Source organism: Bradyrhizobium sp. 41S5, from assembly GCF_011516665.3.
Lineage (GTDB): Bacteria > Pseudomonadota > Alphaproteobacteria > Rhizobiales > Xanthobacteraceae > Bradyrhizobium > Bradyrhizobium quebecense.
Window position 1 is genome coordinate 6,794,461 of record NZ_CP083721.1, and the last position, 57,054, is coordinate 6,851,514.

55 protein-coding genes and 3 pseudogenes (2 of these 58 cut by a window edge) are annotated in these 57,054 nt (G+C 60.6%); 27 read left to right on the forward strand and 31 right to left on the reverse strand.

Going from position 1 to position 57,054, the window contains the following annotated elements; translation table 11 throughout:
• Both HAP47_RS32645 and HAP47_RS32650 read left to right on the forward strand, forming a co-directional pair.
• On the forward strand, positions 1-552 hold the 3' portion of the coding sequence (locus HAP47_RS32645; protein WP_210285320.1) for an MBL fold metallo-hydrolase. 456 nt of this gene lie to the left of the window's left edge; only the last 552 of its 1,008 coding nucleotides appear in the window; its start codon lies off the left edge, out of view; it ends in the stop codon at positions 550-552.
• Between the two features lie 105 nt (positions 553-657).
• The gene (locus HAP47_RS32650) at positions 658-1,722 is read left to right on the forward strand and encodes an alkene reductase (protein WP_231168518.1); all 1,065 of its coding nucleotides are present in this window, start codon (positions 658-660) and stop codon (positions 1,720-1,722) included.
• Positions 1,723-2,167: 445 nt separating this feature from the next.
• On the opposite strand, the gene HAP47_RS32655 is transcribed toward HAP47_RS32650, so the two are convergent.
• The 11 genes from HAP47_RS32655 to HAP47_RS32705 form a co-directional block, all read right to left on the reverse strand.
• Positions 2,168-3,598: an MFS transporter gene (locus HAP47_RS32655; RefSeq protein WP_210285319.1), complete on the reverse strand. Its 1,431-nt coding sequence runs from the start codon at positions 3,596-3,598 to the stop codon at positions 2,168-2,170.
• Positions 3,543-4,643: an NAD(P)H-dependent flavin oxidoreductase gene (locus HAP47_RS32660; RefSeq protein WP_173641039.1), complete on the reverse strand. Its 1,101-nt coding sequence runs from the start codon at positions 4,641-4,643 to the stop codon at positions 3,543-3,545. Before HAP47_RS32660 ends, HAP47_RS32655 begins: the two co-directional genes overlap by 56 nt.
• 342 nt (positions 4,644-4,985) lie before the next feature.
• A complete protein-coding gene (locus HAP47_RS32665; protein ID WP_173643009.1) occupies positions 4,986-6,542 on the reverse strand; it encodes a porin in 1,557 nt (518 codons plus the stop codon).
• Positions 6,543-6,687: 145 nt separating this feature from the next.
• On the reverse strand, positions 6,688-6,966 hold the full coding sequence (locus HAP47_RS32670; protein WP_173641038.1) for a hypothetical protein: 279 nt from the start codon (positions 6,964-6,966) through the stop codon (positions 6,688-6,690).
• Between the two features lie 7 nt (positions 6,967-6,973).
• Positions 6,974-7,660 carry a TetR/AcrR family transcriptional regulator gene (locus tag HAP47_RS32675; protein ID WP_173641037.1) on the reverse strand — a complete coding sequence of 229 codons (687 nt, stop codon included), beginning with the start codon at positions 7,658-7,660 and terminating at the stop codon, positions 6,974-6,976.
• Between the two features lie 381 nt (positions 7,661-8,041).
• Entirely contained in the window at positions 8,042-10,306 is a 2,265-nt protein-coding gene (locus HAP47_RS32680) for an arylsulfatase (RefSeq protein ID WP_173641036.1), read from the reverse strand.
• A 204-nt stretch (positions 10,307-10,510) separates the two neighbouring features.
• The gene (locus tag HAP47_RS32685) at positions 10,511-11,365 is read right to left on the reverse strand and encodes a formylglycine-generating enzyme family protein (protein WP_210285318.1); all 855 of its coding nucleotides are present in this window, start codon (positions 11,363-11,365) and stop codon (positions 10,511-10,513) included.
• Positions 11,366-11,475: 110 nt separating this feature from the next.
• Positions 11,476-13,743 (reverse strand): arylsulfatase, encoded by a 2,268-nt coding sequence (locus tag HAP47_RS32690; protein WP_173641034.1) that lies wholly within the window; start codon positions 13,741-13,743, stop codon positions 11,476-11,478.
• Between the two features lie 18 nt (positions 13,744-13,761).
• Positions 13,762-15,864, reverse strand: coding sequence for an acetate--CoA ligase family protein (locus HAP47_RS32695; protein ID WP_173641033.1), 2,103 nt, complete (start codon positions 15,862-15,864; stop codon positions 13,762-13,764).
• A gap of 8 nt (positions 15,865-15,872) precedes the next feature.
• Positions 15,873-17,111, reverse strand: a complete 1,239-nt coding sequence (locus tag HAP47_RS32700; RefSeq protein WP_176396274.1) for an acyl-CoA dehydrogenase family protein — start codon at positions 17,109-17,111, stop codon at positions 15,873-15,875.
• On the reverse strand, positions 17,108-17,458 hold the full coding sequence (locus tag HAP47_RS32705) for a hypothetical protein (RefSeq protein ID WP_173641032.1): 351 nt from the start codon (positions 17,456-17,458) through the stop codon (positions 17,108-17,110). Before HAP47_RS32705 ends, HAP47_RS32700 begins: the two co-directional genes overlap by 4 nt.
• Before the next feature lie 314 nt (positions 17,459-17,772).
• Between HAP47_RS32705 and HAP47_RS32710 the strand changes: the two are divergent.
• Together HAP47_RS32710 and HAP47_RS41385 are read left to right on the forward strand one after the other, a co-directional pair.
• Positions 17,773-17,880, forward strand: a pseudogene (locus tag HAP47_RS32710) (LysR family transcriptional regulator); the annotation flags it as partial.
• A gap of 350 nt (positions 17,881-18,230) precedes the next feature.
• Positions 18,231-18,365, forward strand: a complete 135-nt coding sequence (locus HAP47_RS41385) for a hypothetical protein (RefSeq protein WP_256459761.1) — start codon at positions 18,231-18,233, stop codon at positions 18,363-18,365.
• Positions 18,366-18,676: 311 nt separating this feature from the next.
• Here the strand turns inward: HAP47_RS41385 and HAP47_RS32715 are convergent, their stop codons facing one another.
• The 5 genes from HAP47_RS32715 to HAP47_RS32735 all read right to left on the reverse strand — a co-directional run bounded on the left by HAP47_RS32715 (position 18,677) and on the right by HAP47_RS32735 (position 23,646).
• Positions 18,677-18,982: a hypothetical protein gene (locus tag HAP47_RS32715; protein WP_371821693.1), complete on the reverse strand. Its 306-nt coding sequence runs from the start codon at positions 18,980-18,982 to the stop codon at positions 18,677-18,679.
• Entirely contained in the window at positions 18,979-19,800 is an 822-nt protein-coding gene (locus HAP47_RS32720; protein ID WP_231168520.1) for a DUF2092 domain-containing protein, read from the reverse strand. The genes HAP47_RS32715 and HAP47_RS32720 overlap by 4 nt, the downstream gene beginning before the upstream one ends.
• Positions 19,801-19,864: 64 nt before the next feature.
• Positions 19,865-20,212 (reverse strand): HdeA/HdeB family chaperone, encoded by a 348-nt coding sequence (locus HAP47_RS32725; RefSeq protein WP_371821694.1) that lies wholly within the window; start codon positions 20,210-20,212, stop codon positions 19,865-19,867.
• Positions 20,213-20,341: 129 nt separating this feature from the next.
• Positions 20,342-22,726, reverse strand: a complete 2,385-nt coding sequence (locus HAP47_RS32730; protein ID WP_173641030.1) for an arylsulfatase — start codon at positions 22,724-22,726, stop codon at positions 20,342-20,344.
• On the reverse strand, positions 22,723-23,646 hold the full coding sequence (locus HAP47_RS32735; protein ID WP_173643006.1) for a formylglycine-generating enzyme family protein: 924 nt from the start codon (positions 23,644-23,646) through the stop codon (positions 22,723-22,725). The genes HAP47_RS32730 and HAP47_RS32735 overlap by 4 nt, the downstream gene beginning before the upstream one ends.
• A 238-nt stretch (positions 23,647-23,884) precedes the next feature.
• Here HAP47_RS32735 and HAP47_RS32740 point away from each other — a divergent pair, with 238 nt between their 5' ends.
• From HAP47_RS32740 to HAP47_RS32750, 3 genes are all read left to right on the forward strand, one after another.
• Complete coding sequence (locus tag HAP47_RS32740) at positions 23,885-24,916, forward strand: DUF1254 domain-containing protein (protein ID WP_173641029.1); 1,032 nt, start codon at positions 23,885-23,887, stop codon at positions 24,914-24,916.
• Between the two features lie 378 nt (positions 24,917-25,294).
• Positions 25,295-25,528 (forward strand): hypothetical protein, encoded by a 234-nt coding sequence (locus tag HAP47_RS32745; protein WP_173641028.1) that lies wholly within the window; start codon positions 25,295-25,297, stop codon positions 25,526-25,528.
• A 163-nt stretch (positions 25,529-25,691) separates the two neighbouring features.
• On the forward strand, positions 25,692-26,537 hold the full coding sequence (locus tag HAP47_RS32750; protein ID WP_231168524.1) for an MFS transporter: 846 nt from the start codon (positions 25,692-25,694) through the stop codon (positions 26,535-26,537).
• Positions 26,538-26,599: 62 nt separating this feature from the next.
• Here HAP47_RS32750 and HAP47_RS32755 read toward each other — a convergent pair whose 3' ends face one another.
• The 5 genes from HAP47_RS32755 to HAP47_RS32775 form a co-directional block, all read right to left on the reverse strand.
• On the reverse strand, positions 26,600-29,764 hold the full coding sequence (locus HAP47_RS32755) for an efflux RND transporter permease subunit (protein ID WP_173641027.1): 3,165 nt from the start codon (positions 29,762-29,764) through the stop codon (positions 26,600-26,602).
• Positions 29,765-29,768: 4 nt separating this feature from the next.
• Entirely contained in the window at positions 29,769-30,893 is a 1,125-nt protein-coding gene (locus HAP47_RS32760) for an efflux RND transporter periplasmic adaptor subunit (protein WP_173641026.1), read from the reverse strand.
• Positions 30,894-30,960: 67 nt separating this feature from the next.
• The gene (locus HAP47_RS32765; protein ID WP_173643004.1) at positions 30,961-31,881 is read right to left on the reverse strand and encodes an HlyD family secretion protein; all 921 of its coding nucleotides are present in this window, start codon (positions 31,879-31,881) and stop codon (positions 30,961-30,963) included.
• Positions 31,878-32,138 (reverse strand): DUF3302 domain-containing protein, encoded by a 261-nt coding sequence (locus HAP47_RS32770; protein WP_173641025.1) that lies wholly within the window; start codon positions 32,136-32,138, stop codon positions 31,878-31,880. The genes HAP47_RS32765 and HAP47_RS32770 overlap by 4 nt, the downstream gene beginning before the upstream one ends.
• 88 nt (positions 32,139-32,226) lie before the next feature.
• The gene (locus HAP47_RS32775) at positions 32,227-32,595 is read right to left on the reverse strand and encodes a hypothetical protein (protein WP_173641024.1); all 369 of its coding nucleotides are present in this window, start codon (positions 32,593-32,595) and stop codon (positions 32,227-32,229) included.
• Between the two features lie 347 nt (positions 32,596-32,942).
• Between HAP47_RS32775 and HAP47_RS32780 the strand changes: the two genes are divergently transcribed.
• From HAP47_RS32780 to HAP47_RS32805, 6 genes are all read left to right on the forward strand, one after another.
• A complete protein-coding gene (locus tag HAP47_RS32780) occupies positions 32,943-33,635 on the forward strand; it encodes a Crp/Fnr family transcriptional regulator (protein WP_176396273.1) in 693 nt (230 codons plus the stop codon).
• A gap of 122 nt (positions 33,636-33,757) precedes the next feature.
• A complete protein-coding gene (locus tag HAP47_RS32785; protein ID WP_231168525.1) occupies positions 33,758-34,432 on the forward strand; it encodes a Crp/Fnr family transcriptional regulator in 675 nt (224 codons plus the stop codon).
• 357 nt (positions 34,433-34,789) lie between these two features.
• A complete protein-coding gene (locus HAP47_RS32790) occupies positions 34,790-35,221 on the forward strand; it encodes a ketosteroid isomerase (protein WP_173641022.1) in 432 nt (143 codons plus the stop codon).
• A 36-nt stretch (positions 35,222-35,257) separates the two neighbouring features.
• Positions 35,258-36,085, forward strand: coding sequence for an acid phosphatase (locus HAP47_RS32795; protein ID WP_231168527.1), 828 nt, complete (start codon positions 35,258-35,260; stop codon positions 36,083-36,085).
• Between the two features lie 107 nt (positions 36,086-36,192).
• Positions 36,193-37,041 (forward strand): hypothetical protein, encoded by an 849-nt coding sequence (locus HAP47_RS32800; protein ID WP_173641021.1) that lies wholly within the window; start codon positions 36,193-36,195, stop codon positions 37,039-37,041.
• 268 nt (positions 37,042-37,309) lie between these two features.
• Complete coding sequence (locus tag HAP47_RS32805) at positions 37,310-37,477, forward strand: hypothetical protein (protein ID WP_173641020.1); 168 nt, start codon at positions 37,310-37,312, stop codon at positions 37,475-37,477.
• 47 nt (positions 37,478-37,524) lie between these two features.
• Here HAP47_RS32805 and HAP47_RS32810 read toward each other — a convergent pair whose 3' ends face one another.
• Positions 37,525-38,187, reverse strand: coding sequence for a hypothetical protein (locus tag HAP47_RS32810; protein ID WP_173641019.1), 663 nt, complete (start codon positions 38,185-38,187; stop codon positions 37,525-37,527).
• A 347-nt stretch (positions 38,188-38,534) separates the two neighbouring features.
• Here HAP47_RS32810 and HAP47_RS32815 point away from each other — a divergent pair, with 347 nt between their 5' ends.
• From HAP47_RS32815 to HAP47_RS32830, 4 genes are all read left to right on the forward strand, one after another.
• Positions 38,535-38,753, forward strand: coding sequence for a hypothetical protein (locus HAP47_RS32815; protein ID WP_173641018.1), 219 nt, complete (start codon positions 38,535-38,537; stop codon positions 38,751-38,753).
• 79 nt (positions 38,754-38,832) lie between these two features.
• On the forward strand, positions 38,833-39,087 hold the full coding sequence (locus HAP47_RS32820) for a type II toxin-antitoxin system prevent-host-death family antitoxin (protein ID WP_079570258.1): 255 nt from the start codon (positions 38,833-38,835) through the stop codon (positions 39,085-39,087).
• Between the two features lie 9 nt (positions 39,088-39,096).
• Positions 39,097-39,522, forward strand: coding sequence for a hypothetical protein (locus tag HAP47_RS32825; RefSeq protein WP_173641017.1), 426 nt, complete (start codon positions 39,097-39,099; stop codon positions 39,520-39,522).
• A gap of 28 nt (positions 39,523-39,550) precedes the next feature.
• Entirely contained in the window at positions 39,551-41,347 is a 1,797-nt protein-coding gene (locus HAP47_RS32830; protein WP_173641016.1) for a recombinase family protein, read from the forward strand.
• A 121-nt stretch (positions 41,348-41,468) separates the two neighbouring features.
• On the opposite strand, the pseudogene HAP47_RS32835 reads toward HAP47_RS32830, so the two are convergent.
• The 6 genes and pseudogenes from HAP47_RS32835 to soxY all read right to left on the reverse strand — a co-directional run bounded on the left by HAP47_RS32835 (position 41,469) and on the right by soxY (position 46,562).
• Positions 41,469-41,860, reverse strand: a pseudogene (locus HAP47_RS32835) (c-type cytochrome).
• Between the two features lie 59 nt (positions 41,861-41,919).
• A complete protein-coding gene (locus HAP47_RS32840; protein WP_173641015.1) occupies positions 41,920-42,627 on the reverse strand; it encodes a c-type cytochrome in 708 nt (235 codons plus the stop codon).
• Positions 42,611-43,873 (reverse strand): sulfite dehydrogenase, encoded by a 1,263-nt coding sequence (soxC, locus tag HAP47_RS32845; protein ID WP_173641014.1) that lies wholly within the window; start codon positions 43,871-43,873, stop codon positions 42,611-42,613. The genes HAP47_RS32840 and soxC overlap by 17 nt, the downstream gene beginning before the upstream one ends.
• 93 nt (positions 43,874-43,966) lie before the next feature.
• Positions 43,967-45,664, reverse strand: coding sequence for a thiosulfohydrolase SoxB (soxB, locus tag HAP47_RS32850; protein WP_173641013.1), 1,698 nt, complete (start codon positions 45,662-45,664; stop codon positions 43,967-43,969).
• 56 nt (positions 45,665-45,720) lie between these two features.
• Positions 45,721-46,050 carry a thiosulfate oxidation carrier complex protein SoxZ gene (soxZ, locus tag HAP47_RS32855; protein ID WP_173641012.1) on the reverse strand — a complete coding sequence of 110 codons (330 nt, stop codon included), beginning with the start codon at positions 46,048-46,050 and terminating at the stop codon, positions 45,721-45,723.
• Positions 46,051-46,097: 47 nt separating this feature from the next.
• Complete coding sequence (gene soxY, locus HAP47_RS32860) at positions 46,098-46,562, reverse strand: thiosulfate oxidation carrier protein SoxY (protein WP_173641011.1); 465 nt, start codon at positions 46,560-46,562, stop codon at positions 46,098-46,100.
• A 191-nt stretch (positions 46,563-46,753) separates the two neighbouring features.
• On the opposite strand from soxY, the gene soxA reads away from it, so the two are divergent.
• Genes soxA through HAP47_RS32880 form a run of 4 tightly spaced genes read left to right on the forward strand, consistent with a single transcriptional unit; the run spans position 46,754 to position 49,206 of the window.
• Positions 46,754-47,581, forward strand: coding sequence for a sulfur oxidation c-type cytochrome SoxA (soxA, locus tag HAP47_RS32865; RefSeq protein ID WP_173641010.1), 828 nt, complete (start codon positions 46,754-46,756; stop codon positions 47,579-47,581).
• A 10-nt stretch (positions 47,582-47,591) separates the two neighbouring features.
• A complete protein-coding gene (soxX, locus tag HAP47_RS32870) occupies positions 47,592-48,224 on the forward strand; it encodes a sulfur oxidation c-type cytochrome SoxX (protein WP_231168529.1) in 633 nt (210 codons plus the stop codon).
• Between the two features lie 38 nt (positions 48,225-48,262).
• A complete protein-coding gene (locus tag HAP47_RS32875) occupies positions 48,263-48,724 on the forward strand; it encodes a DsrE family protein (RefSeq protein ID WP_173641008.1) in 462 nt (153 codons plus the stop codon).
• 38 nt (positions 48,725-48,762) lie between these two features.
• Positions 48,763-49,206, forward strand: coding sequence for a DsrE family protein (locus HAP47_RS32880; RefSeq protein WP_231168531.1), 444 nt, complete (start codon positions 48,763-48,765; stop codon positions 49,204-49,206).
• On the opposite strand, the gene HAP47_RS32885 is transcribed toward HAP47_RS32880, so the two are convergent.
• The gene (locus tag HAP47_RS32885; protein ID WP_173641007.1) at positions 49,207-50,307 is read right to left on the reverse strand and encodes a YeeE/YedE family protein; all 1,101 of its coding nucleotides are present in this window, start codon (positions 50,305-50,307) and stop codon (positions 49,207-49,209) included.
• Between the two features lie 51 nt (positions 50,308-50,358).
• Positions 50,359-50,736, reverse strand: a complete 378-nt coding sequence (locus HAP47_RS32890; RefSeq protein ID WP_173641006.1) for an ArsR/SmtB family transcription factor — start codon at positions 50,734-50,736, stop codon at positions 50,359-50,361.
• Between the two features lie 410 nt (positions 50,737-51,146).
• Here HAP47_RS32890 and HAP47_RS41680 point away from each other — a divergent pair.
• Positions 51,147-51,239: pseudogene (locus HAP47_RS41680) on the forward strand (hypothetical protein); the annotation flags it as partial.
• A gap of 221 nt (positions 51,240-51,460) precedes the next feature.
• Here the strand turns inward: HAP47_RS41680 and HAP47_RS32900 are convergent.
• Positions 51,461-52,816: a phenylacetate--CoA ligase family protein gene (locus tag HAP47_RS32900; RefSeq protein ID WP_173641005.1), complete on the reverse strand. Its 1,356-nt coding sequence runs from the start codon at positions 52,814-52,816 to the stop codon at positions 51,461-51,463.
• A gap of 189 nt (positions 52,817-53,005) precedes the next feature.
• Here HAP47_RS32900 and HAP47_RS32905 point away from each other — a divergent pair, with 189 nt between their 5' ends.
• The 5 genes in view from HAP47_RS32905 to paaI are tightly spaced (at most 37 nt apart) and all read left to right on the forward strand, a layout consistent with a single transcriptional unit that may run on beyond the window.
• On the forward strand, positions 53,006-53,614 hold the full coding sequence (locus HAP47_RS32905) for a TetR/AcrR family transcriptional regulator (RefSeq protein ID WP_173641004.1): 609 nt from the start codon (positions 53,006-53,008) through the stop codon (positions 53,612-53,614).
• Positions 53,611-54,060, forward strand: coding sequence for a cobalamin B12-binding domain-containing protein (locus HAP47_RS32910; RefSeq protein WP_305879364.1), 450 nt, complete (start codon positions 53,611-53,613; stop codon positions 54,058-54,060). The genes HAP47_RS32905 and HAP47_RS32910 overlap by 4 nt, the downstream gene beginning before the upstream one ends.
• The gene (locus tag HAP47_RS32915; protein WP_173641003.1) at positions 54,057-55,736 is read left to right on the forward strand and encodes an acyl-CoA mutase large subunit family protein; all 1,680 of its coding nucleotides are present in this window, start codon (positions 54,057-54,059) and stop codon (positions 55,734-55,736) included. The genes HAP47_RS32910 and HAP47_RS32915 overlap by 4 nt, the downstream gene beginning before the upstream one ends.
• 3 nt (positions 55,737-55,739) lie before the next feature.
• On the forward strand, positions 55,740-56,744 hold the full coding sequence (gene meaB, locus HAP47_RS32920) for a methylmalonyl Co-A mutase-associated GTPase MeaB (protein ID WP_173641002.1): 1,005 nt from the start codon (positions 55,740-55,742) through the stop codon (positions 56,742-56,744).
• Between the two features lie 37 nt (positions 56,745-56,781).
• Positions 56,782-57,054, forward strand: the 5' portion of a protein-coding gene (paaI, locus tag HAP47_RS32925) for a hydroxyphenylacetyl-CoA thioesterase PaaI (protein WP_231168533.1). It continues 138 nt past the right edge of the window; only the first 273 of its 411 coding nucleotides appear in the window; its start codon is at positions 56,782-56,784; the stop codon falls past the right edge of the window.

Consider the following 57,054-nt stretch of genomic DNA (forward strand, 5'->3'; position numbering starts at 1 on the left):
CTCCATGCCGATCATGTCGGAGGTATAGCTCCGCATGGCAGGATAGCGTTCCCAAACGCAATCGTCAGGGTCAACCAGAAGGACCTCGACTACTGGCTCGATCCGAAGCGCGAGGACGAGGCACCAACCTTCCTCAAGCCGATGTTTGAGGGCGATCGCGCTTCGTTGAAGCCCTATCTGGAGTCCGGCCGCGTGCGGCCGTTCCAGCAGGGCGCAGAGCTGTCATCCGGGATTCGCGCGATCCCGACATTCGGCCATACGCCGGGCCACACCTCCTACGAGGTCACGAGCGGCCCCCATCGGCTGATGGTGTGGGGAGATCTTGTCCACGTCGCCCCGATCCAGTTTCCCGATCCTGCCGTGACCGTAACCTATGACAGCGATCCGCTCGCGGCCGAGGCCAAACGCGTGGCAGCGTTCTCGGATGCTGCGCGAACCGACACGTGGATCGCCGCCGCCCACATTGCCTTCCCGGGCCTGGGACACGTCCGCGCCACGGGCGGCCGATTTGAATGGATCCCTGCGAATTACACGACGGTCCTGCGGCGTTAGCTGCCGGCGCCAATCTTGCGAACAGCCCAACCGAAGGTGAACAAAATGGTAGGTCTCTTTCGTCCCGCAGCGCTCGGCGACCTCAGTCTCCCGAACAGGATCGTCATGGCGCCCATGACGCGCTCGCGCGCCGACGAGCATGGCGTCATCAATGGTTCCGCTGGCGAGTATTACGCGGCGCGCGCCGGCGCCGGTCTGATTGTCAGCGAGGGCATCAATGTAGGACCGATGTCCAACGCCTTTGATCGAACGCCAGGCCTGTGGACCGACGCGCAGACCGAGGGTTGGAAGGCGGTCGTCGAGCGGGTCCACAAGCAAGGGGGCCGGATTGTCGCGCAGCTCTGGCATGCCGGCCGCGCGAGCACGCGCGGGCTGTTGTCCAACAGACAACCACTGTCACCGTCAGGCGTAAATGACGATCTGGAACGGCTGCAGGTATGGGCGCTGCTTGCCAACGGCGCCTATGTGCGCGTCGCGGCCACGTCGTCGCGTGCGATGACCACCGCGGAGATTGAGGCCGTCGTGGACGAATTTCGACGGGCGGCGGCCAACGCCGTTCGCGCCGGGTTTGACGGTGTGGAGATTCACGGCGCCAACGGCTATCTGGTTCACCAGTTTCTCTCACCGACGATCAATCTGCGAACTGATGACTATGGCGGAAGCATCGAAGCACGCTCCAGACTGCTCGTCGAAATTGTTGCGGCGATTTCCGACGTCGTGCCGCGATCACGGATAGGAGTGCGGCTGTCGCCCTTTGCCGATTACAACAGCACGCGGGACCCGAAGCCGGAAGATACCTATGGTCGGCTCGCGCCCTGGCTACAGACCGCGGGGCTCGCCTATCTGCACCTTGCGGACACCAACGCGTGGACCGGAGCGCCGGACTACGAGCGAATGCTTGCGCTATTCCGCGAGCATTATCGCGGACCTCTCATCGTCAATGCCGGCATCACCCCCGAGCGTGCCGCCGACATCGTCAATTCCGGCGATGCCGACGCAGTCGCGTTCGGCCGCCTCTTTCTCGCCAACCCGGACCTCCCGGCGCGGATACGAGCTGGCGGTCCCTACAACTCGCCACAGCCGGTCGGGATCTATGGCGGGTCGGATAAAGGGTATCTCGACTATCCGCGCCTAGCGTCCATTGACGAGGAAATTGCTCAAGGAGAATAGGAACTTCCTGGTGGCGGTCGGACCAAATGCGGTAAGTCCCGGCGCCAACACCGAGCGCTCGAAATCGCAGAAAATCGTAGGCTGGCGGACAAATTCGCAGCCTTGGTAGCGGGAGACCGCTACATTCCGAAACCCACTATTTCGGAAGCCCTGTTTTCATATCGGCGGGCGGCATAGCTGGTATTGCGCAATGTTTTAAGCCCGCCAAAAGCCGCCTCTTGTGCGCAATCCAACTACGCCTCGAATATCACCGAGCAGGTTCAAATCTCGGACCTGCATTGCTCTGAACTTGCTTCGATCCCAAGTCGAGATGGTTTCAGGGGTTAACAGCCCTCTTAACTTGCTTTTCCGAGCAACCGCTTAAATTATCCTCCGTACCTCCTGTTCTCCGAAAGCTAAGTCACACGCTCGAATCGCGTCGGGTACGCCATTTCATGACTGTACCTTAGCTTCGCGTCTCGCCTCCCGCAAAGCCGACGACGCGACCGTCGCCTTGGACACCTGCCGGCGATGACGAGGCCTCGGCCAGCTTCCTAAACCTACGAATGTCGGCTTCCGGATTGATCAGGGCCAGTCCGATCAACGCGCTGATGATGACGATCATCCCTGCGATCAGAAAGCCGAAGCGAAAGCCATCGACCGCGGTTGCGCTGGCGTCAATAATGCGGCCCATGATGATCGGGGCCGATGGACCGGCGAGTGTCGTCACCGCGGTGCCGATGGCAAGCATTGCACCGCGCTGCCGGCTCGGCACAATCTCGGCGGTGATTACAGGGCCCAACACAAAGATGGCCGAGCCGACCGAGAACGCAATCGCCGTACAGGCGATTGACATTAACGGATCTGAGGAGCGCGACAGCAGGACGGTGGCAACGCCGGCTATAGCGGAGCAGACGACGGCGATAGCGCCGAAGGAAAGACGGGCCGACAATCCACGCTGCCTCAACCGCCCGGAGACGAAGCTGACTGTCGGTGTAAACATGATCTGGACCACCGACGGCACCATGACGATCCATCCCACTGCCCACAGCGAGAATCCCGCTCCCTTCTCAAGATAGGCCGGCAGCCAAACGATGCCTAGCGTCAGCATCCAATAGGCGCTGAAGCCGACGATGGCCTGCCCAACGAAGGTGCGGCAGGTTAGCAGCGTGCCGTAGCCGACACGCGCTTGATCGTCGTTTCCATAGGCTTCATTTGAGGTCAGTGGACCTTCGGCGCCGACCGCAAGCCAACCGATGCACCATACAAGACCTACCAGGCCGAGCGCGCCGAATGCTATGTGCCAGGAATAGTGCGAGATAACGTAGCTAACCGCCGGCGCCACGACACCGACGCCGACCGCACCCCCAAGTGCGATGACACTTGTCGGAAGCGCCCGCTTCGGGCTGGGAAACCATTTGTAGGCGGCATGGACTGCCACAGGATAAGCCGGCCCCTCGCCGGCACCGAGCAGCACGCGGTTGGCGAACAGCATCGCGAGCCCCGTAGAGGCCACCATCGGCAACTGACACAGTGCCCACACCAAACCCATCGCCAGCAGCACCCACTTGGTACTGATGCGGTTGACCACGAAGCCGACCAATACCGCGCCGATGGAAAAAAACGCGAAGAAACTGGTTCCTATCAGTCCGAATTCTGCGTGGCTGAGACCGAGTTCCTTCATGATCGACTCAGCGGACAAGCCAAGCACAGCCTTGTCGGCGAAATTGATCAGCATGAACAGGAACATCATCAGGACGATGATCCATCCCTTTTCCTTAATTTTTTGCGCTTCCACGCGCTCCTCCCTGCTTTGTCTTGCTTTTTCTTGTAGTGCGCGATCAATCGCCGGAGCTCGCTCCAATTGCGAGCCGCCGCAACACTGCTTCTGTTTCACCGACGAGCTTCTGCATGGTCTCCACCACTGTCGTGAGCCTGTCGAAATAGCCAATGCTTTGGCCGGCCGGGACATGGACCAGCGGCTCGATTTCATGCTCGTCGATGGCGCCCAGCAGATCTCCAACCAGGATATCCTGGTAGGGCATGCGCAGCGGCTTGGGCGCGTCCGGCGCGCTCCATTCGTCGCTCCAGGCGCTGCGGATCTGGCGCAACGTCTTGCCGCTGTCGGCACGGCAGATGACGGCATCCTCGCTGCGCGCGGCAAGCAATTTCTTCAGCACAGTTGGCGGCAACGCATGCTCCCTTGTCGCGAGCCAGGCGGTGCCGAGCCAAACACCCTCGGCGCCCATGGCGAGTGCGGCCGCGATGTGCCGCCCGGTGGCGACGCCTCCCGCCGCCACCACCGGTACATCGCCCGCGATGTCAACGATCTGCGGTACCAGCGAAAACGTGCCGATCGGCCCCGTATGGGCACCGGCGTCGTAGCCCTGCGCGACCAGTACGTCGATTCCGGTATCGAGCGCGCCTTTTGCATGTCGGGGCGAACCGATCAGCGCGACGGTGAGCTTGCCGCGTGCCTTCGCTTCGGCGACCGCCGCCGGCGGGGCGCCGAAGCCCCAAGCGAACAGATTGACGTCAGATTCGAGCACGGCCGCGATCTGCTGTTCGGCCATCTCCACCGAATGCACGAAGCGCGAGCGCATGCCCGCCTTGGTGGCCGGCGGCACCTGGTATTGCGGATAGAGCGCCGCGACGAAACGGCGATGAGCCTCCGGCAGCTTCCGCTCGATCGCCTCGCGGTCGTCTCGCGGCGGCATCCCGTTCGGCAGCACCAGATCGACCCCGAACGGCCGGTCGCCGACCAGCATGCGTAACCGTTTAAGGCGCTCGTGAATTTCCTCGGGCGTATCACGGGTGGCACCGTAGATGCCAATGCCACCGGCATTGCTGACCGCGGCCACTGCATCAACGGAATGAGCAAAGCCAAAGATCGGGTGCGCGACACCTAGGCGACGCGACAACGATGTCGCAAGACCACTCATGTCCGTATCCTTCGAACGTTGCCACCCATTCGTATCCTCCCTTCGTTCTGACGGCGCCGCCGCGTTGCTCGCGTCCGGACCCGCCAGGCATTCAATCCTCCACCGCGAGGCGCAACCCCTGCAAGATGACAGCGGCCCTCGCTAATCGCGGTAGAAATCGATGTTGTCCTGTCTGATCGTGCCGTCGACGTTCCTGGTGCGGGCGGCGAAGTGCTCAGGCCGAGAAGCGATAGACTGGATTCGACAGGAATGGCGACACCGACTCGAGCCGCGGACAGCGCGATAGTCAGCGGCACTATGCTCCGCAGCACAAGCCGCCGACCTGACATGCCTGGGATCGCCCTACAGGTTCCGCTGAGCCCGGAGGAGGAGCAAAAAAGTATCCTGATTCTTGAGCTGGTATGTTGCAAGCGGCTTGCTAAGCACTCCGCTCGACATCACGGCGGCCCCGGCATAGTTCTGATCGAGATGGGTATAGGTTAGGTCGGCCGAGAACGTCAGATTCCTTACGGGGGTCCAGCGCGTAATGGCGCCCAACTGCGTGAGGGAGAAGTCCGGGTTGCAGCTTGTCACGCCGGCACCGTACGTCGCCTGGAAAGAGCCGACGGCCGCGCCGCCGCCGCAGATCAAGGTTTTGGCCGCCGCATTGTATGAAACCTTCGCATACGCACCGTAGACCGCCGTGTTCCAATACTCATTCCAGTTGTGGGTGTAGGCTCCATTGAAGCCCCACGTCTGGATCAATTGCTGCTCAGTACCGTTTGCGAATACTGTGTCGGATGCCATACCGAAACCAACGCTCTGGTAGGCTCCAGGCAGGCTTGTGCCCCCAAAGATCGTATTGGCAGTTGAAAAGGTCGACAGATCCTGGATGTTGTAACGGGTAGCGCCGTTGGTATAGACACCTTGGACGTTAATTGTATCGCCAGGCCCGGTCGGGATATTCTTGATCGACAGAGCCAGTTGACCGGCCCAACCCCACTTGTCGTCCGGATGGCCGGCCAATTGAGTGCCGCCGTTGAGTAAGCCGCCTCCCCCGTAGTACGCGACATTGTTGTCATGTGCGGCGGCAGACGCTTGAAACAACCCCCAGTCCTGGTCGACGCGGAACATACCCACGATATCGGGGACAGTTGTTCCCGCGTAGTTGCTCGTGCCGTAAGCGCCGCCGGCACTGATGTTGTTTACGCCGCCCTGATAGTATTGAGTCGGATCCTGTGCGGAAATCGTCGCCGCAAGTCCCTGACCGAAGTTCACGGTATACGAGAATTGATTGACGCCAGTCACGGTGCCGCCACCGCCAACAAGACCGTCAAAGTTGTTGCCAGGGTAGTTAATCCAGGGACTGCTGAACTGCGAAACGGCCCTGCCGATCGTAAAGCCCGCGAATTGGATGAACGCGTTGTAGAGGCCAAATGCTCCGGCAGCCACGTTACCTGTGGTAGCGTTATTTGGCGCCGGAGCCGTCCCGATAGCAGCGTAAATTGTCGATCCTGGCGCAGCCCCATTGGCGGTATAGCTGCCTCCCATCCAGACGAAAACTGTCTCCATGAAGGTTCGAACGGTGCCGTACTCAGTTTCCGTGCGCGTATCGATCCTGACATCCGAGGTAGTCCTCGCGGTGTAGCCATTGGTGAACCGATTGTTTGCCCCCGCTGGCCCGCCGGTATTGCCGACATTGTCCGTATTGCTGTTCACCAGCATGTCGGCACGCACGAACCCCCCCAACTTGATGCAGGTATCGGTGCCAGGGATGTAGTAGAAACCTGGCCCATACGCGGAGCAAATTTTCACGTACTGAATGGCCTTGGCCTTAACCGGCAGATCTGCCGCCCGAGCGGCGCCGACTGCGGCGATAACCGCGGTAGATGAAAGCAAAAGGCTTCCAACGAACCTCATCATTCCCCCCTTCGTGTTTTTCTTCGAACGATAGAACTTCGCAATTCAAGTCAGGCTGCCTATTCGAATGAGCACCTCCGATCTAACCGCCTCGGTTGAGGTCGGCCAGTCCGGTACGTCGGCGATTGAGTAAGAGTGTTCCGGATCACTGCGAGCGACAGCGCAATTGGGCGATCGCTACAGCACCGAATTCGTAGCCGACATGACCAAGGCAAACGGAAACCGCAGCGAACAGCAGCTTCGGCGCAGCTCGCAAAAAGACAGTCAGTCGATTGATCGCGTCACTATCAAACGCAGCGGGAACCCATACGACCCCTGCCCACGCCTCGATTGCGAGCGAACGCCCCTGACAGTTTTGCGCGAAAATCCTCGATGAGACCCCGGTCGCGCGGCCTTGGGTCATCAAGCTGTTCTCGGGGGGCATTGCCGAATCACTCCTCGCGACGCGCTACCTTGCTTGCAAGGCGCAAACTGGGATGTTGCACGCGTGTGGCATCGCTTGGGCGAACGGAAATCCCTGCAACGCCGTAGTCGACGAGACCCACGATAAGGTTCTGGATGTTTTCGCGCGTTTGTCGCGACCGAGGAGTCCTGTATGTCCAACGTGCAAGCGCATGAACGATACTATCGCCGAACCATCGACGACGGCCGGCGAGAACGACGCGCGGGATGTTCGGCAGGCTCTTCTCCAGGAGCCTCCTGAAACGGCGAACCGAAGACAGGTTGGCGTCGCTAACACCTTGGTCCCCAAGCAGATGGGGCCGGAACGTGACTTGAGCGAGGATCTTCACGTAATCCGCGCCCCAAGGCTCGCCGACTACGACCAGTGCAAGCGCCGCCACATGGGCCTCCAGGAGGGCCCAAAGATCACCTTCCGTCCCTTCGATTTCGTCGAGCAGGCGATGGCGCGTTTGATTGATGTAGGCGAGCCTGCGATCCAACACCGCAGCAACCACTGCCTCGCGCGATCCAAAATGATAGTGAAGGGCAGACCGGTTTTTTTTGCCGCTCACACTGACAATTCGTGTGAGCGCAACATGCTCCACGCCTTCGGCGGCAAATAACCGCTCTGCGACGTTCAACAACTCATTGATCGTCTCTGTGCTGTCGACGGCCAAGCTTCATCCTCCTTGATACAAGATCTAATATATGATATTAGATCCCAACGCAACAACTTTTAAATACAACGCGGCTCTCAAGACCGGGATCCACTCGGAACGCCTGGGTGCGATCAGGACGGCGCTTTGGTTTGGCCGCGCTGGAGCAAGTGGCGGCACCTCGTCATCGGCAAAACAGCTTGCCTCGCGATTGGAAGAACTCGCCGCCAGTGACTACGAGGTTCATGCGTGCGGTCTAGCCGCTAGCATTCGGTGCACGAGTGTTCGTCAGAATTGCTGGCACAGGATCTCGCGCCAGATGCGCGTATAGCGGCCCGGTCAGGCCGACATGCGCAGCACTCGGTTGGCCGCCCAGCAGGTCTGGATTTGCCCGGATCCGCCTCACTGCCTCGCGAGGTCGGCGAGCACATCGGCGTGCGACGCTTGCTTTGCCTCGGCTGACGTACGCTCGGGAATCTCGATCACGACCTCGCCAAGTTTGCCCTGGAAGATGAAGGGAGCCGTATAGTCGTCGCTGACGGCGATGCCATGATCGCATCCGAGATTGAACGCTCCCGTCGAGAAGCGGCGCACCAGGAACGGAATTTCGACGCTGCCGCAAGGCTCACCGCCGACCAGCACTGTGGCACGACCGACCTTGCCGAGCCGCTCCACGGAGACGCTCACGGTAGTCTCGCCAGTGGGCACTGGCCTGCTTGAGACTACCTTCAGGTGCTGGCCGAACACGTTGTAATCGAATATCAAATACCCCCGCAGCAAATACAGGGCAAGGCCACCGCGACCGTCGCCGAAGCTGACGATGCAGCCCTCCTGGTCGGCCTCTTCACGCTCGATCTCCGCGGTAATCGTGAAAGTGCGATTGCCGAGCGAGGGCGCTACCGACATTCGCATCTCGGGGAGTGGTGGCCGGTAGACGTAACGCGTTTGGCTGCGCGGGTCCGCCCATCCCGTGCCGGCACGCCAGAGCTCTGCCCGGCGATCATCGAGCGGCAATACGCCATTGCGACCAGCTTCGCTCCACCAAAGCTCAATCATCTGCCTTAGTTTCTCGGGCTGCTCGCCGGCCAGGTCACGGCATTCGGAAAAATCCTTGTCGAGGTGATAGAGCTCCCACCTATCGGATTCAAAAGGCGTATTCGGCTCGTGATAGGCGACCGCTTTCCAGCCATCGGCCCAGATTCCCCTGTGCCCAAACATCTCGAAATATTGCACCTGCTTGGTGGTGGGCGCTTCCTTTGCGTCTGGCGGGAACGAGTAAGCAAGGCTTAGACCGTGCATCGGCATCTGAGGTACGCCGTTGACGGTCTGCGGCTTGTTCACGCCAACGATCTCGAAAATCGTCGGCGCGATGTCGGTGACGTGGTGGAACTGGTGACGGACGCCACCCCGCTCAGCCAATCCCTTCGGCCAGTGGATGATCAAGGGATCACGGATACCACCGCCGTGGGTATTCTGCTTGTAGCGTTTCCCCGGCGTGTTGCCGACCTGGGCCCAGCCCCACGGATAGTTGTTGAATCCGTTTGGGGTACCGATGTCATCGATGCGCGCGATGCTTTCCGAGAGATCCTCCGAACGCCCGTTGAAGTAGCGCGAGTAGTTGACCATGCCGCGCGGGCCACCTTCCTGGCTGGCACCGTTATCGGACATCAGGATGAACAGCGTATTGTCGAGCTCGCCGGTTTCGCGCAGGTAGTCCGTCAACCGACCGATCTGCGCGTCCGTATGCTCTAGGAAGCCGGCGAAAGCCTCCTGCAATCGCAGCGCCAGCGTCTGCTCGTCCGGGGACAGCTCAGCCCACGGCTTGACGCCCGGATTACGCGGCGCAAGTTCAGTATCCTTGGGAATGATCCCGAGCTGTTTCTGCCGCTCGTACCACTGCTGGCGCACGACATCCCACCCGGCGTCGAATTTGCCGCGGTACTTAGCGATATATTGTTTCGGCGCCTGATGCGGCGCGTGGGTCGCGCCAAAGGCGACATATAGGAAGAACGGTTTCTCCGCGACCGCAGCCTTCTGCGACTTCACTATCTCAATGGCGTTGTCGATCAGGTCTTCTGAGAGGTGATAACCCTGCTCCGGGGTCTTCGGCGGCATCACCGATCGGTTGTCGCTGGTGAGCTCCGGATGCCACTGGTCGGTCTCGCCATCAAGGAAACCGTAGTAGCGGTCGAAGCCACGTGCCAGCGGCCACTGGTCGAATGGGCCTGCCGGCGAAGTATGCTCAATCGGCGTCAAGTGCCATTTGCCGATTGCAAACGTCGAATAGCCGGTCGGGCGCAGCACCTCGGCAATGGTCGCCGCGCTCTTTGACACTGTACCGGTGCAATTCGGAAAGCCCGTGTTCCAATTGGCTAGGCCGCGCATCCCCACCGAGTGGTGATTGCATCCGGTCATCAACGCAGCGCGGGTCGGGGAGCACAGCGCGGTCGTGTGGAAGTTGGTGTAGCGCAATCCGCCTGCAGCAAGCTTGTCGATGTTCGGGGTTACGATCGAGGAGCCGTAACAACCGAGGTGGGAGAATCCGAGATCGTCAAACAGCACGACGACCACGTTCGGTGCGCCAGCGCGCGCCCGCGGCCACTCTGGCCAATGCGGCGTCGACTCGTAAACGGTCCGGCCGATCTTGCCTTGAAACCCGGAATTCATACGACATTCTCCATGACCCGTTCGAGACCGTTGATAGCACCAGACCGAAGATAAGAATACGAATATTAATACGAAATATTAGCTGCAAGTGCCATGTCGAGCGAACCGGATGAGCAGCACGCAACTCGGCCAGGTTCTGCGGCGGCACCAAGCCGCGAGTCGTCGCCTCTGGCCCAAAGCTCCGTCCGTCGGTCCCGCGGGGTTTTAGGTCGTGAGATCGCGCACGCAGCGGAAGCCGATATGCCCTGTCGCACTGTCGGGCGTCGAGGCTGATCGCGCCCCATTACGATACCGCCAGCAGTAGGACGGATGACAGAGATAGCTGCCGCCGCGCATCACGCGATGGATCCCCTGAGCGGGACCGCGTGGATTGGCTATGCCTGACGTTGCGACACCCGCAAAGCGGTCGCTCACGAACCAATCGCTGCACCACTCCCATGCATTGCCGGCCATGTTGTGCAAACCGAAGCCATTCGGTGCAAAGGCATTGACCGGTGCGAGACCGTAGTAACCGTCGTCCGACGCGTTGTGGGTCGGAAAGGTGCCCTGCCAGACGTTACAACGATGCTCGCTATTCGGCATCTCAACGTCGCCCCAGGGAAAGCGCTGGCCTTCGAGCCCGCCGCGCGCTGCTTTCTCCCACTCCGCTTCGGTCGGCAGGCGCTTGCCCGCCCAGACACAGAATGCCAGTGCATCGTTGTGTGAGACGTGGGTCACCGGAAAGTCTAGTCGCGACGCGATGTCCGAGTGCGGACCTTCGGGTTGCCGCCAACTGGCACCATATACCTGGCGCCACCAGGGTGCGGCAGCAACGCCGCGAGTCTCCTCGAAGTCGTCCGGCAACAGACCTGCGAAAACAAACGACCAACCAATCCGCTCGGCCTCTGAGACATAACCGGTCGCCGCGACAAAACGCGCAAAGCGCGCGTTTGTCACTGCATAGCGATCGATCCGAAACGCATCGACATCAACCCGACGTGACGGCGCTTCCCCGTCGGCAGGGTTACCCTCGTGCCGGTCGCAGCCATAGGCAAAGCTGCCGCTCGGCACCATTGCCATGCCATCGTCGCCTTCGCCTGCGGCTTCGGGCGAAGGTATCGCCTGCGCACGCCTGGGCGTCGCCGCCGCCGCGCTCCCGGAAGGGCCGCAGCACGATGTCGCGACACCGCTCATTGCCGAGCCATCTCGATCTTCGCCTTCACGGCCATGGCTTCCGCCTCATCCTTCTTCCGGCGATCCGGCATCTCGATAACCAGCCGCTTGATCTTGCCCTGAAAATAGAACGGCGCCTGGTAGTCGTCACTAACTGCCGAGCCGCCATCGCATCCCGCATCCATACCGTTGGACGAGATCATCCGCAGGATCTTCGGAATCTCGACGCTGCCGCAAGCAACGCCGTCGATCGAGACTGTCGCCCTGCCGCTCTCGCCGAGTTTCTCCAGATGCAGCGACAGCGTCGACTTGCCGGCTGGAATGGGACGATCGGATATCGCCTTGCAGTGATGCGTGAAGAGGTTGTAGTCGAACACGAGCCTGTCACCGAGCACGTAGAACGCCATACCGTTGTTGCGAGTACCGAGAGCGAAGATAGCCCCCTCGGACGTCGCTGTCGGACGTTCGACCTCCGCCGTCGCAACGAAGCTCCGATTGCCGAGGGGCGGTGACACCTCGCCGGTCATGTGCTGGACCGGCGGATACAGCACAAACCGACGGCGATTGCGCGGCGTCCTCTGTCGCGGCGTCGGCCGCCATAGTGCGTCCCTGCGATCGTCGAGCGGCAACGCGCCATAACGCCCGGCCTCCGACCACCACAAATTGATCATCTCCTCAAGCTTTGCAGGATTCTCCTTCGCAAGATCCCTGCATTCGGAGAAGTCGTTCTCGAGATTATAGAGTTCCCACTGGTCCTGGTCGAACGGATTGCCGCCAGGGTGAAAGGTGACGGCCTTCCAGCCGTCGGCCCAGATGCCACGATGACCGAACATCTCGAAATACTGCACGCCCTTGCGTGACGGCTCGGCCTTTGCCTGCTCCGGGAAAGTGTAGGCAAGACTGACGCCATGGATCGGCATCTGCGCAACACCGTTGACGCTTTCTGGCGGTGTAACGCCGACGATATCGAGCACGGTCGGCGTAATGTCCGTGACGTGGTGGAACTGGTGACGGATACCGCCCTTGTCGGCAATGCCTTTCGGCCAATGCGCAATCAGCGGATCGCGAATGCCGCCGCCATGAGTGTTCTGCTTATAGCGCTTGTTCGGCGTGTTGCCTGCCTGCGCCCATCCCCACGGATAGTTGGTCTGCGACTTGGGTCCGCCGATGTCGCCCATGCGCGCGTTAATTTCTTCCAGCGTTTCCGGGATGCCGTTGAAGTACTTGAACGTATCAATCACGCCGAGCGGTCCACCCTCCTGGCTGGCGCCATTGTCGGACATCAAGAGGATCAGCGTGTTGTCGAGTTCACCGATGTCTTCCAGGAACGACACCATCCGGCCGATCTGCGCATCCGTGTGGTCGAGGAATGCAGCAAACGCCTCCTGCAACTTCAGCGCCAGCTTCTTCTGCGTATCGGGCAGCTTGTTCCAGGGCTCGACGCCCGGATTGCGCGGCGCGAGCTCGGTATCCGGCGGAATGATGCCGAGCTGCTTCTGCCGCTCGTACCAGTGCTGTCGGATTGTGTCCCAACCGGCGTCGAAGCGACCCTTGTACTTGTCGACATAGGGCTGCGGCGCCTGATGCGGCGCGTGTGTCGCACCAAAGGCAAGATAGAGGAAGAACGGCTTCTCCGGGACTGCCGACTTCTGGCTGCGCACCATAGTGATCGCCTGATCGACCAGGTCTTCGCTGAGATGATAACCTTGTTCCGGCGTGCTTGGCGCGTTGACCGGATGGTTGTCGCAGTAAAGCTCCGGCGCGAACTGATCGGTCTCGCCTTGCAAAAAGCCGTAGTAACGATCGAATCCGCGCGATAACGGCCACTGGTCGAAGGGCCCTGCGACCGAGGTCTCTTCCATCGGTGTCAGATGCCATTTCCCGACAGCGAAGGTAGAGTACCCTCCCGGCCGCAGCATTTCCGCCAGCGTCCCCGCGCTCTTCGCGACTGTGCCGGTGCAGTTTGGGAAGCCGGTGTTCCAGTTGGCAAGACCGCGCATGCCGACTGAATGATGATTGCGCCCGGTCAATAGCGCCGCCCGTGTCGGCGAACACAGCGCCGTGGTGTGGAAGTTTGTGAAGCGCAGGCCGCCCGCTGCGAGCTTGTCGATGTTCGGCGTCTCGATCGAGGAGCCATAGCAGCCCAGATGCGAGAAGCCGAGATCGTCGAACAGCACGACCAGTACGTTCGGCGCGCCGTCGCGCGGACGCGGATAGTCGGGCCACCAAGGCGTCGATTCCGGAATCGTGCGTCCGATCTTGCCCTTGAACTCGTCGTTTGACATGGTTGTTCCCCAGTGACCTTAGTGTTTCGATTGCTTGACCACGAGCACGGCGTCGAGGGCCATCGCCCCGTTGCCCTTCGACAACACCACAAACGGGTTGATATCGATGCTCTCAAGGTTGTCGCCGGCCGCCGCCGCATAGCGCGACAAGGCGACCAGCGCTTCCGACAATGCGTCGATGTCGGCGGGCGGTGCGCCCCGCCAACCGTCGAGGACTGCTCGTGCCTTGATGCTATCGATCATGCGGCGCGCTTCGGTCTTGCCGAACGGGGCAAGACAGAAACTGACATCGCGCAACGCCTCGACCAGGATGCCGCCAAGGCCGAACATGACAACAGGACCGAACACCGGGTCGCGCTGCACGCCGAGGATGCACTCGACGCCGCCCTTGATCATCGGCGCAATCAGCACTCCCTCGATCTTCGCATGCGGCTTCACCTGCTTCGCCCGCGCCGTCAGTTCGTCGAACGCCTTCGCGACTTGGTCCTTATTCTGCAAGTCGAGAAGAACGCCACCGATCTCGGTCTTGTGCAGGATGTCCGGCGACACGATCTTGGCCACCACGGGGAAGCCGATTCGTTCGGCTGCCGCGGCGGCTTCAGCACCATTGGTTGCCACCTGATGCGGCATGACCGGGATACCAGCGGCCTGCAGCGCAGCAAGAGCTCCAGCTTCGCTGAGCGTCGCATCGGCAAGTTGCACCTCGGGCAAGGCTGCGACCCTCTCAGCGGGCGCACCAGTCTCGGCAAATTCGGCTAATGCCGCGATCGCCCGCACGGCGCGGCTCGGATCGGCAAACGCCAGCACCTTGCCGTCATCGAGTTGCTGATGAAGTTCACGCGTGAACAGGCTCGACAGGGCGATCACGCGATCCGGATACTTCGCCCGCATCTCGACGGCCTGCCGCACGAGCTCGGGACCCCTGCGCGAAAGCCCTGCGGCGGATTGGAAGATGACAAGGTTATCGTAGTTCGCGTCTTCCAGCATCAGTCTGAAGGACAGCGGCAGCAATTCCTCGTCCGTGGTGATCTGCGCCGTGACATCGACTGGATTCCGCGCGGAAGCGAACGCGACTCGCGCAAGGATTTGCTTCTGCGCATGCTCCGGCATCTGACGCGCATCCAGTCCGAGGCTGGCAGCCTCATCCGCCATCAGCACCCCCGCACCGCCCGAAGCGGTCAGCATACCAATGGACCGGCCGCGCGGCAGTCCGCCGATGGATACGGCGTACGCAACGTCGAACGCCTCATCGATCGTCGCGGCGCGGTGCACGCCGTACTGCTTGAACACCGCGGCATAGATGGCGTCGGCGCCGGCGAGCGCCGCCATATGCGACGCCGCGGCGGCGGCACCGAGATCGGTACGGCCGACCTTGACGATAACGATCGGCTTCCCCGCCGCGCGCGCCTTACCCAACACACGGACCAACTTCTCGCCGTTCCGACAGCCTTCCATGTAGGCAAGGATGACCTTGGTCGACTCGTCGTCGATCATCCAATCGACACAGTCGGACATGTCAACGTCCGCCTCGTTGCCAGTCGTCACCCAATGGCTGAGACCGAGCCCGCGCTCGCGCGCGAGCGAATACGCAAAGCCGCCGAATGCGCCTGACTGACTGACAAGGCCGATATTGCCCTGCTTGACGATGCCAGTGCCGGCTACGGGGCTGAATGTCGCATAAACACCGCGCTCACCGCTCATCACCCCGAGACAGTTGGGACCCAGGATGCGCATACCGCTCGTGCGCGCGAGCTCACCGATTTGCCGCTGCACCATCGCGCCTGCTTCACCGATTTCGGCAAAACCAGACGTGAACAGCACAACTGACTTCACTTTCGCTTCGGCCACCTCCTTCAGCGCGTTGAGCACGATGGCGGCGGGTACCGCGACGACGGCCAGATCGATGTCCTTGCCCACGGCCTTCACATTTGGATAGGCACGCAAGTCCTGGATCGTCCGATGCTGCGGATTGATCGGAAAGATTTCACCCCGATATCCGTAGCGGAGCAGGTGCGCGATCGGTACGCCGCCGATCTTGGTAGGCGTTCCGGACGCCCCGATCACGGCGATCGACTTCGGACGGAACAGGGGGTCGAGTGACGAGGCCAGGCGGTCAGTCATTGATTGCCTCAGAGCCCTCTTTCACCAAGCAGATAGTGCGAGCTGTCGCCAACAACCTCGTTGGGTTCGAGCCGGTAAAGCGTGCGCAGATGAACTTCGTCCGGACCGTCGTAGATGCGCATGACGCGAGCGGCGGTATAGGCCGCCGAAATAGGCGTGTCGTCAGAAGCACCCATTGCCCCAAAGACCTGCACCGCGCGGTCCGCGATCGCGCTGTAGGTGCGCGCAACAGCGACTTTGATCATCGATATCTCGCGACGCGCAGCGCCTGCATCGCCCTCATCGAGCAGCCACGCCGTTTTGTAGACCAGCAGCTTGGCCTGCTCGAGTTCGATGCGCGACACGGCGATCATGTCCTGGATATTGGCGAATTCGCCGATCGGCCGCCCGAATGCCCGCCGGTTCGCCGCCCGTCCCCGCATCAACTGGATCAGCACATCGCAACTGCCGAGGCTACGCATGCAATGGTGCACACGAGCAACCCCGAGCCGGGCCTGCCCTATGGCAAAGCCGGCTCCCTCCTCACCCAACAGATTCGACCGCGGCACACGTACGTTACGCAGCACCAATTCGGCAGCAAATTCCCTATCTCTGCCAAATGCTGGCACCGGCCGAACGATTTCGAGACCCGGCGTTCCAATCGGCACAATGACGATAGAATGCCTCGCACCGCTGCCGCCTTCCGGATCGGTGACGCCGACGACCAGCAGCATCTTGCAATCGGGATGGCTCGCTCCAGAGATGTACCATTTGCGACCGTCGATCACGTAATCCCCCCCCTCCTTTCGGATGGACGTACGGATATTGCGCGCATCGGACGAAGCAACGTCCGGCTCGGTCATGCCGAAAGCCGTCCAGACCTTGCCTTCGAGCAAGGGAGCAAGCCACTGCCGCTTCTGGTCAGCACTGCCGAACTTCTCCAATATCTCCATGTTCGGCACATTCGGTGCATTGCAATTGAACACGATTGACGCCCAGGGCAGTCGCCCCATGATTGCAGCCAGCGGTGCGAATTCGAGATTGGTCAGCCGCGTGCCCGGCTGGTCATCCTTCAGGTCCGGAAGCCCGAGATTCCACAAGCCCCGCCGACGCGCCTCCACCTTCAACACTTCCAGAAACGGCGGCGCAGTGCCATGCACTGACACATGGGCATGCCAGTCGCGATTGCGCGGCAAGATCTCCGCACGGAAGAATTGATCGAGGCCTTCTTGCAGAGCGAGCGATTTGTCAGAGAAACGGAAATTCATTCTGCCTCGTCCATTCCTATTTCTTGTTTGATGTGCGCAATTCCATGCGTGCGGATCGCCGGCCCAGAGGGGCACCAGCCTCTCCTCGTCACACGCAAACTGCCGTGACATCCGGCAGTCAAATGCTCGAAGAGAGCCTCCAACGGCTCGAAGGCGTCGCTATTAATCTCGGCCAGCACCGCTTGTAAGAGCATCTCGGGTTCAAGTAGCTCTTCCTGCCCCCAAGCTGCGGATAAGGGCCTGAAAACCAAGGCAAGCACCGCTACGGGAGCCTCGATGATCGCCCCTGGATGGCCATTTTCATCAGACAGGAGATGATCCACTTGATCGATGAGCCTGCGCTTCATCACCGCAGCAGCCACCTTCTCGCGCGACCCGAAATGGACGTGAGAGGGGATAGATCTTCGTGATCAATCGATCTGACGTCGCGCAGAAGCCCGGCGCGCTCCGCGCCCTTGGCGAAAAATAGACGCTCCGCGACGCTCAGCATTTTCCATTCGTCTCCGCGGCGTTGATGAGCAATTCATCAGACCTCCAGTTGATACCTGATCTAATATCAAATATTAAAGCTCGGCGCAACAGGTTCGTCAGCCTGGCTTCCCTCATCCGAAATTCTGTCTTCACTCGGCCATCGACGATTGGATGTAATCGCTCCGACGAGATGGAAGTTTTTGCGCGGGTCTTCGAACTCGGGGGGGGGGCCGCAGCGGCGTGTGCACTTCGCACTCTTTCGGCAATCAGTAAGCTTGTCCGCCGTCTCGAAACCAGACTCGGCGCGCGACTCGTCAATCGCTCCACGAGGGCTCTTGAGTTCACACCAGAAGGGCGATTGTTTTACGAGCGGAGCGTAAGGCTGCTTGCCGATATGGACGAGGTTAAGCGGACTGTCGAGGAGGCTGAGGTTCCGAAAGGAAAGGTCAGAGCAAGTACCAACATCCCGGTGGGGCGGCAGTTGCTGTTGCCGATCGTCTCCGCTTTCCAGGAGGCCTGGCGCGTCGTCGAGACCCCGGGCCACGCACGAGATCGGCGGCGAATTCGCCTTCGATTGCCTCACGGGCTCCATCCACGGCTCCTTGCGACAGCGATGCCGTCCAGTTCAGTTGGGAAGGAAACGACGAAATGGAGCCAGCCGGCGGTGATGGCTGGGCCGAACTGCAGGATAACCGATCGCTCGAAGGTGAAATCTGCCTCGTCAACGGCGACGACATCCCATTCATCGCACGTCGTTCCGACATTTCTTCAACAGCCTGCTAGAGCGTTTTCGAGCGAAGTGGGCACCGGTTCGCGGTGAAGAAAACGCGTCAAAACAAGAATCTAGAGCTTCGGTTCTGATTCAATCAGAACCGAAAATGCTCTAGATGCGCCTGTTCTCTACTCGGAAGCGTTTTCATACCTTCCAGCGCTGCCGCATTCGTTCTGAAAGCAGACCGCATCAAAAACCCAGAGCGCGTTCCGATGGGAACGCGCTCGAGCCTTATCAATGACGTTGAGAACACCGCAGCAGTCACTGTTCGACGTGGCTCGACAACAACGACCTGCTGAAACAGGCCACGGTCAGAGTGCGATCAGTAGCACCGGCTATAGATTCGGCCGTAGACGTCAACCGCCTGAACGCAAGTGGGTGGCACAGCTACGACGGCCGCACCCGCGGCTACACCCACAGCTGCTCCGGCGACGACGGCTCGGCGCGTCGTTCGCCGTGCGACGCCGGCGTAACTCAAGGGTGTAAGCGGAGCTCCGATAAATGCCTCAGCCGATGTCATGAGGGTACCGGCGCGCGTGAACGACGCCTGTTCGCTGACCGACAGACACAGGATGGCCACGCTCGTCCCGAGGGCGATTTTTAGCGGTTTGCTTTTCAATCCAATCATTCTTTCTCTCCGCTGGGGCTGGTTCCTGGGGGAATCTCATCGATATTGACGAGCTCCTGAAGCTCGCGCTTCTTCATGTCTGGGCTGGGCTTGAAAGCGAATGCATCGGCACCGGTGTCGGGGCTCGTTTTCCAGCTACTAATTCGGAGCGTATACTGCGGCGCACCTGTCACCGTTTTGGTGGTGATGATGTATTTGCGCGGTATCGGAGCCGCGCCGGATTCTATCCAGATCTGCCAGTCGGCATCTCGCGTGCGGAACGCCAAGTGTTCACACTCATGGCCATCGATGACACCCCTGCCGATATGCTTGGCGTCATAGACTCCATCCATCAACGCTGCATAGGAATTGGCGAGAAGAAGATCGGCACCCGGTGCCTCGATGCCGGACTTGTCACGAATGCGGTCGACGAGTTGATCAACCGTACCGGTAGCTGGCATCTGCCCGTAGACTTTGTGGGCATGATCGGAAACGGTGAAATTGGTGCCATCGTACACGAGCTCAACGTCGGCGTAGCCACCGGTCCGCGTCACGCGGAGCTTGTCGGGCCGGTGGACGGCGAGTTGCCCGGAACTGGCAAACTGGATCTTCTGCATGTCCGGGGTCATGATCTCGATATCGGAGTCATACGATATCGAAACATTCTTTTGGCCCGCGATGTAGTCCGACATTGCGTGCAGAATGGACGCAGCATCGTCCGCGTGGGCGGCACCGGCTCCGATGCATGTCGCAGATAAGCCCGACGCAATCAGGAGTGCGGCAACAGAGCGGATCGAACGGTGCGCCGCATTCAAGGGCGTTATGGATTGGCTTTTCAAGAGATTATTCCTGTTACTTGTCATTTAGCTGATCCGGTAAGTTAGAATGACGGGGGACCAGCATTCATTTGGCAGTGCGGACCTTTTCAGCCTTCAAGAGAGCATCGATGGCCTTAATGATCGTCGTGCCTTGATTGGCTTTGCAGTAGACGATCAACTCGTGAATGCCTTCTCGAACTCTAGGCAAGTTAATGGAAGACTTCTTTCCGAGGCCATTGTACCAACCACTGTACCAAACGCCGAGAAAGTTCGCGTCTTCCTGATACGTTCCAGCAAGTTGCGCGCAAGTCAGCTTCTGCACGTTGATGTAGCCATTCGCATCGGCATAGGCCTTCAGTTCCGTTTGGGCTTGAGCCGAGCCCAGCGGCGCGGCGCACGCAACAGAAAGAAGAATAGCAAGTTGCTTCATCATTGACTCTTCCTTTCGTGATTCAGCAGGGCATTATCTGCGGAGCTGGTGAAGTTCGTTCTGGACCGGAAGCGGCGAACGCCTCGATCTCCGCTTCCAACCGACGAGTACTCGACGTGGTCAAACGACCACTCAATTCAAATACTCGACCTTTAGACGATTGATCTTTCCATTGAACGCAAATGGCTTGCGGTCGAAGTATGCGAACGAGACCGGCGAATAGCTGTCTCGGCCGACGTCAAAAGCGTCGTTGGCGGTAAACCCGAGCGGTGTTGAGCGAGGGACACGACCCTTGGTGACCTCGTTGCCGTCCACGCGGATGACGATGTCGAGAGGAGCGGCGCGTACCCTGCTGGTCGCGCGTGTTTCGACTTCAATCTTGACCTTTCCGGTCGAGAGCGGAGTGGTCGATTCCAGCCTCGTTCGTTCAATCTCGAACAGATTGTACTCAAAGCTGAGCTTGCCGTTCTCTACCCACAGCGAAAGACCTCCTGAGATGGCGCCCAGCGCGTAAAGCACTCCCTTCGAGTCCGGCTGCAGTTCTGCGTCGATGGTAACGAGGTTGCTTCGTGCTCCGAGTTTCGGCGCGGTGAACTCCGGAACGGCAACAACGTCCTGCGTGAACTCGAACTCTTTGGCCGGATTGGATGGCGCGTCTTCCGGATGAAAGACGACGGACCACAAGCCGCCGCCGACAGGATATACCTTGTTCGCTTTCGCGCTCAGATCGAACGCTTTCTTCAGCTCCTCGACCTTTTTGGGATGAGCAGACGCGACGTCCTTCGCCTGTGAGAAGTCCCTTCTGAGATCGTAGAGTTCCCACACGTCGTTTTTTGGCGACCATTTCGTGATCGATGGATCGACGCCTGCTTGCCAAGGTGCTCTCGGTCCAAACACTGAAGCAATCCACTGGTCTTTATAGATCGCGCGGCTGCCCATAACCTCGAAGTACTGCTCCTTCTTGTGTCCAGGCACGGTTGCCGACCCGAAGGAATAGGCCATGCTGGTGCCATCGAGCGGATCCTGTGTGACGCCGTCGACAAGCTTTGGCGGTTTGATATGCAAGATGTCGTAGATCGTCGGCACGATATCGTTGACATGATGAAATTGCGGATGTGGCGTCTTGTCCGGCTTGATCTTGCTTGGCCAAGAAACCACGAGCGGCGTGCGCGTCCCGCCGAAATGCGCCGCGATCAGCTTTGTGGACTGATAAGGAGTAGAGCCCGCCCACGCCCAACCGGCATGGTACATGTTGTCAACCTTGGGCGATCCGAGCACGTTCAGGCCGCCGAGCTCATTCAAAGTACGCATGTGATCCTTGATCTCGGAGGGAATACCATTCTGCGCCAAGAGTTCGCTGATGGTGCCGTTCTGACCTTCTGCGCTCGAGCCGTTGTCACCCCAGATGTAGAAGATGAGTGTATTGTCCCGAATGCCGAGCTCGTCGAGGGTATCGATCAGCCGGCCGGCCTGAGCATCCGCATGTTCCGTGTATCCGGAAAACACTTCCATGAGCCGACGCTGGAACGGCTTTTCGTCCTCAGGAATATCGGCCCATGCTGTTAGCGTTTTCGGTCGCGGCGTCAGCTCGGTGTCTTTCGGTATCCATCCGAGTTCTTTCTGACGGGCGAAGACGCGCTCGCGCATGACATCCCAGCCCTCGTCGAACTTACCTTTATATTTGTCCGCCCATTCCTTGAAAATGTGATGCGGACCATGCGAGGCGCCAGGGGCCCAATACATGAAGAAGGGGCGATCCGGTGTCAGCGCATGGACCTGCTTCATCCATGAGACCGCCTTGTCGGTCATGTCCTCGGTGAAGTGATATTCTTTCTTGCCCTCGGAAGGGTTTACGCGAACCGTGTTTTCGACGACCGCAGGCTCCCATTGCGAGGATTCCCCGGCAAGGAAACCATAGAAGTAGTCGAAACCGATCCCTTGGCCCGCCGGCCAATTCGTATAGGGACCGACGGCTGTGGTCTCGTTGGCCGGCGTGTTGTGCCATTTCCCGAAGGCACTCGTCGCATAGCCATAATAGCCAAGCACCTTCGCCGCGGTCGCGGATGTGCGCGGTATCCGGCCGGAGTAGCCATCCCAATCGTTTGCCAGTTCTGCGATCTGGCCAAATCCCACACGGTGATGATTGCGTCCAGTCAGCAATGCTGCTCGCGTAGGGGAGCACATCGCGGCATTGTGGAAGCGATTGTACGATACGCCTTCTTCAGCAACACGGCTCAACGTGCGTGTTTTGATCACGCCGCCAAAGGTATCTGGGAGCGCCGGACCAACGTCGTCGAGCATGATGACGACGATGTTCGGCGCATTGGCTGGAAGATGCGATTGCGCCGACAATGGGCTGTAGGTTGACTCCGCGATCGTCGGACCAGCCTTGCTCCCTGAAGGCGTTGGCGGGAACGGTAGCGATTCCTGGGCGACCGCAGGCGATCCCAACAACAGGAGAGTCGTGCTTACCCCCAACCAGCGTGCTCTGAGATGACTAGTAAGAGGTTTCTTCATTCGATATCCCCGTTTCGAACAACGCATCTGAACCCGACATGACTTGTCGAAGTATCGATCGCTTCCGGATGGCGAGCTGCGGGCCGATAGCGGCGGCAATAATTCGGAGCGCACAAATGCGAGCCGCCTTTGAGGACCTTGCGCGGTATTCTTATCTTGGGGAGACATGGATCGCAGCTGGCAGATTCGAGCCCGCCGCGAGGATTCCTGGGTACACAGCAGGCTTTCGTCGCCTCTGGTCCGTGCTGCGAGGAGAACCAATCGGACGTCCATTCCCAGACATTTCCGATCATGTCGTAGAGACCGTATCCGTTCGGCGGAAAGGCCTTCACAGGTGAAGTGCGGGAGTATCCGTCTTCGTTATGGTTGACCATCGGAAACGATCCTTGCCAAGTATTGGCCATATGTCGGCCGGCAGGGGTTAATTCCGATCCCCACGCGAATTCGGCCTGTTCGAGGCCTCCCCTGGCGGCGAACTCCCACTCGGCTTCCGTAGGAAGATCCTTGCCTTTCCATCGTGCATACGCCAACGCGTCGTGGTGGGTGACGTGGACGACGGGATGATCATCTCGTCCTTCGATGCTGCTAACTGGACCATAGGGATGACGCCAGTTGGCCCCCTCGATAAACGACCACCATTGTGACCAGTCATGAAGATCGACACGCCCAGCCGGCCCTCGAAAAGCCAGCGACCCCGCATACAGCATCTCCGGCAGTATGCCGGGATAGTCTCGTGGATCGGGCACGGATTCGGCAACCGTGCGATATCCGGTGGCGGCCACGAATTCGGCAAACTGAGTATTGGTGACGGGGGTCTCGTCAATGAAAAACCCATCGACACTGACACGGTGAGCCGGTCTCTCTTCGGGATAGTGCCGATCCGAACCCATCCAGAACGTTCCGGAACTCACGAAGATCATGCCGTCTCGCACACGCTCCGATCGCAAATCCGTCTGAGCCGTTTCGGCGTGCATAGCCGACCTTCTCCTCAACCAGTCACGACCGCGAGCGTGCTCACGATCAGCGCGACGGGAATACACGACGCGCAGAACGAGATTGTCCCACCGGAACAATCTGCAAAATAATTTGTGCTACTTGAGCAATCCGCGACGGAAAGCCCTGTCCTTGCCGCCGCAGAGTTAACGGAGTGACAAGACCATGAATACAAAGTCATCGATCTACGTTGTTGCCGCTACCTTGGCGACGCTCGGCAGTGCAAGCGCACAGACTCCCCCCAGCGCAACGACTCCAGTCGGCGTCTTGAATTTCGTCCGCGCCGAATCCGATTTCTATATGGGGAAGATGGTGAAGGATGGCAGCCTCGGCCGGTTCGTCCATAGCCGCGAACCCGCTTCGATCGACAAGCAAAACGTCATTCGCATGAATCGTGACACGCTCTATTCGGAGGCGGTGTTCGATCTCGACGCTGGCCCGGTCACGATCACACTCCTCGATGCGGGCAAGCGCTTCATGTCGATGCAGGTGGTCGACGAGGACCACTATGTGCCATCGGTCTTTTACGGCGCCGGCACTCATATCCTGACGAAAGAGAATGTCGGCACGCGCTACGTGTTTGTCGCCGTGCGCACGCTGGTTGACCCTGCCGATCCGAAGGACATAGAACAGGTCCACTCACTTCAGGACGCGATCAAAGTCAGCCAGAAGGGCGCCGGAAAATTCGAGGTGCCGAACTGGGATCAGGCGAGCCAGAAGAAGGTGCGTGACGCCCTGCTCGTGCTCGGCGCGACGATCCCCGATTACAACAAGGCCTTCGGCTCGAAGGACGACGTCGATCCGATCCAGCACCTGATCGGGACCGCGACCGGTTGGGGCGGAAATCCCGCCAAGGATGCGACCTACCTCAGCGGCACGGTGCCGAAGAACGACGGAGCAACAGTCTACAAGCTCAATGTCGGAGACGTTCCGGTCGACAGCTTCTGGTCGGTCAGCGTGTACAACTCGCAAGGCTACTTCGAGAAGAATCCTTACAACGCCTATTCGCTGAATAATCTGACGGCAAAGAAAGGCGCTGACGGCACCATCGCCATCCAATTCGGCGGCTGTGATGGCAAGATCGCCAATTGCCTGCCGACCATGCCCGGCTGGAACTATACGGTGAGACTCTATCAGCCACGCGCCGAGATCCTCAACGGCAAGTGGAGCTTCCCGAAGCCACAGCCCTTGTCATAAGGCAGGCGCAAAATGCACGGGCGGGTCAGATTTCGTCCCGCCCGAGCAGCGCATCGCTACCATTCGACAATGGCGGCACACGCAGCCGAGCAGCGCTGCCATCAAAGATTGACCCTATCGGTAGCGAATTTCGGCCCAAGCGTCGCGCGCGAGCCTGCCGTCGGAGCTGGAAGCAAAGAGAGCCTTAGCCGCTTCGCCTGATGCGCACTTCCAAATTCTGTATCGGCGGCGATTCAGAAATCAGCAGTCGGAAAACTGCGGGCCTGCCATGTTCGGATGATCGACGACAACGCTATGAGAAGCTGGAGCTCGCCATAATACTAGTGCCGGAAGCCGATTCGGACTGAACACCTGCGAGGTTCAGTTCAGACACGGACGATGATGCACGGCACGGGGAATATGGAAGTTCGATCACGCACGACGAAAGCACAGTTCGCACTGTTTCTGAGCCTGACGATCAACATTACCGGACAATCATTCCTTCTCGTCGCGCTGCCTCCGCTGGGCCGCCGTCTCGGCTTTTCGGACATCCAGACCGGCGCAATCCTCAGCATCTCCGCGCTGCTGCTCATGGCGTCAGCGCCGCTTTGGGATATCTCAGCGAACGAATAGGACGCAGACCAATCCTGCTGATGGCGGTCGCTGGAGCCGCCATTGCGGCTGCCGCGTTCGGCACGATTGTACATCTTCGTTTGGCCGGCACCTTGAGCGCTGTCTTGACGCTGGTCTGTTCATCTCCGTCAGGGCTGCGCAGTCAATTGCTTCCAGCGGCCTCTTGCCTGCGGCGCAGGCTTATATGGCTGACATCACCACGCCTGCGCAGCGGGCTGGTGGAATGGGCGTTCTCGGAGCGGCTATTGGCTTAGGCGCCATCCTTGGCGCCGCGCTCGCATGGCAGATCGCCCCTACCGATCCTGCCTGGGCTTTCGCCATTGTCGCCGCCCTCGCCGTCACTGCCCTCGCAAACCTCCTTTTATTTGCCAAGGAGCCCGTCCGTGGTGCACGCAACATGTCAGTCGACGCTCGCCTGCCGCTCGCCAGGATATGGCCGCTTCTCATGATCACCGTCGTGTCAATCTCCGCCTACAGCATCCTACAGCAGGTGACGGCGCTGCGCCTACAAGATGCGCTGGGATTCACAGTGGAGGAATCGATCTCGCGTGCCGGAGCGGCGCTCATGGCGACCGCAATTGCGATGATAGCCGTCCAGGCATGCGCGATTCGCCTATTTCGATGGGAACCAGCTCGGTTGTTGGGTGTGGGAGCCGTGCTAGCCGTAGTGTCCATGCTGATTTGCAGCATGGTGAACAGCTACGTTGAGATTTTCGGCACGCTTGTCGTGCTTGGTATCGGTCTCGGCCTCATGCTTCCCGGCAATCTCGCTTCGCTGAGTTTGCGGACAGGGGCTGACGCTCAGGGCAAGGCAGCCGGCATCAACGTCGTCGCACAGGGGTTGGGACAAGCGATCGGCCCCCTCGCCGGAGCCGCCCTTCATCGCATCTCGCCACAAGCCCCCTTCGTGGCGGCGACAATACTGCTCACGATCGCCTGCGCAGTTGCTATCTACACCTGGAGATCGACCAAGCAGATGAAGGGGCTCCTTGAGCCGCGGGGCATTTAAAAAACTATCGAAAGCCCCGCGCGTTCTGACTCCGGCGTGTAGATCCGTGCTGCGCGACGCGTCTAGCCGGCAGAAACCGTTTCATCTGACTGAGAAACGCGATTGTTGGCGCTTCTTTGTCGTCCCTTCACGCGCTCACGGAGCCACTGGAATGTCACATAGAGTGCAGGGACGGCGAAAATGCCGACCATCGAGGCAGCCAGCATGCCACCAAATACAGGCGTCGAGACATGACGTCGTGCCAGCATCGCCGTACCGGTGCCAGAAACGAGCGGGACGAGTCCGAGGATGAAAGCGAAAGATGTCATCATCACCGGACGGAAGCGCAGACGCGCGCCTTCGATCGTCGCTTCGAGTAGATCCATGCCCTGCTCGCGCCGCTCCTTGGCGAATTCCACGATCAGGATTCCGTTCTTTGCCGCAAGGCCGATCAGCACGATGAGTCCGATCTGGGCATAGAGGTCGAGCGTCAGACGCCCAGCCACGATGGCGAGGAAGGCCCCGAGAATACCGATCGTGACCGAGAGCAGAACCGGAACGGGAATGGTCCAGCTCTCGTAGAGTGCGACCAGGAACAGGAAGGCGAATAGCAACGCGAACGCAAGGATCATTCCGGTCTGCCCGCTGGCCCGCTTCTCCTGGAACGATATGTCGGTCCATGCGCCACCGTAGCCGGCCGGCAGCGCGCGGGCCGCAACTTCCTCCATGGCGGCGAGCGCCTGACCGGAAGACACGCCCGGCGCGGGGCTGCCCTGTGCGGTGGCGGCGAGCTTGTTGTCGTAGCGGATTAATGCCTGTGGTCCGAGCACCACGCGCGTCTCGACAAGACTGCGCAGCGGGATCATGTCGCCCGTACGACTGCGGACATTGATGCGCTCGATGTCGCTGATTGCCGTGCGGTCGGCGGCCTCTGCCTGGACCTGAACCTGCCAGGTGCGACCGAACAGGTTCATGTCGTTGACATAGCCGCCACCGAGTGACGTCTGCAACGCTTGGAAGATCACCGAGATGTCGACGCCGAGGATCTCGGCCTTATCGCGGTCGATGTCGAGGTAGATCGACGGGTTCGACGCCGAGAAGGAGGAGAACACTCTGCTCAGGCGTGGATCCTGGTTGGCGGCAACGAGAAGGCCCCGTAGCGCCTGCGCCAATGCTTCCGGATCATTGTTGGAAAGCGCCCGCAGCACATAGGTGAAGCCACCGCCGTTGCCGAGGCCGATGATGGGCGGCGGCGCCAGAGGCCTGGCGATGCCGCCACGGATAGCGGCGAGCTTCGGCCCCAGTCGCGCCATGACGGCCTCCGCCGATTGCCCCGCATTCTTACGTGCCTCGAAAGGCTTCAGCGTGACGATCAAGAAGGCGGCGTTGGGCTGCGAATAGCCATCGCTGAAATTGAAGCCGATGATCGAGGACACATCGGAAATCGAGGGCTCCGACTTCAGCACCGCCTCGGCCTGAGACACAACCGTGCTGGTCCGACCGACAGAGGCACCATCAGGCGTCTGCACGAGTACGAAGAAGGCACCTTGATCATCCTCTGGCAGGAAGCCGGTCGGAGTAATCCCATTCAGCAGATAGATGCCGATGCCTGACGCGGCGACCATGACAAGGCCGATGATGGAGAGCCGCATCAATCTTGCGACGACGGAGCCGTAGGCGTCACGCACGCGGTCAATCCCGCGCATCACCACGCCGATCGGGCCTTTTCGGGGGCCATGATGCGGCTTCAGGAGGATCGCACAGAGTGCCGGTGACAGCGTCAGCGCGTTGATGGCCGAGAGCAGCATCGAGACGGCGACGGTGACGGCGAATTGGCGGAACAACTCGCCGGTGATGCCGGATATGAAAGCGACCGGCACGAAGACGGAGAGCAGCACCAGCGTGATGCCGATGATCGGCGCGGTGATCTCGCCCATTGCCGCCTTGGTCGCCTGTGCCGGGGACAGATGTGGCTCGGCCTCCATCTTCGCCTCCACCGCCTCGACGACGACGATGGCGTCGTCCACCACGATGCCGATGGCAAGGACGAGGGCGAGCAGCGAGACGGTGTTGGCCGAATAGCCGATGGCGTTAAGCACGATGAAAGTGCCGATCAGGCTGACCGGCACCGCAATGGTCGGAATCAGCGTGGCGCGGACGCTGCCGAGGAAAAGGAAGACCACGAGCACGACGAGGATGAAGGCCTCGAAGAGCGTGCGTGCGACAACCTCGATCGTCGCCGTGACAAATTGGGTCGGGTCGTAGGTCACGCTCCATTCGAGATCGTCGGGAAACTGCTTCTGCGCCTCGGCGAGCTTTGCCTTCACAGCGGCGAGCGTCGTCAGGGCATTGGCGCCCGGCGACTGGTAGATGCCGATCAGCGCCGCTGGCTGGCCGTCGAGGCGGGTCTCAACGTCGAGATTGGCCGCACCCAGTTCCACGCGGGCAACGTCGGACAGGCGCAGAACCGAACCGTCCGGATTGGTACGGACGATGATTTTCTCGAATTCGTCGACCGAGGCCAGCCGCCCCTTGGTCTGGATGTTGAGTTGGAGTTGTTGGTCGTCCGAGATCGGGCGGGCACCGATGCGCCCGACCGCGGCCTGCACGTTCTGGCTCTGGATCGCTTGAACGACATCCGCGGTCGTCAGCCCGAGGCCGGTCAGGCGATCTGACTGCACCCAAGCGCGCATGGCATAGTCCTGCGGCCCGAACAGCGTGGCCTCGCCGACACCCGGTGTGGAGCGGATGTCGTCGATGAGGTTGATGGTGGCGTAATTGGAGATGAACAGCTCGTCGTGGCCGCCCTTGGGCGATGTCAGCGCGATGACGCCGAGCAGCGCCGAGGACTGCTTCTTGACGGTGACGCCATGCTGTTTGACGTCCGGCGGAAGCTTGGAAAGCGCAACCTGGACGCGGTTGTTCACGTTGACGGCGTTGATGTCGGGGTCGGTTCCGAGCTCGAATGATACGGTGAGCGTGTAGCTGCCGTCATTGCCGCTGACGCTCTTCATGTACATCGACTTATCGACGCCGACGATCTGGCTTTCGAGCGGCTGGGCGACTGTCGCTTCGACCACCGCGGCCGAGGCCCCGGGATAGAATGTGGTTACAGACACCTGAGGCGGCACGATATCGGGATATTGCGCGATCGGAATGACGCGAAGCGATACCAATCCAGCGATCACAGTCACCAGCGCGATGACGATGGCAAGGCGCGGCCGGTCAACGAAGAGCGAGGAGATCATCGGTTCAGCCCGCCTTTGCCGGCGTGGCTGCCGGATAGGCCGAGACCGTCGCGCCGGGGCGCAGCGCCGCCATCCCCTCGACAATCACTTGGTCGTCGGCCGAAAGGCCGGACTCGACGATCGCGCTGGTGCCGCTCTGGCCGGCGACCTTCAGGCGACGAACAGATGCCTTGTCGCCATCGACCACGAACACATAAATGCCCTGCTGGTCGGCAATCAGCGCCGATTTCGGCACGAGTATCTTCTCGACCGGCTGTTCGATCGCCAACGACACCTTGACGAGTTGGCCGTCGATCAGGCGGCCGTCCGGGTTCGGCACCACGGCGCGCACGGTGACGCTATCGGTAGCGCGGTTGACCGAGACGTCGACGAAATCGATCTTGCCGGGATGATCATAGGACGAGCCATCGGAGAACTGGATCGCTGCCGTAAGCAAGTCACGGACGGCACCGCGATCTGAACTCTTGAGCGAAAGAAATTCGCGCTGGCTCACCGGGATTGTCACATACATCGGATCCCGGCTGACGATCGTTGTCAGCACGCCGTGATCTGGGCCGACGACATTGCCCTTGGTCACTACAGTGCGACCGATCAGGCCGGAAATCGGTGACTTGATCTCAGTATAGTCGAGTTCAATCCCCGAGTTCTGAACATTCGCCTCTGCAATTTGTACATTGCCCTGCGCAGTGAGTTGTTCCGCAAGCCGCTGGTCGCGCACCGCGGCGCTTACTGCCTGCGTTTTCATAAGTTCAGTCGCGCGGGCGAGTTGCTCGTCGGCAAAGGCCGACTGACCACGCGCCTGGTCGAGCGCGCCCTTCGCACGCGACAGCGCGGACTCGAAGGGCGCCTTCTCGATCCGATAGAGAAGATCGCCCTCTTTGACCACTTGGCCGTCTTTGAACAGCACCTCTTCCAGAAATCCGGTGACGCGGGCACGGATATCGACGTGTTCGCGAGCCTCGACGCGGCCGACGAATGACTTGGCCGGGTTGATCGGCTGCAATGCCATCTTAACGGTGCCAACGCGGATCGGCGGCACGTCTTGCGCTTGTGCGGACGGAATCGCGACGGCGAATAGGAGCACGGGCGCGAGAACAGTGGCGATAAAGTGCCTCGTGACGAACAACATTATCAATCTTTCCCTAGGATTGCTGCGGCGGCGATGACGGAGCAGGCCGCGCCGGAATCGCGCTTCATCAGAACGGGTTTACATAGTTGGTGATTGCGATCTGGCGCAGTATCACCTTGCGGATCAGGTTCGCGGGTTTGACGTAATCGGTGAAGATCGCCGCGTCACCGGTACTGCCGGCCGGTAGTGATCTGGCAAAGGCGTCGTCGTCGAGCCGTACGCCCACGACGAAGGGCGCCGATGCGACTGCTTTGGGCGCGACGGCAAGCCCGGAGGCCTGGACCTGGCCTGTCGCGATCGCCTGCAGGATGCTCTCGACCTTGCCAGTTTGCACCGTGCCTGGCCTCATCTTGAAGGTGAGTTCAACGTCCTGGCCTGGCGCGAGATAGCGCGCGCTGATCTGGTCGATCTCCACGCCGATGATCGTCTCCGAAGTGTCGATAAAGGCCATCACCGGCGCCAGCGGCAGATTGGCAACGCGGAGCCCTTTGCGCAGCGCGACATTGGTGACGTAGCCGTCGGCTGGCGCGCGAACCACGGTCTTGTCCAGATTCCACCGGGCGCCGTCGAGCTGGGCTTTCAGTTGCTCGACATCGAAACTGCGGCCGGCTCCACTGCTCTGGAGCTGCATTGTCTGATCGAAGCGCAATTGCTGAAACTTGAGCTGTGCCTCGATCGCCTTGACCTGCGCTTCGAACGGCACAGGATCGATTTTGAACAGCACATCGCCGGCCTTGAGTGGCTGGTTGGCTTGGACGTCAACCTCGATGACCTCGCCCGCAACATCCGGCACGATGGCCACCGAATGTCGGGCGACCAGCGCGGGCCCTTGCGGTGCGCCCCAGTTCATCGGCACGAACAGGCCGATCAGCAAGAGCACGAAGACAATGGCCGGTGAGGTCTTCCAGAACCGGTTGAAAGGAACGATCTTGAGCTTCACCAGAATAAAGAGCAGGGCGAGATAGACGTTGAGGCGAACCATGATCATGGCGCGGCAGCCCCTTTGCCCGGGGCCGAGTGCGGATTCGCCGGCCAATCCACATCCGCCCAAACCAGAACGACGGGCCAAAGCACGAAGCCGAGAAACAGCGTCACCCAACCACCCACGGTAATAGCATCGACCCAGGGATGGTTGCGCTTGCGGGCAATCATGCCCGGCAGCATGGCGAGGAAGATCACGACCGCGAGCGTGCTCACGACCAACACGACGAGTACGATCCAGGAGAAGATATCGAGAACGGACATGGCTGATCTCACCTCACCGACAGGGCTCTGGGAAACGTTTGGTTACCGCTCCGATTGCAAAGATGCCGCCTCCGCTGCGAGGGAATGGTCATTTATGGTGACTCTCTGGCCCTTGCCGTAGGCTGAGCGGAGCCCGCCCCCCACCAGCCGTGACCTGCGAGAACATCGCATCCGTCACGAATCCCCAGCGCCCGAGCCGCATTTCGGCAGCTCCCATCATGGCGCCGTTCATATTCTTAAGGATGTCGCCAAAGCTGAGGTCGATATCGGTCGCGGGCAGAGGCGGCAACGTGGAGCTTCGCCCGTTAAGCGCGGAAGCCCATAAATAGCCGGTGACGGCGAAGCTCGGACCGCTCGACTCAATTGTGGGCTTGGGCGAAGGCAGAGGCACGAGACCGGCGGCCAAGAGCGGAACGGAAGTCAGCAGGATTGTTGCGGCGGCGATGACGAATCTCAAAGGACAACTCCGACAATTTGGCGCGCCGTGGATTTGACGTTGGGTAGCAACAGCGGTCATTTTGATGTCACACAGGCGCGGGTAGCAACCTGAATAGCTCAAGGGTGAGTGCGTTCAGCTTGTTGCTGACAAGCCGTCGAAGCCGCAGGCTTGAGGCGGCCTCGTTCCAAAGGTCAGGACGACGTACCGACGATCGACGGATTTGGCACTCCTGTATGTAGATTGTCGAACCATGGCCGTTGCTTCTCTGAAATACCTTTGTTTTGACAGCAGAGAATACAGGACATGCAGAACGCGATTGTCCCGCTGGAGCAATCTGTAAGGTAATTTGTGCTACGTGCTCTTTCATGAGCACAACATTGATCAAGAGAGACGCGGCTGAGTCCATTCTGCGGCAGAACGGATGGTTGTCCTATCAACCTGAGGCCTTCCGGAGCGAGGTCCTGCGGCGATCTGTCCTGCTGTGTTTCTCACCCGGAGAGGTAATTTATCGTATCGGCGACGACTTGGGGGGCATCTACGGTCTCGTGAGCGGCACGGTGATGGTCAACACCGCTCCGCCGGATCATGCCCCGCAGTTGATTAACATTGGCGCTCTTGGCGCCTGGACCGGAGAAGATTGCTTTCTGACCCGCCAGCCGCGGCGGATCGAACTGCGCGCGCTGGTGGAAACCTGGTTGATGCATCTGCCCTTGGAGCAGATGGACCAGATGGCCAGCGCCGATCCGATGGTCGCTCACAACTTCGGGCAGATCATCATGAGCAGTGTCGACGCTCTCATCAGGGTTATCCATGATCTGCAGAAGGTCGATTCCGATCGCAGGATCGCGTCTGTCCTGCAGCGCGCGACGTCGATCGGAGAACGTCCTCTCCCGCTGACCCAGACCGAGATCGGCACGATGGCCCGCGCTTCACGCAGGCAGGTCAATGCTGCATTAAAGCGATTTGCGGAGAAGGGATGGCTGAAAACCAGCTATCGGTCGATCACGATCCAGAATGCCGAAAAGCTACGCCTCTTCGCAACGGAAGACGACAATTGAAGTAAACATGGAAAGGGCGATAGTTTCCATGCAGGTGAAAAACTGCAGCACACGCAGAGTGGGATTGCTCCGTTGGTACAATCTTCAAAACTATGTGCTACGCGCTCCATATGAGCGAGAGATTGATCAAGAGAGATGTAGCTGAATCCATCCTGCGGCAGAACGGATGGCTGTCGCGTCAACCTGAGGCGTTCCGGAGCGAGGTCCTACGGCGCTCCATCCTGCTGCATTTCCCGCCCGAGGAGGTGATCTATCACTTCGGCGACGACCTGGGAGGCATCTATGGTCTCGTGAGCGGCGTGGTGGCAGTGAACACCGCTCCGCAAACCGAGGCGCCTCGGCTGATCCACATGGGCGTGCCTGGCGCCTGGACCGGAGAAGATAGCTATCTGATCCGCCAAGCGCGGCGGCTCGAACTGCGTGCACTGGAGGAGACCTGGTTGATGCATCTGCCTCTGGACCAGATGGACCAGATGACCAGCGCCGATCCATCGGTTATTCGCAATTTCTGCGAAAATCTGATGCACGGCGTCGATGTCCTCATCAGAATCATCCACGATCTGCAGACGCCTGATCCCGATCGCAGGATAGCCTCCGTCCTGCAACGCATGACATGGAGTAGCGAACGGGTCCTCGCGACGCAGACAGAGATCGGCACCATGGCCAGCGTTTCACGCAGACAAGTCAATGCTGCATTGAAGCGATTTGCGGAGAACGGTTGGGTGAATACCAGCTATGGGTCGATCACCGTCCTGAATGCCGAAAAGCTGCGACGCTTCGCCGCGGAAGATCATTGAGCAAAAGGCCAAAATGCGTCGCGTTTTCTAAATTTGATAATTTGAGACATTTGGCGGGCGGGAGCGGCCGATGAAGGTCGACCTACTCTCCTGATCCGGGCGGTTATCGCACTCCGATCTGGGAAGCGCTGTGGACGGGCCGTAAGGAGCCTGTCTGGCAGTCTTCGAGTAGGCCTTCGAACGAGGTCCGTGCCCATAAAGAGCACACGGCACAAATTATCTTGCAGATTGTTCATACGGGACAATCTCATTCTGCACACGCTGTATTCTCCGTCCCAGAACGAAGTTATCGTCCTCGTCACGGTGGTCGTGAGCATGCCATTTGGTATCTGCTCAAGACATTTCGGAGTCGATTAAGTGACAGAGCATAGTTTCTGGCGTTTCGCATGCGAATATATTTGCTCGCTCAGCGAACGCCCAACCGATCAGCTTGAAGCAATCCTCGATGAAAATGTCGATTGGGCCATTTATGGACCGATCGATATCTTTGCATTTTTTGGAGCGCGGCGCGGCAAACTCGCTGTCATCGATACCGTCCGGCAATTCAGCAACACTGTTCGCATTCATAATCTTCGATCGGGAGACGGTCAGGCAGGCCCACAATTCCGCACCATCCTTATGCGGTATTCCCTGACACCGGCCAATTCCAGCAGGCCCATCAGCGTACGTATGGCGCAACTCACTTATTTCAGATCCGGACGCCTGACAAACCTCCTTGCCGTCATCGACACGTTCGGCCTCGTCGAACAGTCGCTTGGGCGGAAACTTCACCTGCCGAAGATCGCATAGTCGGGCAGAATATCCGATCGGCAAAGGAGATTGAATTTGAATAGAATCGTATCTTTTCCAATTTTGGCTTGTATGACAATTGTTGTGGCAGGGGCCGCTGTGGCGCAAACGGTTCAGAATTCGCATTCTGCGGAGCCCACTGATCCACATTTCAATCTTCTGCCTGGCTATTTGAAGCAAAGCGACCTGCCCGATAGCTTGAAGCTTCTTTCGCCTCCGCCCGCGCAAGAGTCGGCAGCACTCGCACGGGACGAAGAAGCGAGACAGGAAACCGTGCACTTGAGAGGATCGGCTCGTTGGGAATTAGCTGTCCGTGATGCCAAACTGAATTTCCCGCGACCGGCTGAAACCTTCTCATGTGCCATGGGCATCGCGATCGATGAGCAGAACACGCCCCATCTCTACACGCTGATGCAGAAGATGCTTACAGACGTCGGCCTGTCCACCTACGGCGTCAAAAACAAATTTCATCGCACCCGCCCCTTCGTCGAGCACGCCGAAGGCACTTGTACGCCCGGCGATGAGGAAATTCTCCGCACCGATGGGTCATATCCTTCAGGTCATTCCGCAGTCGGATGGGGTTGGGCTCTCGCCTTGGCCGAGATCAATCCGGAACGCTCGGATGAAATCTTTGCTCGCGGCTTGGCATTTGGACAAAGCCGGGTTATCTGCAACGCGCATTGGCAAAGCGACGTCGAAACAGGCCGGATCATGGCTGCTGCTACCGTCTCTCGACTACATGCCGACACTGGCTTTCTCACAGATCTCCAGGCCGCGCGCGAAGAAGCGTCGCAGGCGCGCGAGGCCAACCTTAAGCCTCGAAACGATTGCGCCGCTGAAGCGGCTTCCTTGTCTGTGCGATGAGACGGTTCACTTTAAGTGGGACGAATTCCGGTTCGTAGAAAGTGAAGCTAGTGAGAAGCGCTTGTCGCGCGCGGCCTAACATCCTGACGCCGTCTGCGAGGAGCCTGATGCTAGGCGGCCTGGCATCATTGTTTTTCTGCGGCGCTGCGTTAAGTGAGGACGGCTCCGACGATGGGAGCGACAAGCCGAAGGCGGCGCCGCGATTCCCGACCACCTACGTGGATTTGAGGACTATCTATAGTACACTGCCTGCCAACTCGATTTCCGTCGGCTTCGGTAGTTCACTTCCACTCGCGACGATCCGCCAGACCGTCACATCTCCTTCGCTGCAAGGCGCCGGGGTCGACGTTCCTGTCACGATCGATTTGAGCGATCGGATCTCGGTCTATGGCGGAATCAGCACCGCCGCTACCCAGGCAGGCACCGACTCGTGGACGGCAGTCTCGATGAATAGCTGGAATATCGGAATCCAGGCCGACATCTACAGGCAAGAGGGCGGCGTGATTCCAACGATCACGGTGCAGGAGACCATCACGCGCTCGACCCCGGACGCTCCTCTGGCAACAACGTCCCTCAACAGCCTCATCGAGGCGAACTACGCATTGAACGAGGACGAGACGCGGGGAGTGCTGGCCGGCTTCCAGTACACGAAGGTCGCAGTCGATACGCCACTGGCGAGCGTCAATCCCAACCTCGTCGGATACATCGGCGGCTACTACCAGTGGGACAACAACTGGAAGCTGACCGGCCGCGCCGGCGTTCAGTCCTTCGGGGGCGCCAGGCTTCTCAACCTGGATCCGCTGCCATCATTCACGGAGCCGATACTTCTGCTCGACCTTGACCGGCTGGATGACAACGACAATCGTCTATTCGGCGTCTCGCTACAGATCGCGTGGCTGCCGAAACCGTCTTACCAATTGACCCTAAGAACACCTTTGTACCTCGTAAGAAACTAGATCGAGGGGAGATCAGCTCCCTAGAGTCTGCGCATTCCACGCATGGTGATCAGGTGTTCCAGGCGATGGTGATCACGGATTCCAGTGATCGTGATCAGGTGCGGAGGCGAACGCGGCTGACGGGCTTATGTGTGCTGGAAATGGTCTCCTGGTCAAAGGCCTGGCGGGTTGGTTCGGAGATCGTTCCGGCGGTCCATGGGAGGCCCCCGTGCGCGGCGCGGAGTGTACCCCCCACGAGCGACGTAGCGACGCGCGCGGGAGGGGGCCTGTGAGCCGGCGGAGCGATCGTGCGCGAGGTGCTCACGGTTTTAAAAAATTCACTGATCTGCGCAGCGAGATGGAATATCTTGCCGAGGCAATTGACGACGCCCATGAGGTGTTCTGGGGCTGGGTTCAGCAGCAAGAAGATGCTGCACAAGATGCTCGCGGCCGATGACGGCAAACGGAGCAATACAAAAATTCTAAGCGTGTTAGGACCCGCACCTATGAAGGACGCTCATATTTTGAGATTGATTCCGCGCATTTGCCCATCTCGTGCAGCCACACCACTAAGTCAGTGAACAACACCTCAGCATCGCCGATGGTAAGGCGATCGATCCTCTTCAGCGTCTGATTGGGTTGATTAGGGTCGAGAACGGGCGTCTCGGGGCCGGTTGCTGTCAACATGAATGTCTTTCCCTCAGGGATTTCCCCCTTCAGCACGTATTCGTCCATATGCTGAATCGCATCGCGAATGTCCCGAATACGGTTAGCGATAGCATCCTTCGTGAAGTGCGGTGTATCGGGAAACATGTTCCTTAGGCTCGCAGGAACTTCCCGATTGTTACGGATTCGTTTCATGCACAATACGGCTCGATGCATTGAGTTGATACAATCCTCAAAATAGATCGCTGAAAGATTGTGAGAGCCGATTGCTAGCGAGTCATGATTATTCCAGACGGCCTGGACCAATCGTTGGGCATTTTTGTAGTGAACATAAGCGCCTTCGACGAGACGAACATAAGTCGTGATGATTGCATGAATCTTGTATTCGTCGGGTCGGTTACCCAAGAGAATAATGTTCGGCCAATGGCTGGGAAACCGTTCGGGTACTGAGTTTAGCTCGGGGATGGCAATTTCTACGATCATCGCGGCTTCGTTCTCCACGCCTTACCAACAAGTTCTAAGTTCAACTTCGGGCCTTGTACTCGCATTTCATGTTGCGTCTATGTCGCGTGGAGCCATGCGGGCCGCATCGTGGCCTCCGGCGGTGTTCGCAGATGTGTACCGAAGTGGCGCGCCCGAAGAGATTCGAACTCCTGCCCCCCAGATTTGTAGTCTGTACGTTCGGAGCCGCGATCACGATTGTGGCGATCATCTCATTGTATTTGCATCCCCCGTCCGATTTCTACGCCACAGCTATCCAAATCCCCCACGCACATGGATCGCCCTTTCCCGCCTCACACGCGTCGGTTTCCATGTCGAAAATCCGATTTGGCTAGAGGCATGGGAATATGGCGGCAAAGAACGAAAGGGCCGCGATTGAGCCGCTCGCTCCCGCCGCACCGGAAGCACCCGGCCTGACGCTTAGCGCTCGGTTCGAAGAGGCAACCCTGCGCCTGGCCCGCCTGATTGGCCGTCAGATAGCCCGCGAGGAGTTCGAGCGGCGACAACGCAACGGAAAAAAAGCGAAAGAAGCAGCTGAAATTATGAAGCGCGGAAAGTCGCCATGACAATCGATAGCAGTTGACGCGAGTCCGCATTATACGTACAATGCGGACTTGATCAATTACCCAAGTGGGATACCCCGTCATGGTTCAGACGAGCGCCTTGGAATTCCAACGCAAATTCGGCGAGTTTCAGCACCAAGCTCAGCGAGAACCGGTCGAGATTACCCGCCATGGCCGGCGGGAATTCGTGCTGATGTCAGCCGAGCATTATGACTGGCTAACGGCGGCTGCCAAGCGCACCTACCGAACGGTCGATGCGACCCAGGTAGTGATCGACGCTGTTGAACGGGCCGAGATGGACCCTGAACATGCAGCGCTCAACGAACTGCTCAAGTGAGCCGGCCAAGTGGCCTTTCCTGAGCCTAAGCCGGGCTTCGTCGTCCGCTATGATTATCTTTGGACCCATGAAGCGGCGACCGGACGTGATCAGGGAAAGGACCGTCCGGCTTGTCTCGTCGCCGCGAGCGACAGCCAGATAAGGCCACGTTTTGTGGTCCTGTTGCCGATCACCCATACACCGCCCGATGGCGACACGATCGGGATTGAGATTCCGGCAAAGGTCAAACAAGCAATCGGCCTCGACGATGTACGAAGCTGGGTTATCGTATCCGAGCACAACATTGATGAATGGCCGAACGCCGGTCTTTCACCGGTTCCGGGGAAGCCGGGCGTGTTCGGCTATGGCTTTATTCCACCCGGCCTGTTCGCCCAGATCAAAACTAGATTCCTCGAGTTGGCACGACAGAACAAGAGCGGTGCAGTGCGCCGCTAATTGCTTAGGGATGTAAGGGAAGTCTCCGATGACCCGCGTTGCCTTGTATGCCCGCTATTCCTCTGACAATCAGCGCGATGCGTCGATCGAAGACCAGTTGCGCATCTGCCGGGAGAAGGCCGAGCGCGAGAAGTGGACGATCGTCAGCACTTACAAGGATGCGGGAATTTCCGGCGCCAGCATGATTTTGCGACCGGGCATCCAGACGCTCTTGCAGGATGCTCAGCGCCAACAATTCGACGTCGTATTGGCGGAAGCGCTAGATCGCATCAGTCGCGATCAGGCGGATGTCGCCACGCTGTTCAAGCATCTCCGCTTTGCCGGTGTGCCGATCATTACGCTGGCTGAGGGCGAAATCAGCGAGCTGCACGTTGGGCTCAATGGTACCATGAACGCCCTTTTCCTGAAGGACCTTGCAGCGAAAACACATCGCGGCCTACGTGATCGCGTCGAGGACGGCAAGTCCGGCGGTGGCCTTTGCTACGGCTATCGCGTCGTCAAAAAGCTAGATGAGCGCGGCGATCTAATCCGCGGCGATCGCGAGATCGATGAAGCGCAGGCAATTGTTGCTCGTCGTATTTTTAGGGAGTTTGCATCAGGCATCAGCCCGCGCGCGATCGCGAGAGCGCTAAATGCTGAAGGTATCGTCGGTCCCGATGGGAATTTATGGAATGACTCGACGATCCGCGGACACGTAAAGCGCGGCACCGGCCTCATCAACAATGAGTTCTATGTCGGCCGGCTGATCTGGAACCGGCAGCGTTACATCAAAGACCCGAGCACTGGACGGCGGGTGTCGCGCATGAACGCGGAATCGGAGTGGATCGTCGCCGAGGTTCCGGAACTGAGGATTATCGACGATGAACTCTGGAAAGCGGTAAAGACGCGTCAGGGCGAAATTGCCGACAAATATGTCAATGTCACCGAAGCTATACGAGAGGCGCAATCGAATCGATTGAACGGCTTGCGCCGGCCGAAGGCGCTGATTTCCGGGTTGATCCATTGCGGCGTTTGCGGTGGTCCCTGCTCCCTGCGCGGTCAGGATCGGTATGCCTGTTCAGCCCGTGTTACCAATGGCTCCTGCGCGAACACCCGCACGATCACACGGAGTGACCTTGAGCAGCGCGTACTTGCCGGGCTCAAGGATCGGATGATGGCGCCGGAGATGGCCGCCGAGGCAATGCGCGCTTACGCCGAGGAAACGAACCGGCTCAACCGCGAACGCCGCGCCAGCGGCGAAGGCCACCGCTCGGAGTTGGCGAAGATCCACCGCACCTTGAAGCAAATGCTGAGTGCGATTGAAGAAGGCGGACACACCCGCGGCATGACCGAACGTATGCGCGAATTAGAGGCCCGCGAGGACGTGCTCAAGGCACTTCTAGCCCAGGAACCAGCGGACATTCCGGACATCCACCCGAACGTGTCCGGCATCTATCGGAAGAAGGTCGAGCGGCTGACGGAAGCGCTCAACACCCCCAAGGATCGCAATGAGGCGGCGGAAGCGATCCGGGCGCTGGTTGAAAAGATTACGCTGCGCCCTGGTCCGAACCGCGGCGAAATCGACGCCACCCCACACGGCGAATTGGGCACGATCCTTGGATGGATCGAAGCACAAGCCGTTGGAAAGGCTCGGAAACGCGAAACTCCCGCAGCTTTCGCTACGGGAGTGTCGGTATCGGTGGTTGCGGGGAGGCGCAACCACCGATACCGACATTCGCTGGTGGCAGCGATCCAACCAAGGCGTCCCCGCCAAGGCGCTCTGTCCACGCCACCGTTCGTCCCACGAAAGGCTGTTCCGGATGACCAAGAAAACCTATTCGATTGACGCTGTTTTCTTGACGGGCAGACTGCATACGGAGTTTGTGTCGATGCCCGCATCTGTGCACTGCGACTGTCCCTGGTCACCAAAGGTATCGTAGACACCTCTTCGACGCGCATGCTGCGATTCAGCCGCCCTTCCTGCCGTCCCTTCCGAACTGCCTCAGGAATGCCGCCAAATCTTTGATCTCCTGCTCGCTCTTGATGCCGGAGAACGACATCTTCGTTCCTGCAATCTTCGCCTTGGGATCCCTGATATACTCGGCGAACGTGGCCTCATCCCAGGCAATACCGGAGTTCTTGTTCGGCTCCGAGTAGTTGTAGCCCTCGACGGCGCCCGACTTCCGGCCAAACAATCCGTTGAGGATCGGTCCGACGGCGTTTTTTTCGCAGACTCACCGACCTGATGGCAGGCGCGGCACTTGTTGAAGGCCTTTTCGCCGGCCGCAACATCCTGCGCCCTGGCGGCCGATATTGATCCGGCAAGAACGGCGACAATTAACCCCGCGCGCAGCATCATGAATTCCCTCATCCCTCGAAGGCTTTTTTGCGAGCCGTCAGGCAGGTCATTGATCTGCTTCAGTCGACCTTCGGTCCTGACTTTCCGTCGGGCGTCACATCGATCGAGATCGCCTTGCCGGTGACGTGAGGAACGTCGCGGCAATTGCTCATGCAGGGATCCTTGTTCCAGAACCTCTTCTCGGACGCCTCGCGGTCATCATCAAAGAATGCATCTGCGTTCGGCATCTTGATCGAAGTGAAGTTCTTGTCGCTGAGCTCGAAGTTCTCGTCCTTGACGATGTCGTTGAGATTGAGAAGGAACGCCACCAGCGCATAGGCTTCGTCGTCGGTGAGCGAGCGCGCATTGCCGTAGGGCATCGCGCGCTTGATGTAGTCATACACGGTGGAAAGGTCAGGCCAGAACGAGCCGATCGTCTTGTCGGGGCGGTCCGCCTTCAAGGTGCCTTGTCCGCCGGCCAGCACCGGCCAGCGGCCCGCGCCCTGACCGAACTCGCCGTGGCACGACGCGCAGCGTTCCTGAAACAGGTCATCGCCCTGCTTGACCGTGCCTCGCCCGACCGGCAGCCCGCGGCCGTCAGGACGCACGTCGGTATCCCAGGCCGCGATTTCCTCGGGCAGAGCCTGCCGTCCCAATCCCATCTTCGCGGTCGGCTTGGCCGTGCTCGTGCTGCTATGCGGACTTTCGCCCGAAACTGCACTGACGGTGCCGCAGCCGAGTACGCCGGCAACGACCCCCGCCGCGAAGAGCCTAGACAAGCTCGACATTCTCGGTCTCTCCGTTGCCATGCACCAGCCAGGTCTGAATGCCGTTGTTGTGATAGATCGAATTGACGCCGCGGACCTTGCGCAGTTCGTCCTTGGTCGGCTGCACATAATTGGTCGAGTCCATGGCGCGCGACTGCACCATCAACTCCTCACCGTTCCAGTCGAAATCGACATAGAATCGCGTCAGCGACTTATCGAGCACCGGACCGTCGATCCGCGCCGTCCGCCAGTTACGGCCGCCATCGAGCGAGACGTCGACGCGCTTGACGGTGCCGCGGCCGGACCAGGCGAAGCCGCTCAGCACGTTGCGGCCCCGGTATTTGAGCGGAGCCTGCGGCGAGGGATTGGTCACCACCGACTTCGCGTCCATGATGAACGTATGCTTGCGCGAGCGGCCATCGGCCAGAAGATCGGTGTATTTCGAGGTCTCCTCGCGGGTCTGCCACGGCTGGTCGCCGACCTCGATCCGGCGCAGCCACTTGACCCAGAGATTGCCTTCCCAGCCCGGAATCACCGCGCGCAGCGGATAGCCCTGCTCCGGACGCAGCGCCTCGCCGTTCATCGCGAAGGCAAGCAGCACATCATCCAGCCCCTTCTCGATCGGCAGCGAGCGGTTCATGCCGGAGGCGTCGCCGCCTTCGAGCATCAACCATTTGGCGTTGGGACGCAGGCCTGCCTCGTCGAGCACCACCTTCAGCGGCACACCGGTGTACATCACGTTGTGGACCATGCCGTGCGTGAACTGGCAGCCGTTCAACTGCGCGCCGCGCCATTCCATTCCCGAATTGGCCGCACATTCGAGGAAATGGATGCGGTTGGTGCGCGGCATCCGCTTGATGTCGTCCATAGTGAAGACCAGCGGCTTCTCCACCAAGCCATTGATCATCAGCCGATGCTTGGCAGGATCGATCTCGGCGACGCCGCCGTGGTGGCGTTCGAAGCAAAGGCCTGACGGCGTGATGATGCCGTCCAGTTCGTGTAACGGCGTGAAGTTGACCGACGATTCGGCCGACGCCGTGAGCCAGGACACGTCGCGCCTGATCACGTTCTTCTCGAACTTCGATGGCGATCCGTAAGGACGCCTGTCGACGCCGTCGCCGAGATAGCGTTGCCAATCCTGCACTTCAGTAATAAGCGGGTCGGGCTTGGCCGCTTCCGCGGCCAGCACTTGCGGCGATATCGCAATTCCCGCGCCGGCAAGACCGGCTGCGGACAGGAAGCGGCGGCGGTTGACGAGATCACGCATGGCGCTCACTTGCCTCGTTGATGTCTTCGGGTTTCATCCATTTGGATATGTGAATGTATTAGTCGCAACTGTGCGCATCGCGGCTCCTCGCATTCAGGCTCCCGTGACGCGCACGGCCGAGTTGGGAGAGATGTTGACGGTCCCGACCTTCGCGAGATGCGAGGCGACCACGTCCCAAATCGGCGGTCCCTGCGTATCCTGATTGATGCTCGCCCATCCGGCGACCGAATAGGTCTTCGCGGCGTCGATCGGTTGTCCGGACTTCAAATGTGTCATCTGTGAAATCCGCGATCCCATCGGCCTCGAAATGTCGATCGCGTAACCCATGCCGCCGACGCGGACCATGTCGCCGCCACCCTGAAAGTAAGGATCGGGATGGAAGATGTTGTCGGCGACGTCTTCCAGCGTTTCCTTCAACTGCGCACCCGTCATCTGGTTGCGATAGCAGTTCGGATAGGTGATCGCGGTGGCGTTGGTGATATGCTCCCAGGTGATGGTCTCGCCTGGCAGCAACGTGCCACCCCACCTGAAGCCGGGCGACAACGCGATCTCGACGTCGCGTTCGGAAAGCATTGCATCGCAGATCAGGTCATCGAACGTGCCGTTGAAATTGCCGCGCCGGTAGAGCAGCGTATCAGTCTTCCCCACCGGGCGAGCCAATTCTTTGGCGAAGGGCGCACGAACCGTCTCGACCAAAGCGGCCATTGCAGTATCGGGCGCAATGGCATCAGAGAACACGGGCATCAGCTTGAAGCGGACGCCGGCGACCTTCTTGTTCCTGATATCGAGATCGAGCCGCGACACGAATTTGCCATGCGAGCCGGTCGCGACCAGCACGGTATCGCCCAACTGGACCAGCCCCGGCATCGCGTCGTGGGTGTGCGCGGTCAGGATGACGTCGAGACCCTTGACCCGCGCCGCAAGCTTGCGATCGACATCGAAGCCGTTGTGGGACAGCAGTACGACCACGGACGCACCGTCCGCCCGCGCCTCATCGACCTGCTTCTGCAGGTCCTCCTCGCGGATTCCGAATTCCCATTTCGGAAACATCCAGCGCGGATTGGCGACTGCGGTCCGGGGCAACGCCTGTCCGATCACGGCGACCTTGGCGCCGCCGCGCTCGAACATCTTGCGCGCCTCAAACACCGGCTCCTGCCATTCGTTGTCGCGGACATTCTGCGCCAGAAAGGCAAACGGCGCTTTTTGGGCGATCTCGCTGACCCGCTCGGCGCCGTAGGTGAACTCCCAATGCCCGACCATGGCGTCGACCTTGAGCGTGGACATCACGTCGACCATGTCCTGCGCCTTGGTCTGTAGCGAGGTCCAACTGCCCTGCCAACTGTCGCCGCCGTCGAGCAGCAGCACGTTGCTCTCGCCACGCTCGGCCCGCACTGCCGCGACCAGCGCGGCGATGCGATCCATCCCCCCCATTCGTCCATAATTGCTTGCGAGCGAGACGAAATCGTCCGATGTCAGGGCAAACGCATCGGGCGAGCCGGCCGCGATGCCAAAGTACTTCCGGAATTCGGCGTCGGTGATGTGCGGCGGCAGGCTCCTCGCTTCGCCGACGCCGAGATTAACGGACGGCTCGCGGAATTGTATCGGCATCAATTGCGCGTGGGTGTCGGCGAGATAGAGAATAGTCAGCGTTCCCAGCGGATCGAAGCGAAGGATGTCCGACTGCGTCAGGCGTTGCTGCGCCGCGACCCGGCCGAGGGGACCGAGGCCAGTACCGACCAGCAGCGCGGAGGCAGCGGCCGTCGCCTGAAGGAATTCGCGCTTCGAAATCATCGTCATTTCCGCCTGGCTGCGAGGGGTCGCAATCGTCAAACTCGCCGCGCCCTCGGTCAGGTCACCGTGAGCTTGTTCTTCGTGACGTATTTGGAGCCGTCGTCATCATTCCAGGTGAAGGTGAACTCGCCGCTCTCGACCGCCTTGAAGAAAAACGACTGGTAGGGATTGGCCGAGATAGACGGAAACCACTCGGCCTCGAACACGGGCTTGCCGTTGAAAGCAGCCGTGAAGCGATTAATGATCTTGCGCGCGATGATCTGGCCGGAGGCGTCCTTACGCTGACCCGACTCCATCTCGTGGGCGATCAGGGACTTGATCTCGATGATCTCGCCGGCCTTGGCCTGGGCCGGCAGTCGCACTTTCGGAATCGGCGTCACGGGCATCTGGTATCTCCAAATCTAGAAGCATGAAAGACGGTGCGCACGGGCGGTCAGCCGCCACAGCCGCCGATCGTCACCTTGATGGCGGCGCTGGTCCTGTGGAGATTGCCGTTCGACATTTCGGCGATGCAGATCACGTTCTGCGTCTGGGCAAGGCGCATACGCGTCGACGCTGCGGCCTTGCCGCAGGCCGGCGTGAACTTGTAGCTGACGACGTTGGGCAGCGGATTTCCGTCCGCGAAGATGTGGACGGCCTTGACGTAGTCGGCGTCCGTCATCGGGCTCTCGACCTCGACGGTGATCGGAACGACGAGTCCGTTCTCGGCGATCTCAGGGACGTCGAGCTTCACCTTGCCGCTCTCGAGCTTCTTGTCGCCATAGAGCTTGGCGATCGCCGCGGACACCTCGTCGGCAGTCGCTTCCGCGCGCCCCGACGTGACGACCAGCGCCAAGCCGGCAAGTGCTGCGAGCCGCAGCAACTCGCGGCGCGAATGATCCGTCGACGTCACGTCCATGGCCAACCTCCATCGGGTTTCCTCACCAGGGTGTCTACGCACCCCAGACGATAGTTTCGCTTGACGGGCGTCGCAGCGATCCATCATTATTCTTACATATCATGATATTGTTTTTTTTGAATGTAAAGTCCGATTCGTAACGAGCACAGAGAACAAGGTCGCAGAGACGGCCGAAAATGGAGTAATATCAAATGCTTAACCCCGCTCTTCGGATTGCGGTTGGTCTGGCACTGTTGCTTGCGGCCGGATGGAGTGAGGCCAGTCGGGCGCAAGACGCCGCCGAGAAAGAGATCGAACGCTACCGGGCGATGATCTCCGATCCGATGTCGAATCCCGGCTATCTCGCGGTCGATCGCGGCGAGGTTCTCTGGCAGGAGAAGCGCGGCACCAAGAACGTCTCGCTCGAGCGCTGCGATCTCGGGCTCGGCGCCGGCAAGCTCGAAGGAGCCTTCGCGGAATTGCCGCGCTACTTCGCCGATAGTGATCGCGTGATGGATCTCGAGCAGCGCTTGCTGTGGTGCATGCAGAACCTGCAGGGGCTCGACACTACGGATATCGTGGCGCGTCGCTTCGCGGGGCCCGGAAAACCGTCCGACATGGAGGACCTTGTTGCGTTCATCGCCAACAGGTCCAACGGCAAGAAGATCGACATTCCGCTGTCGCATCCGAAGGAGAAGGAGGCTGCGATGGTCGGTGAAGAGATGTTCTACCGACGCGGCGGCGTGAATGATTTCTCCTGCGCGACCTGCCACGCCGACGAAGGCAAGCGCATCCGCCTCCAGGGTTTGCCGAATTTCTCCAAGCCCGGGCGGCCGGCGCAGGAGACAATGGGAGGGTGGCCCACCTACCGCGTGTCGCAGGGCGCGCTGCGAACGATGCAGCATCGCCTGTGGGACTGCTACCGGCAGCAGCGCTGGCCCGTTCCGGAATATGCCTCCGACGGACTGACCGCGCTCACGGTGTTCCTACAAAAGCAGGCCGCAGGCGCCGAAATCAATGTCCCGTCGATCAAACGCTGAGGAACCGGCAATGACCTCGCTTCGAATTGTCGCCGCTGCGCTGCTCGGCATCACGGCCTCTGCCGCACAGATCGGCTGCGCCACCGCCCAAACCCCGGCGAAAGCCGCCCCTGATTTCGTCGACAAATATCTGATGTCCACCTTTGGCAAGGCGTCGCCCGAGTGGCAGGCACGCATCAAGCCCGACGAGACGCTCGAAACCTGCAACAAATATCGCAATGATGTGCCTGCGGTCGAAGCCGAACGGATCATTGCCCGCGAGACGGCCAAGGTCGTCTATCCCGCCGACGGCGAGCTGCTCGGCAACTGGAAGGAAGGCGCCAAGGTCGCGAACGACGGACGTGGCGGACAGTTTTCCGATCCGCCGGGACTTGCGAGCGGCGGCAATTGCTACGCCTGCCATCAGATGGAATCGTCCGAGCTCAGCTACGGCACGCTGGGTCCGAGTCTGACCAACTACGGCAAGGATCGAAAATACGATCCCGAAGAGGTCAAGCGAGCCTACGCAAAGGTCTACGACTCGCAGGCGTTCGCGGCCTGCTCGATCATGCCGCGATTTGGCGCCAACAAGGTCCTGACCGAGACTCAGATCAAGGACATCATCGCTTTCCTGTTCGATCCGCAATCCCCGCTCAACAAGTAAACGCGGCAGGCGCCGCGCTTCGCTGGAAAAGAAGCATCATGGATCGACGCCGGCTGATCGGGCGGGCCATTTCATGGCTGGCGGGCGGCGCCCTCCCCGGCGTCGCCGTTGCGCAGGCGGCAAAGGGCCTCGACGACAAGCCATTCGCCGAACACCGGCTCGCGTTGCAGCTCTCCGATTCGGATTCAAGGAAGCAGCGGCTGGTGCTGAGCGTCGCCAGCAACCTGCTGAAGTTCTACGGCCCGGACAAGATCGCGGTCGAGGTCGTGGCCTTCGGGCCGGGGATCGATCTCCTCAAGGAGGATAACGAGTATCGCGTGCTCGTCGACAGCCTTGTCGTCCAGGGCGTCCGGTTCACCGTCTGCGGCAACACGCTCGACACCATCGCGCGCGAAATCGGACAGCGCCCGCGCATCAATCCGCGTGCCATCGAGGTCGAAGCGGGTGTCGCCGAACTGCTGTCCCTGGTCGAGGGCGGCTACACGATCGTTCGACCGTAACATGGAGGAGCAAGATGGGGTCTTTGCGAAGGATGATGATGGCGGCGCTGATCTCAGGCGTCGCGCTGCTGGCGGCGACGACCGCAAGCTTCGCCGCAGATGCTGCAAAGGAGCATCGCGTGGCGATCCAGGTCGACCAGGACGATCCCGCGATCATGAACCTCGTACTCAACAATGCGTCGAACATCCTAGAGTACTACAGCGAGAAGGGAGAAACCATCGAGGTGGACGTGGTCGCCTACGGTCCCGGCCTGCACATGTTCCGCGCGGATACCTCGCCGGTGCGGGACCGCATCCGGCAAATCACCGACGCAGCCTTTCCCTCGAGCATCCAGTTTTCCGCATGCAACATCACCAAGCAGGGAATGGAACGGCGCGAGGGTAAATCGATCAGCCTGATCTCGCAGGCGACGCTGGTCCCTTCCGGCGCGGTCCACCTGATCGAGCGGCAGGAACAGGGCTGGAGCTACCTCAGGCCGTGATCACGACCCGCCGCGGCTGAACAGCCGGTAGAAGTTGCGCTGGATCAGCGTCCGCGGCGAGTCATCCACCAGGATCGCGATGCCGAGCCGGGCGCCGACGATCATCCCCGCAACCGCAATCGGCCATGAGAGCGCGAGCATCGATCCTGCGGTGATGCCCTGGCCGATCGTGCAGCCGCCTGCGAGAACTCCTCCCACCCCCATCAGCGCGGCGCCACATAGATGACGGCGCATCTCGCGGTCGTCGTCAAAGGCCTCCCAGCGGAACTGACCGGAGGTCAGCGCCGCGAGGCAGGCGCCGACCACGATGCCGACCACGCTGCCGACGCCGAAATCGGCGAGCACGGTCGCGCTCATCAGCCCGGCATAGACGGTCTTTCCCACCGTCGACACGAAGGTGAGGCTTTGCGGTCGTGCGGGACCCGAGAAATCGTCATGTAGAACGGTGGTAGCAATCCAGCTCGCCGTCACCAGGAGCCCGAGCACCAGCCCGGCCGCGAGAAGCCGCGGTGTCCGCCGTAGCCGCAGGTCGCCGAGAGCGAGAACACAAAGCCCAAGGCCGATCACCCCGACGATCAGGGGCCGGGTCTCGAAGCCGGCGACGCGCGATGACAGCGCGGCGATGTCCATCCCGCTTTCGGGAAGGCTGATGGCGAACCGCTCGAGAAATCCGATGCGAAGATCGACCAGCAGCCCGCGCAGCACGGCATAGGCGGCCGCGCCGAGAACAAACACGACGAACAGGCTGCGCAAGTCACCGGTGCCGAGCCGGACCAGCGACCCCATGCCACAAGTCCCGACCAGCGCCATGCCGATGCCAAAGGCGACACTGCCGATCGCGATCGACAACAACGGAAGCGCACCCGGCGTATAGCTCGTCTCCGCCGGATTGAGCGCGCCGCCCAGCACAAGCGCCTGCGTGCCGAGAAGCGCGATGCCGAGCGCCAGGCCGAACACCCGAAGGCGGCGGCTGTCGCCACCCATCAGGAAATCCTCGATCGCCCCGAATGTGCACAGCTTCGCGCGCTGAATGGCGAAGCCAAGCGCCATCCCGATCGCAAGTCCGCTCAGTGCCTGCATCCAGGCAGACATATTCTGCACGGATTCCTCCCTCCCGAGGGCGATCGGGGCGCACACCGGCGCTGCCCGGCCTTATTTCTTCTGATGATCGGGCGTCGTCGCGCAGAAGATGTCGTAAACCACGGCGATCACCCGACGCACATCGTCGTTGGCGAGGCTGTAGTAGATCGTCTTGCCGTCGCGGCGGGTGTCGACCATGCCGTCATAGCGCAGTCGCGCGAGCTGTTGCGATACCGCGGACTGCCGAAGCGACAGGATGTTTTCCAGCTCGGTCACCGAACGCTCGCGTTCGGCCAGCAGGCACAGAAGCAGCAGCCGGCTCTCATGCGACAGCGCCTTGAGGAAGTTGCTCGCCTTCCGCGCCTTGCGCATCAACTGGTCGAGCTCGGGCGAATATTCCGCCCCGTCCCGCAGTTCGGTTTCGATATCGGATGAGAGGATCGCGTTCATCGGTTCTCGTCGCGCGGATCGGAAAACAGGCTGGGCCGTCGGCCCGACAATTATATATACACGAATTCAGATATAAGAAACAGTTCCAACATCCACGGTCCCGGCCGGCTTGGGCGCAGCCGTCTCCTGTCCCATCGCCGACGTCAGGAATTCCTCAGTTCTGCTCGCAGCGACGGAGCCCCCCTCGGCTGGCGGTTTCACCATTGCGTTGATCAGCCTGAACACGATCAATGCAAGCCGGTTACCGGACCTGACATCCGGCTGACATGAGGGGAGTCCTTCATGCATCAGTTCCTGAATGCTGCGCTCCCCTATGTCCCGCGTTGGGTCGACTATCAGATGCAGCACCTCATGCAGCCGGGCTGTGTCGTCGCCCTGGCGCATAGGGGCGAGGTGGTGCTGGAGCAGGCATTCGGCGTTGCGAATCTTGCGACCGGCGACATACTGACCCGCGCCACCGCTTCCGAGCAGCCTCGCATTCCAAGACCTTCGCCGCCGCGGGGATCCTGAAGCTGAAGGACAGGGGCCTGCTCCGCCTCGACGACACCGTCCGCAACTTCGTAGACCGCATCACGACGTGGCTTGCGTTACTATCCACCAGCTTCTGCCACATAGCGCCGGACTTGTTCGCGACGGCGCTGATGCAGGTCAGTTCGCCAATCGCCGTCCCGCCCACCGTCCTACCCGTGGCCGGAATTGACGCACAATTCCCTGCTTCAGGGTATCAAGGACGAAGCCTCGGGCGCCGATCATCAACCCTGCTGGCCTTCGAAATCGCTCGCTCCAGCGAATTCGGCGGCAGCACCTCGACCTCGAAATTGATGTTGGTATCGTTCTTCAGCCGGCGCTTGACCTGCTTAGCCAGCTCGATGTCGAATTCCGCCAAATTGTCGGTCTTGGCAGCCGGATCGCGTTCGACCCGCACGGTCGCCGTGTCCAGCGCGCCGTTGCGTTCGAGTAGAATCTTGAACTCGATCCCCGTGCCCCGCACCGACAGCAGGGAGCGCTGGACCTGACTCGGATAGACGTTGGCGCCGCGAATCAGGAGCATGTCGTCCAGGCGGCCGTACACACCCATCGGGAGGCGCGGATAAGTGCGGCCGCAGCCGCACGGCGCGTGCGTCATGTGCGACTCATCGCCAGAGTAGAAGCGGATCATTGGCTGCGACTGCCGCCGCAGATGCGTGTAGACGACTGCCCCGCTCTCCCCGTCTGGAAGTGCGTGGTTGGGATTGTCCTTCGCGACGATCTCGGTCCAGACCTCATCCTGCATCACATGGACGCCCTGGCCCATCTCGCATTCCGCGTTGGTACCCCACGGCGTCATCTCCGACGTCGTTGCCATGTCGCGCACGACGATGCCCCATCCGCTCTCGAGAGCCTGCCGCGTACCGGGGATCGATGAGCCCGGCTCACCGATGAAGATTCCGAGACGCAACGGCGAGGCTGCGGGATCGAGCCCCATCGACCTCGCCACCTCCAGCATGTGCAACGCGTAGCTCGGCGTCGTGATGAGCACGGTCGACTTGACCCGCCACATCAGCTCGATCTGCCGCTCGGTTTCGCCCGCGCCGATCGGGAAGGCCGTTGCGCCGAGCCGCTCGATGCCGAGCAGCGAGCCCCAGCCCCCCATGAACAGGCTGAAGACCGTCGCGAGTTGCACCACGTCGCCCGGGCGCACACCGCAGGTGAAGAACGCCTGCGCCATCACATCGGAGATGTAGTCCCAGTCGCTGCGCGAGATCGCGTAAAGGGTCGGCTTTCCGCTGGTTCCCAACGACCCATGTACGCGGCAGACATCGACGGGGCCAGCACCGAGATAACTGCCGAATGGCGGATGCTCGGCCTGGTCGTCGCGAAGCATCTGCTTGGTGATGATGGGCACGCGCTGCGTGAAGGCGACGATCGAGTTGACCTGATCGGGGTGAAAGCCGGCCCGATCGTAGTGTCGGCGGTAGAACGGCAGATGCTCATAGGCATAGCGCAACTGCTGCTGCATCAAGCCGAGCACCTCCGCCTCGCGCACCGCGCGCGCACGGGTCTCCTTGTCGGCACTCCAAAAGGCTCGCTGCTCTACCATGCGTCACCCTCCCTATTAACTAAACGATTGTTTAGCTACGTTCCAGTCTAACGTCAATACGTCGATCCCACGCGGCGGAAACGATCATTTATCGCGGAGTTCTCCGCGAATTATCGATCTCGATGACTTGCGTATTGTGGGCAGTGTCACTTGGTGCTAAACGGTCGTTTAGTTATCTGGAGAGAGCTTTTGGCTGCCACCCTTGCAAAGCAGCAGGCGAACCGCTGGCCGGCGCTGCTGGAAGCCGCAGCGACGCTTTTCGCCGAGCGCGGCTATCACGCAACGACTATCCGCGACGTTGCCGAGGCGGCCGGCGTGACGCCGGGCGCGCTTTATTTCCATGTGCCGACGAAGCAGGCGCTGCTGGTCGCGGCCTACACCGAAGGCGTTGACCGCATCGTTCGCCATGTCGACAATCTGGTCGATCAGGAAACCGAGCCGGTGCGGCGTTTCAGGCGCGCGATCGAGGCGCATCTCGAAGCGATCCTCGATGCCAGCGCGTTCGCTCGCGTCATCGTCCGGGTCCTACCGGACGACGTCCCGGAAGCTGCGGCCGAGCTGCGCGCCCAGCGCGATCGCTACGAGACGCGTTTCCGCTCGCTGATCAGCGCGCTCGGCCTGCCCAGCAGCCGCTCGCCGACCTTGCTAAGGATGCTGCTGCTGGGCGCCCTCAACGCGACGCCGATCTGGTACCGGCGACCGAGCGGGAGCCTGGACGCGATCGTCGACGAATTCGTCGCTGTGTTCGGCATCGCTCCGTCCGGCGCCGAGACCAAACCCCGACGCAGGCCAAAATGATGATGAAAGTCGACGCATTGCCGCTTCGTGTTCTCGTGACAAAGATCGGCCTCGACGGCCACGACCGCGGCAGCCGCATCGTCGCCGCCTATCTTCGCGACGCTGGCATGGAGGTGATCTACACCCCGCCGTGGCAGACCATTTCGGGTGTGGTGAAACTCGCGACCGAAGAGGATGTCGACGTCATCGGCATCAGCTCGCTGGCGACCGATCACCTGATCGTGCCGAAGATGATGGATGCGCTGCGGGCGGCGGGGCTCGGCCATGTCCGCGTCATCATTGGCGGCATTGTGCCTGACGAGGAGAAAGCTGCGCTGCTCGGCGCCGGCGTCAGCCGGATTTTCGGGCCCGGCTCGGGGCGCGAAGAGATCGTTGATTGCGTCACCGCACTCGGCGGGCAATCGCGCACGGCGCGTAACGACGAGTTCTCGGAGGCGCCCCTATGACCAAGACGGCGATCCAGCTTCCGCTCCCCGGCTTCGAACAGACACAAGGCGAGTGGCGCACGCAATATTCCCGCCAGATCGGTGACGAGAAAGCGATCCGCAACCGCTCGGGAATCGATATCCAGCCGCTGTATTCGCCACGCGACTGGACCGGCGAACGGTATCTTGCGGATGTCGGCTTTCCGGGCCAGTTTCCGTTCACGCGCGGCATCTATCCTACGATGCATCGCGGCCGGACCTGGACGCAGCGTCAACTGATCGGCCTCGGCACACCGGAGGACTACAACAAGCGGGTACGGCGCATCATCGGTGCTGGCGCCACCGCAATCAGCCTGTTGCCGTGTTGTTCGGGATTTCGTGGCGTCGATTGCGACGAGGTCGAGCCGGTGCTGCTCGGCACCTGCGGCACCGTGATCAACACCACCGACCATATGGACAACGCACTGGATGGCGTTCCAATCGAGGAAATCTCGACGGCGATGAACGACCCCTCGCCCTTCACGCTGCTTGCCTTTACGCTCGGCGTGGCCCGGCGGCGCGGCATCGACTGGCGCTCGGTGACGGGGACCTCGAACCAGAGTGACTACATTTCGCACTTCATCGCCAATCACCAATTCTACCGCCTGTCATTGCCGGGATCGCGGCGTGTGCTGCTCGACCATATCGAATTTTGCCGGCGTCACGCTCCGAACTGGAATCCGGTCTCGGTCGTCGGCCAGCATATGCAGCAGGCTGGCGCGACGCCTGCCGAGACCATGGGCTTCACGCTCTCCACGGCGATCCAGTATGCCGACGATTGCAAGGCCCGCGGCATGGACATCGACGACGTGCTGCGGCGCTTCACCTTCTTCTTCGACATCTCGATCTCGCTGTTCGAGGAGGTCGCGAAATTCCGTGCCGGCCGGCGCATCTGGGCCAGGATCGCGCGGGACAGGCTCGGGGCAAAGGACCCTGCATGCTGGCGGTTCAAATTCCACGGCCAGACCTCCGGCGTCGACCTGACCCAACAGCAGCCGCTCAACAACATCGCACGGGTCTCGATCCAGGCCATCGCCGGGATTCTGAGCGGGCTGCAATCGCTGCATACGGACGCCTATGACGAGGCGATCGCCTGCCCAAGCGAGGAAACTGCGCGCGTTGCGGTGGCCACGCAGAACATACTGCGCGACGAGGCCAGGCTCTGCGACGTCATCGATCCCTTGGGCGGCTCGTATTACGTCGAGCGCCTGACCGACCAGATGGAGGCGGAGATCGAAGGCGTGATTGCAAAGATCGACGCGGCCGGCGGCATGTACAAGGCCGCGGAGGCGGGCCTGGTCCAGACCATGATCGGCGAATCGGCTCTTGCGTTCCAGGAGCAGGTCGACGCCGGCGCACGCAGGATCGTCGGAGTCAATTGCTACCAGATCGATGAGGATCCCACGATCCCTCCGGCCGAGCGGCCGGACCCCGACGCGATGCTCCGGCATGTCGAACGCTTCAAGGCATTCAAGCAGGAGCGCAGCCAGCGCGAGGTCGCCAGCGCGCTCGACGCACTGGCGCGCGCCGCCAACAGCACGGACGAGAACGTGTTTGAAAAAGTGGTGGAAGCGACCGGAGTGGGCGTTACGCATGGCGAGGTGGTGAGTTGCCTGCGTCGCGAGCTCGGCTTCGGACATCCCTTGATCGTTGCCTGAGCGATGACCTCGGATTCCATCGCAACGTCACTCCTGGTACGGCTTCGGGCCGGCGATGCCAGGGCCATCGCACGCGCCATCACGATCGCCGAAGCAGGTGGCGCCGCCGCCGCCAGCCTGCACCGCGCGGTGCTGCCGCAGACGGGGAGCGCGCTCACAGTCGGCTTCACCGGGCCGCCCGGTGCCGGAAAGTCGACACTGATCGACGCGTTCGTTGCCGAGTTGCGCAGGAGAGGACAGACGGTCGCCGTTGCGGCGGTTGATCCGTCGAGCCCGCTTTCAGGGGGCGCGGTACTCGGCGACAGGGTGCGGATGGGGCGGCACACCGAAGACGCCGGCGTGTTCATCCGTTCGATTGCCTCGCGCGGCCATCTCGGCGGGTTGACCGACAGCATTCAGCCGATCGTCGACATCCTCGATTTCGCAGGCCGTGACGTGATCTTGATCGAGACCGTTGGAGCTGGGCAGTCCGAGGTCGAGATCGTCGAGGTTGCCGATGTCCGAGTCGTCGTGAACGCTCCGGGCCTCGGCGATGACGTCCAGGCGATCAAGGCCGGGATACTGGAGATCGCCAATGTCCTCGTCGTCAATAAGGCCGATCTGCCGCTGGCCGCGCGCAGTGTCCGGCAGCTCCGCAGCATGTTGAGCCTGCGCCGCGAGACCGACAGGAATGTGCCGGTCATCGAGACCGTGGCAAGCTCCGGCCAGGGCGTCGTCGAGCTGGTTGAAGCGGTCTTCAATGTCGCGCCGCGAACGCCCGCCGAGCGCCAGGCGCGCCGTCGCGCCCGCGTCCATCGTCTCCTCGCGGAGACCGCCGCGGCCGAGGTCCGACACTCTATCCTGGAACGGAGCGACGAACCATTCCTGAACATGCTGCGGCAGGTCGAGGTGGGCGAACTTTCGATCACCGCGGCGACGCGCGCGGCGCTGGGCCCGTATCACGAGGCGCGTGACCGCGTCTCCAACCCGCACACGGGCCACAGCAGACGCGATGAACCCGTTACCTGACGATCCAAAGCAACTGGCAGAGCATTGCGCCGCCTTCATGCTCTCCGGCGACGCACCCGCCAAGGCGTTCGGCTTCACGCTTCGCCGGGCCGGCCCCGGCGAAGCCGAGCTCGAGATGACGATCTCTCAGGCCGGCCTGAACGCGTTCGGAACATGTCATGGCGGCGTCCTGTTCACCCTGGCCGATACGGCATTCTCGATCGCCTGCAACAGCCACGGCCGGCCGTCGGTTGCGCAGCAATGCAGCATCACGTTCGTCCGCCCTGCACGCCCCGGCGATCGCCTGATTGCGCACGTCCGGGAGCGCTGC

Excerpts from the sequence above, each read along its gene's own strand:
- HAP47_RS32840 (WP_173641015.1), bottom strand. The coding sequence starts at position 42,627 with ATGTCGAGCTTGTCTAGGCTCTTCGCGGCGGGGGTCGTTGCCGGCGTA.
- HAP47_RS32915 (WP_173641003.1), top strand. The coding sequence starts at position 54,057 with ATGACCAAGACGGCGATCCAGCTTCCGCTCCCCGGCTTCGAACAGACA.
- HAP47_RS32690 (WP_173641034.1), bottom strand. The coding sequence starts at position 13,743 with ATGTCAAACGACGAGTTCAAGGGCAAGATCGGACGCACGATTCCGGAA.
- HAP47_RS32780 (WP_176396273.1), top strand. The coding sequence starts at position 32,943 with ATGAGCACAACATTGATCAAGAGAGACGCGGCTGAGTCCATTCTGCGG.
- HAP47_RS32875 (WP_173641008.1), top strand. The coding sequence starts at position 48,263 with ATGGATCGACGCCGGCTGATCGGGCGGGCCATTTCATGGCTGGCGGGC.
- soxY (WP_173641011.1), bottom strand. The coding sequence starts at position 46,562 with ATGGACGTGACGTCGACGGATCATTCGCGCCGCGAGTTGCTGCGGCTC.
- soxA (WP_173641010.1), top strand. The coding sequence starts at position 46,754 with ATGCTTAACCCCGCTCTTCGGATTGCGGTTGGTCTGGCACTGTTGCTT.
- HAP47_RS32700 (WP_176396274.1), bottom strand. The coding sequence starts at position 17,111 with ATGAATTTCCGTTTCTCTGACAAATCGCTCGCTCTGCAAGAAGGCCTC.
- HAP47_RS32765 (WP_173643004.1), bottom strand. The coding sequence starts at position 31,881 with ATGATCATGGTTCGCCTCAACGTCTATCTCGCCCTGCTCTTTATTCTG.
- HAP47_RS32770 (WP_173641025.1), bottom strand. The coding sequence starts at position 32,138 with ATGTCCGTTCTCGATATCTTCTCCTGGATCGTACTCGTCGTGTTGGTC.
- HAP47_RS32735 (WP_173643006.1), bottom strand. The coding sequence starts at position 23,646 with ATGATCTTCGTGAGTTCCGGAACGTTCTGGATGGGTTCGGATCGGCAC.
- HAP47_RS32680 (WP_173641036.1), bottom strand. The coding sequence starts at position 10,306 with ATGAATTCCGGGTTTCAAGGCAAGATCGGCCGGACCGTTTACGAGTCG.
- HAP47_RS32660 (WP_173641039.1), bottom strand. The coding sequence starts at position 4,643 with ATGAGTGGTCTTGCGACATCGTTGTCGCGTCGCCTAGGTGTCGCGCAC.
- HAP47_RS32705 (WP_173641032.1), bottom strand. The coding sequence starts at position 17,458 with ATGAAGCGCAGGCTCATCGATCAAGTGGATCATCTCCTGTCTGATGAA.
- HAP47_RS32830 (WP_173641016.1), top strand. The coding sequence starts at position 39,551 with ATGACCCGCGTTGCCTTGTATGCCCGCTATTCCTCTGACAATCAGCGC.
- soxZ (WP_173641012.1), bottom strand. The coding sequence starts at position 46,050 with ATGCCCGTGACGCCGATTCCGAAAGTGCGACTGCCGGCCCAGGCCAAG.
- HAP47_RS41385 (WP_256459761.1), top strand. The coding sequence starts at position 18,231 with ATGGAGCCAGCCGGCGGTGATGGCTGGGCCGAACTGCAGGATAACCGA.
- HAP47_RS32815 (WP_173641018.1), top strand. The coding sequence starts at position 38,535 with ATGGCGGCAAAGAACGAAAGGGCCGCGATTGAGCCGCTCGCTCCCGCC.
- HAP47_RS32910 (WP_305879364.1), top strand. The coding sequence starts at position 53,611 with ATGATGATGAAAGTCGACGCATTGCCGCTTCGTGTTCTCGTGACAAAG.
- HAP47_RS32820 (WP_079570258.1), top strand. The coding sequence starts at position 38,833 with ATGGTTCAGACGAGCGCCTTGGAATTCCAACGCAAATTCGGCGAGTTT.
- meaB (WP_173641002.1), top strand. The coding sequence starts at position 55,740 with ATGACCTCGGATTCCATCGCAACGTCACTCCTGGTACGGCTTCGGGCC.
- HAP47_RS32760 (WP_173641026.1), bottom strand. The coding sequence starts at position 30,893 with ATGTTGTTCGTCACGAGGCACTTTATCGCCACTGTTCTCGCGCCCGTG.
- HAP47_RS32755 (WP_173641027.1), bottom strand. The coding sequence starts at position 29,764 with ATGATCTCCTCGCTCTTCGTTGACCGGCCGCGCCTTGCCATCGTCATC.
- soxB (WP_173641013.1), bottom strand. The coding sequence starts at position 45,664 with ATGATTTCGAAGCGCGAATTCCTTCAGGCGACGGCCGCTGCCTCCGCG.
- HAP47_RS32670 (WP_173641038.1), bottom strand. The coding sequence starts at position 6,966 with ATGCCCCCCGAGAACAGCTTGATGACCCAAGGCCGCGCGACCGGGGTC.
- soxC (WP_173641014.1), bottom strand. The coding sequence starts at position 43,873 with ATGCGTGATCTCGTCAACCGCCGCCGCTTCCTGTCCGCAGCCGGTCTT.
- HAP47_RS32715 (WP_371821693.1), bottom strand. The coding sequence starts at position 18,982 with ATGATTGGATTGAAAAGCAAACCGCTAAAAATCGCCCTCGGGACGAGC.
- HAP47_RS32695 (WP_173641033.1), bottom strand. The coding sequence starts at position 15,864 with ATGACTGACCGCCTGGCCTCGTCACTCGACCCCCTGTTCCGTCCGAAG.
- HAP47_RS32800 (WP_173641021.1), top strand. The coding sequence starts at position 36,193 with ATGCTAGGCGGCCTGGCATCATTGTTTTTCTGCGGCGCTGCGTTAAGT.
- HAP47_RS32880 (WP_231168531.1), top strand. The coding sequence starts at position 48,763 with ATGGCGGCGCTGATCTCAGGCGTCGCGCTGCTGGCGGCGACGACCGCA.
- HAP47_RS32725 (WP_371821694.1), bottom strand. The coding sequence starts at position 20,212 with ATGATGAAGCAACTTGCTATTCTTCTTTCTGTTGCGTGCGCCGCGCCG.
- HAP47_RS32745 (WP_173641028.1), top strand. The coding sequence starts at position 25,295 with ATGATGCACGGCACGGGGAATATGGAAGTTCGATCACGCACGACGAAA.
- HAP47_RS32890 (WP_173641006.1), bottom strand. The coding sequence starts at position 50,736 with ATGAACGCGATCCTCTCATCCGATATCGAAACCGAACTGCGGGACGGG.
- HAP47_RS32685 (WP_210285318.1), bottom strand. The coding sequence starts at position 11,365 with ATGGCAATGGTGCCGAGCGGCAGCTTTGCCTATGGCTGCGACCGGCAC.
- HAP47_RS32740 (WP_173641029.1), top strand. The coding sequence starts at position 23,885 with ATGAATACAAAGTCATCGATCTACGTTGTTGCCGCTACCTTGGCGACG.
- HAP47_RS32900 (WP_173641005.1), bottom strand. The coding sequence starts at position 52,816 with ATGGTAGAGCAGCGAGCCTTTTGGAGTGCCGACAAGGAGACCCGTGCG.
- soxX (WP_231168529.1), top strand. The coding sequence starts at position 47,592 with ATGACCTCGCTTCGAATTGTCGCCGCTGCGCTGCTCGGCATCACGGCC.
- HAP47_RS32650 (WP_231168518.1), top strand. The coding sequence starts at position 658 with ATGGCGCCCATGACGCGCTCGCGCGCCGACGAGCATGGCGTCATCAAT.
- HAP47_RS32730 (WP_173641030.1), bottom strand. The coding sequence starts at position 22,726 with ATGAAGAAACCTCTTACTAGTCATCTCAGAGCACGCTGGTTGGGGGTA.
- HAP47_RS32665 (WP_173643009.1), bottom strand. The coding sequence starts at position 6,542 with ATGAGGTTCGTTGGAAGCCTTTTGCTTTCATCTACCGCGGTTATCGCC.